The sequence below is a fragment of the Streptomyces sp. E2N166 genome, assembly GCF_003671715.1.
Lineage (GTDB): Bacteria > Actinomycetota > Actinomycetes > Streptomycetales > Streptomycetaceae > Streptomyces > Streptomyces thinghirensis.
The window spans coordinates 781,550-824,152 of record NZ_RAIF01000012.1 but is presented as its reverse complement, the minus strand read 5'-3'; the positions used below and the strand labels follow the sequence as shown (position 1 = coordinate 824,152).

At 66.4% G+C, this 42,603-nt stretch carries 36 protein-coding genes and 1 tRNA gene (1 of these 37 running past the window's edge); 20 read left to right on the top strand and 17 right to left on the bottom strand.

Going from position 1 to position 42,603, the window contains the following annotated elements:
- Nucleotides 1–24: 24 nt before the first annotated feature.
- Nucleotides 25–98 (top strand) — tRNA-Ile (locus EBH09_RS11505).
- A 150-nt stretch (nt 99–248) separates the two neighbouring features.
- On the opposite strand, the gene EBH09_RS11500 is transcribed toward EBH09_RS11505, so the two are convergent.
- A complete protein-coding gene (locus EBH09_RS11500; RefSeq protein ID WP_121746893.1) occupies nt 249–2,138 on the bottom strand; it encodes a tyrosine-type recombinase/integrase in 1,890 nt (629 codons plus the stop codon).
- A 164-nt stretch (nt 2,139–2,302) separates the two neighbouring features.
- Between EBH09_RS11500 and EBH09_RS11495 the strand changes: the two genes are divergently transcribed.
- Nucleotides 2,303–2,563: a DNA-binding protein gene (locus EBH09_RS11495; RefSeq protein ID WP_238697275.1), complete on the top strand. Its 261-nt coding sequence runs from the start codon at nt 2,303–2,305 to the stop codon at nt 2,561–2,563.
- Nucleotides 2,564–2,671: 108 nt separating this feature from the next.
- The gene (locus EBH09_RS11490; protein WP_121746891.1) at nt 2,672–3,646 is read left to right on the top strand and encodes a recombinase family protein; all 975 of its coding nucleotides are present in this window, start codon (nt 2,672–2,674) and stop codon (nt 3,644–3,646) included.
- Here EBH09_RS11490 and EBH09_RS11485 read toward each other — a convergent pair.
- Together EBH09_RS11485 and EBH09_RS11480 are read right to left on the bottom strand one after the other, a co-directional pair.
- On the bottom strand, nt 3,643–4,410 hold the full coding sequence (locus tag EBH09_RS11485; RefSeq protein WP_153182634.1) for a hypothetical protein: 768 nt from the start codon (nt 4,408–4,410) through the stop codon (nt 3,643–3,645). The two genes, EBH09_RS11490 and EBH09_RS11485, sit on opposite strands and share 4 nt — an antisense overlap.
- Before the next feature lie 5 nt (nt 4,411–4,415).
- The gene (locus EBH09_RS11480) at nt 4,416–4,958 is read right to left on the bottom strand and encodes a hypothetical protein (RefSeq protein WP_121746889.1); all 543 of its coding nucleotides are present in this window, start codon (nt 4,956–4,958) and stop codon (nt 4,416–4,418) included.
- Nucleotides 4,959–5,805: 847 nt separating this feature from the next.
- Between EBH09_RS11480 and EBH09_RS11475 the strand changes: the two genes are divergently transcribed.
- The 8 genes from EBH09_RS11475 (at nt 5,806) to EBH09_RS11445 (ending at nt 16,414) form a co-directional block, all read left to right on the top strand.
- Nucleotides 5,806–6,948 (top strand): ParB/RepB/Spo0J family partition protein, encoded by a 1,143-nt coding sequence (locus tag EBH09_RS11475; RefSeq protein WP_121746888.1) that lies wholly within the window; start codon nt 5,806–5,808, stop codon nt 6,946–6,948.
- A 274-nt stretch (nt 6,949–7,222) separates the two neighbouring features.
- Nucleotides 7,223–7,624, top strand: coding sequence for a DUF488 family protein (locus tag EBH09_RS11470; RefSeq protein WP_193776240.1), 402 nt, complete (start codon nt 7,223–7,225; stop codon nt 7,622–7,624).
- A 133-nt stretch (nt 7,625–7,757) separates the two neighbouring features.
- Nucleotides 7,758–9,092 (top strand): hypothetical protein, encoded by a 1,335-nt coding sequence (locus EBH09_RS11465; protein ID WP_121746886.1) that lies wholly within the window; start codon nt 7,758–7,760, stop codon nt 9,090–9,092.
- Between the two features lie 2 nt (nt 9,093–9,094).
- A complete protein-coding gene (locus EBH09_RS11460; RefSeq protein WP_121746885.1) occupies nt 9,095–9,997 on the top strand; it encodes a ParB N-terminal domain-containing protein in 903 nt (300 codons plus the stop codon).
- A 25-nt stretch (nt 9,998–10,022) separates the two neighbouring features.
- On the top strand, nt 10,023–10,556 hold the full coding sequence (locus EBH09_RS11455; protein WP_121746884.1) for a hypothetical protein: 534 nt from the start codon (nt 10,023–10,025) through the stop codon (nt 10,554–10,556).
- Entirely contained in the window at nt 10,553–12,046 is a 1,494-nt protein-coding gene (locus tag EBH09_RS11450; RefSeq protein WP_121746883.1) for a terminase family protein, read from the top strand. Before EBH09_RS11455 ends, EBH09_RS11450 begins: the two co-directional genes overlap by 4 nt.
- Nucleotides 12,047–12,383: 337 nt before the next feature.
- Nucleotides 12,384–14,531 carry an ATP-binding protein gene (locus EBH09_RS37505; RefSeq protein WP_153182633.1) on the top strand — a complete coding sequence of 716 codons (2,148 nt, stop codon included), beginning with the start codon at nt 12,384–12,386 and terminating at the stop codon, nt 14,529–14,531.
- Nucleotides 14,532–14,650: 119 nt separating this feature from the next.
- A complete protein-coding gene (locus tag EBH09_RS11445; RefSeq protein ID WP_121746882.1) occupies nt 14,651–16,414 on the top strand; it encodes a hypothetical protein in 1,764 nt (587 codons plus the stop codon).
- A 29-nt stretch (nt 16,415–16,443) separates the two neighbouring features.
- Here EBH09_RS11445 and EBH09_RS11440 read toward each other — a convergent pair whose 3' ends face one another.
- Nucleotides 16,444–17,496, bottom strand: coding sequence for a nitrilase-related carbon-nitrogen hydrolase (locus EBH09_RS11440; RefSeq protein WP_121746881.1), 1,053 nt, complete (start codon nt 17,494–17,496; stop codon nt 16,444–16,446).
- Nucleotides 17,497–17,615: 119 nt separating this feature from the next.
- On the opposite strand from EBH09_RS11440, the gene EBH09_RS11435 reads away from it, so the two are divergent.
- The 5 genes from EBH09_RS11435 to EBH09_RS11415 all read left to right on the top strand — a co-directional run bounded on the left by EBH09_RS11435 (nt 17,616) and on the right by EBH09_RS11415 (nt 20,608).
- Entirely contained in the window at nt 17,616–18,329 is a 714-nt protein-coding gene (locus EBH09_RS11435; protein WP_121746880.1) for a hypothetical protein, read from the top strand.
- 105 nt (nt 18,330–18,434) lie between these two features.
- Nucleotides 18,435–18,851 carry a head decoration protein gene (locus EBH09_RS11430; protein ID WP_121746879.1) on the top strand — a complete coding sequence of 139 codons (417 nt, stop codon included), beginning with the start codon at nt 18,435–18,437 and terminating at the stop codon, nt 18,849–18,851.
- 14 nt (nt 18,852–18,865) lie between these two features.
- Complete coding sequence (locus tag EBH09_RS11425; protein ID WP_121746878.1) at nt 18,866–19,915, top strand: major capsid protein; 1,050 nt, start codon at nt 18,866–18,868, stop codon at nt 19,913–19,915.
- Nucleotides 19,915–20,202: a hypothetical protein gene (locus EBH09_RS11420; protein WP_121746877.1), complete on the top strand. Its 288-nt coding sequence runs from the start codon at nt 19,915–19,917 to the stop codon at nt 20,200–20,202. Before EBH09_RS11425 ends, EBH09_RS11420 begins: the two co-directional genes overlap by 1 nt.
- Nucleotides 20,203–20,215: 13 nt before the next feature.
- Nucleotides 20,216–20,608 (top strand): hypothetical protein, encoded by a 393-nt coding sequence (locus tag EBH09_RS11415; protein WP_238697274.1) that lies wholly within the window; start codon nt 20,216–20,218, stop codon nt 20,606–20,608.
- A gap of 45 nt (nt 20,609–20,653) precedes the next feature.
- Here the strand turns inward: EBH09_RS11415 and EBH09_RS11410 are convergent, their stop codons facing one another.
- Both EBH09_RS11410 and EBH09_RS11405 read right to left on the bottom strand, forming a co-directional pair.
- Nucleotides 20,654–21,400 (bottom strand): Eco29kI family restriction endonuclease, encoded by a 747-nt coding sequence (locus EBH09_RS11410; RefSeq protein ID WP_238697273.1) that lies wholly within the window; start codon nt 21,398–21,400, stop codon nt 20,654–20,656.
- A gap of 115 nt (nt 21,401–21,515) precedes the next feature.
- Nucleotides 21,516–22,358, bottom strand: a complete 843-nt coding sequence (locus tag EBH09_RS11405) for a GIY-YIG nuclease family protein (RefSeq protein ID WP_121746875.1) — start codon at nt 22,356–22,358, stop codon at nt 21,516–21,518.
- A 115-nt stretch (nt 22,359–22,473) separates the two neighbouring features.
- Here EBH09_RS11405 and EBH09_RS11400 point away from each other — a divergent pair, with 115 nt between their 5' ends.
- Both EBH09_RS11400 and EBH09_RS11395 read left to right on the top strand, forming a co-directional pair.
- Nucleotides 22,474–23,796 carry a DNA cytosine methyltransferase gene (locus EBH09_RS11400; RefSeq protein ID WP_121746874.1) on the top strand — a complete coding sequence of 441 codons (1,323 nt, stop codon included), beginning with the start codon at nt 22,474–22,476 and terminating at the stop codon, nt 23,794–23,796.
- A 5-nt stretch (nt 23,797–23,801) separates the two neighbouring features.
- Nucleotides 23,802–24,608, top strand: a complete 807-nt coding sequence (locus EBH09_RS11395) for a very short patch repair endonuclease (protein ID WP_121747348.1) — start codon at nt 23,802–23,804, stop codon at nt 24,606–24,608.
- On the opposite strand, the gene EBH09_RS11390 is transcribed toward EBH09_RS11395, so the two are convergent.
- From EBH09_RS11390 to EBH09_RS37495, 5 genes are all read right to left on the bottom strand, one after another.
- Entirely contained in the window at nt 24,585–24,773 is a 189-nt protein-coding gene (locus EBH09_RS11390; RefSeq protein ID WP_031070153.1) for a hypothetical protein, read from the bottom strand. The genes EBH09_RS11395 and EBH09_RS11390 overlap by 24 nt on opposite strands.
- Before the next feature lie 250 nt (nt 24,774–25,023).
- Complete coding sequence (locus EBH09_RS11385) at nt 25,024–25,851, bottom strand: phospholipase D-like domain-containing protein (RefSeq protein ID WP_121746873.1); 828 nt, start codon at nt 25,849–25,851, stop codon at nt 25,024–25,026.
- Nucleotides 25,827–27,695 carry a hypothetical protein gene (locus EBH09_RS37500; protein WP_153182632.1) on the bottom strand — a complete coding sequence of 623 codons (1,869 nt, stop codon included), beginning with the start codon at nt 27,693–27,695 and terminating at the stop codon, nt 25,827–25,829. The genes EBH09_RS11385 and EBH09_RS37500 overlap by 25 nt, the downstream gene beginning before the upstream one ends.
- Nucleotides 27,696–27,759: 64 nt before the next feature.
- Nucleotides 27,760–31,251: a hypothetical protein gene (locus EBH09_RS11375; RefSeq protein ID WP_121746871.1), complete on the bottom strand. Its 3,492-nt coding sequence runs from the start codon at nt 31,249–31,251 to the stop codon at nt 27,760–27,762.
- 214 nt (nt 31,252–31,465) lie between these two features.
- The gene (locus EBH09_RS37495) at nt 31,466–33,889 is read right to left on the bottom strand and encodes a hypothetical protein (RefSeq protein WP_153182631.1); all 2,424 of its coding nucleotides are present in this window, start codon (nt 33,887–33,889) and stop codon (nt 31,466–31,468) included.
- 197 nt (nt 33,890–34,086) lie between these two features.
- Between EBH09_RS37495 and EBH09_RS11365 the strand changes: the two genes are divergently transcribed.
- Nucleotides 34,087–34,941 (top strand): GNAT family N-acetyltransferase, encoded by an 855-nt coding sequence (locus tag EBH09_RS11365; RefSeq protein WP_121746869.1) that lies wholly within the window; start codon nt 34,087–34,089, stop codon nt 34,939–34,941.
- A 590-nt stretch (nt 34,942–35,531) separates the two neighbouring features.
- Here the strand turns inward: EBH09_RS11365 and EBH09_RS11360 are convergent.
- From EBH09_RS11360 to EBH09_RS11350, 3 genes are all read right to left on the bottom strand, one after another.
- Complete coding sequence (locus EBH09_RS11360) at nt 35,532–37,058, bottom strand: amino acid permease (protein ID WP_238697272.1); 1,527 nt, start codon at nt 37,056–37,058, stop codon at nt 35,532–35,534.
- Between the two features lie 42 nt (nt 37,059–37,100).
- Entirely contained in the window at nt 37,101–37,955 is an 855-nt protein-coding gene (locus EBH09_RS11355) for a hypothetical protein (RefSeq protein WP_073752968.1), read from the bottom strand.
- A gap of 92 nt (nt 37,956–38,047) precedes the next feature.
- Nucleotides 38,048–38,530 carry a GNAT family N-acetyltransferase gene (locus EBH09_RS11350; RefSeq protein ID WP_202977427.1) on the bottom strand — a complete coding sequence of 161 codons (483 nt, stop codon included), beginning with the start codon at nt 38,528–38,530 and terminating at the stop codon, nt 38,048–38,050.
- A 341-nt stretch (nt 38,531–38,871) separates the two neighbouring features.
- Here EBH09_RS11350 and aspS point away from each other — a divergent pair, with 341 nt between their 5' ends.
- A complete protein-coding gene (gene aspS / locus EBH09_RS11345; protein WP_073751581.1) occupies nt 38,872–40,182 on the top strand; it encodes an aspartate--tRNA(Asn) ligase in 1,311 nt (436 codons plus the stop codon).
- Between the two features lie 58 nt (nt 40,183–40,240).
- Here the strand turns inward: aspS and EBH09_RS11340 are convergent, their stop codons facing one another.
- The 3 genes in view from EBH09_RS11340 to EBH09_RS11330 are tightly spaced (at most 34 nt apart) and all read right to left on the bottom strand, a layout consistent with a single transcriptional unit that may run on beyond the window.
- Entirely contained in the window at nt 40,241–41,011 is a 771-nt protein-coding gene (locus EBH09_RS11340) for a hypothetical protein (protein ID WP_121746868.1), read from the bottom strand.
- A gap of 34 nt (nt 41,012–41,045) precedes the next feature.
- On the bottom strand, nt 41,046–41,951 hold the full coding sequence (locus EBH09_RS11335; RefSeq protein ID WP_121746867.1) for a radical SAM protein: 906 nt from the start codon (nt 41,949–41,951) through the stop codon (nt 41,046–41,048).
- On the bottom strand, nt 41,948–42,603 hold the 3' portion of the coding sequence (locus EBH09_RS11330; protein ID WP_121746866.1) for a radical SAM protein. It continues 646 nt past the right edge of the window; the window shows 656 of its 1,302 coding nt (coding positions 647–1,302); its start codon lies beyond the right edge, outside the window — the gene reads right to left on this strand; the stop codon is at nt 41,948–41,950. The genes EBH09_RS11335 and EBH09_RS11330 overlap by 4 nt, the downstream gene beginning before the upstream one ends.

Sequence of the window (42,603 nt, the reverse complement as noted above, 5' to 3'; positions counted from 1 at the left end):
CACTTGTACGCGACACGCCGCTATGGGGCGGTAGCTCAGCCGGTTAGAGCAGCGGACTCATAATCCGCCGGCCGTGGGTTCGAGTCCCACCCGCCCCACCCCAAGGTTCTCCCAGAGAACCGTTTCTAACTGCGGAAACGCGAGAACGGGGCCACCGCTCCAGGGTGGCGACCCCCGTTCATCCGTTCAGACCAAGATCCAGTGGACGCACAGTGGACGCGGGGACGATTCAGTGGACAGAAGCGCCCTCACCTCGCCTTCCGACGTCCGTTCGGAGCTCGGCGACCGGGGCGGGACGCCGCCGGCGGCAGTCCGGTCGGTAGGGTCCACCCCTCGACGGTCGGGGACTCGGAGCGGGCGACCGTGAAGCGCGTGAGCGAGAAGTCGGCTCGCTGCTCCTCGGGGTAGCGGTCGTTGAAGTTCTCCACGCGCACCAGCTCCAGGTCGCTCGCGGAGCAGTGATCACGTACCCACTTCATCGCTGCATTGGCGGCGTCGTCCTGACCCCGGCCGGTCAGGCTGATCACGCCGAGGAGGCCGGAGTCCGGTTGGGTCTGCGCCCCGACGGCCCAGGTGCCACCTGGCTGCCTGGTGCCGTGCGCGAAGAAGACGGCGATGTCGTTCTGCCAGGCTGCCTCGGGGATCGTCAGCGGGGTGCGCACCTGGAAGGGGACGTCGCGGGGGACGACGGCCATGACCGACTCTGCCTCGGCCCGCAGCATCTCGGGCAGCACGCTGGTGTACGTGTCGGAGGTGATCTGGCGCGAGGAGTGCCCCAGCTTCTCCTGGACGACCTTGATGTCGTGCCCGGCGAGCAGGGACAGGGTGGCGGCGAGGTGGCGCAGGTCGTGGAGGCGGACCGGTGGCAGGCCGGACAGCCCGACCAGGCGGGTGAAGCGTCGGGATATCCAGTCGGGGTGCAGCGCCTCGCCGTTCTCGTGCGTCCACACCCGGCCGCTCTCGACGTAGGCGTCCCCCCACTCCTCGCGCTGCTTCTCCTGCTTCGCGCGAAAGGCGGCGAGGTTGTCCCCGGACTCCAGGCTCAGGGACAGGGTGCGAACGCTGTCGGCTTTCGGAGCCTCTCCGTACAGCTCGTACGCCACCTCGACGATCTGCTGGGAGATCCGAAGCCACAGGGCATCGAGGCTGACCTCCGTCCAGGGCAGGGCGGCCATCTCGCCCCGGCGGGGGCCGAGGAAGATGAAGCTGTGCCACAGCTCGTAGAGCCAATCATCCTTGACGAAGTCGAGGAATTGGCCGGTCAGCTCCGGTGTCCAGACCATGACCGGGCCGGGCTTCTCGCCGGTGCGCTTCCAGTGCTCGATGCGCTCGGGAGTCCAGACGAGCGGCTTGGGCCGAGTGACTGGCGGCAGCTCCACGAGCTGGGCCCAGTTCCTCTGGAAGAGCTGTTCGCGCTTGATGCCCCAGGACAGTGCCGAGCTGAGAGTGTCGTTGATGCGGTGCATCGTGGCTGCGGAGGTGACCTTCCGTAGCCCCTTCTTGCCCTCGCGCAGCTCTGCGTTCGCGTCGAGAAATGCCCGGCGCGCGGCGCGGCGCTCCTCCTTCTTGGCGTAGCCCGCCGTCTTCACCCAGGCCCGGTGCGCGGCGTCGCGCTTCCTCTGGAGCTCGTCGACACGCAGCCGATGGAGGATCCGCTTGGCGTTCTCCTTCTCGATCGCGTCGTACATCTTGTCGAGGTGCCGAACCTTGAGGTCGCGGCACTTGATGTGCCCGAGATGCGGGAGGAGGTAGTTGTTGATGTGCTCCTCGTAGCCGTGGCGGGTCGTACGGGCCAGGGACTTCTTCGCCTTGATCCACCGGAGGAAGAAGTCGCCGCACTTCTCATCGGACAGCACGTCGCCGCCGGCCATGGCGGCGTCGTAGATCTCCCTGGCCTTCTTCTTGGCGTCTTCCAACTTGGCGAAGCCGCCGCGGCGTACCCGCTGGCGGGTGCCGCCCTCGGCTGGTTCGAGCTCGAAGTAGAAGTTCCAGGTGCCGTGCCCCTTGCCTAGCTTGGGGCACGTCGTGCCGATGGATCCGATCTTGGGGTTGCCGTCGGCATCGAGGACGGGGTTGCCCTTCTTGTCCTTGAGCGGTCCCTTGCACTGGCACCGCCTGTAGTAGCTCGGCTCGAACATCCGACCCCTGCTCCCTGGTGACTGTGGCTTGGATCACAGCCAGTCGTCGGCGTGCGTACGTGTCTGTACGTGCCTGGCGTGATCTCTCTTGATCTTGCTGGGGGTGTCGGACAGCGTTGTAAAGTTGCTGACAAGTTGGCGCGGGGGAGATTGCGACCAACGAGATGACTGCTCAGGAAGCGGGCGGACAGGCTTCGGCCGGAGCGATGGGTCTGGAGGAGCTGCTGGCCCTTCCGGCCACGGTCAACGTGACAACTGCCGGGCGTGCTCTGGGAATTGGCCGCGACAAGGCGTACGAGCTGATCCGCAAGGGGAAGTTCCCCGTTCGGACGCTCCCGCTCGGCGGCACGGTCCGGGTGCCAACGGTGGAGCTGTGGAAGGTCCTCGGCATCGAGCAGCGCCGGGAGGCGGGGATGAGTACGTGATCGACGGAGGCAGCGCGTGATCTTGGGGTGTTTGTTGGGTTTCCAACAATGTGACCTATCTTCGGTAAACTAGTTCACTAAAAGGGGGTCGGTAGGAGGGGCGAGGAGATGCCGAGGCTGTACGGCTTTGAGGACATGGCGTACCGGCGGGTGCGCGAGAGCGAGGCGGAGGGCATTCGTGCTGCCGCCTCGCGGCGGTTGCTCAAGCAGCCCTATCCCGCCATCACGGAGTGGATGAACGCCGAGGGGTACCGCACGACGCGCGGTGGCTTGTGGAAGCCGGACGTCCTGGCAAACGTGCTCGATCACCCGGCCATCGCCGGCCTGGAGGAAGACGAGAACGGCAACCTCGTCGAAACGGGCGGCCCCGCGATCATCCCTCGGGAGGACTTCGAGGCCATCCGTGCCATGCGCCCCGTCCATGACCCCGACAAGCAGCGGGCGCCGCAGCGCGAGTACCTGGTTCCGGGTCTGATGGGTACCTGCGGGCTGTGCACGACCTCGCTGGGCTCCTCTCCCTCGAACCGCGGCAGCCGCGGCTACCGGTGTGCGCCCAGCACAGCGCAGCATCCGGGCGGGTGCGGCAAGGTCCGCATCAACGCTGACCTGCTGGAGACGTACGTCGCTGAGCATGTGCTGGCAGAGTTGGCCAAGCCAGAGGCCAGCGCGCTGATTGGTCAGGCACGAGATGAACTGCTGGCCCAGGCTGCCCTCCTGCGTAAGGAGGCGGCAGCCGCGCGCCGTCGGCAGAAGAAGCTGGGCGTGGACTACGCGCGCTCACCGGACCTGTCGCTCAAGGCATTCAGGACGGCCGACAAGGAACTCACGCAGCTGATCCGCGAGAGTGAGACAAAGGCTCGTCTTCTGGAGCAGGTCAAGCACGTGCCTGTGGGCGACATCCCTGACCTCGTGCGCTGGTGGAAGCACGCGCCGATGAGGGCGAAAAAGGGTGTCCTGGTTCTCATGCTGGAGAAGGTGGCCGTGTACCCGGCCGCGTCCAGGGGCTCTCGCACGGTGGACGCGGACCGGGTGGCACTGCATTGGCGTCAGTGGGGCGCAGAGGCTGCGGGGTTGTCCGCCTAAACTGCGCTGCCAGCGCCTTTGGGGCTGATGTTGTAGCCGATGGTGGCCAGCGCGAGACCGGTGGCCACACAGATGATGGAGAGCCCCGCCAACGCGGGGCTGACGGCGTTTTCGACGGACAGCGGCCAGGCGTGCCCGGTCCGGTCAGCGATGATGTACGCGCTCCGGCTGAGTGCATGGGCGACGCCGAAGATGCCCCCGGCGGCAGCGATGGACAGTCCGGTTGCGGCGGCGCGTCGTTGCTGCCAGGCCGCAATGGCCAGCCCAGTAGAGAAGGCGCCGATTTCCAGCCCGGCAACGGCTGTGAAGCCGAGGTAGGTGAGCAGGTACAGCCGGACGCCGGCGCTACGCGCGTAGGTCGTGGACAGCTCCGTGTGCGCGGTGTCGGCCATATGGAACTCCCAGATCATCGCCGCGACGACACAGCACACGGCGAAGAGGCGCACCGCGACTCCCGCCTGTACGTGGCTTCTTGAGTGCGTCCAGTCCACGATCAGGACTTGGAGGCTTGCCCAGAAGATCACTGCGGCGAGATCCGAGGCGAGGGATGAGACCTCGTTGAAGTTCATGAGCCGGTCAACGGCTTCGGCGACTGTGGGGATCGCCAGGAGGGAGCCGAAGAAGCAGGCTGTGAATGCCGACACCCGGGCCCTGTGGGCGATTTGATAGGCCGCTTGATTGCGACGCTTACGGGTGTAGTGCAGGCGTATCGCCGCGCTGATGGCTGTGGCAAGGGCACAGACACCGTAGATGAGGCCGTCCAAGAGGTTCAACGTCCTTCCAGATCATCCGCTGCCCTCTCAGCGGCTTCGTGCAGGCTCAACAGGCGGCGCGGCCGGCCCTCACGGGGCTGGTCGACGCCGGGGGGAGGTGGGGGGATCGCGGGGACCTCTTCGGACAGTCCCCTGCGAACACGGATCTCCCGGAGCTTCGAACGGATTTCAAGAATGTCCTGCACTTCAAGGCCCTGCATTAAACGCAGGACTTCGCGGGCTTCAGGGTGCTCCTGGTACACGGACAGGGCTGCGAGGTCGTCCCACTCACGTCCTGAGAGCAAGAACGCGGCAGGGGCGTCGAGTGCCTGAGCGAGCGCAGTGATGGTAGACGACCTGGGATTGCTACTGGTGCCGTTCATCAGGCTGTTGACAGTGCCGTGCGACAGCAGGGGCTTGCGCTGTCCCGCCGGGGTCGTCGCATCGGAGACGTCCCGGGCACTGGGAGTGAACCCGTCCGGATCGCGGCGCAGGCGCAGCAGGACGAGCAACTTCGAGGCCAGGCTCATGTGTTGACGCCGGTCGGTGGTGTCTGTCATGTCCGCCTTCTCTGGCCTGTCGTATGCTCGCCGCAGGTGACTGGCCGGTAACAATCGTCCCTGCCTCTACGATACCTCGCAGCTCGGAGGGGTTATAGGGTTTGTTGGACAGTTTCCTCGGGGGAGCCGGCGGGTGAACTGCGGGCGTCACGCGCTCCGTTACCTGCCTCTCGGTGGGCTGTTGAGGAAGTCGCATCTGGGCGGGCGAAGGCGGCGCGCTTGCCGTTCACGGGAGGAATCGCATGTCCGAAATCGACGAGCGGCGGATCGCTGAGTTGACCAAGCAGCCCCCGTGTTTGCTTCGGGGTGGAGCGGGCGTCGCGGCCCGCCAGGAGGCCCGAAAGCTGCTGGAGTGGCAGGCCGGCATACGCGGCAGGGAGCCAGACGACAGCCCGCAGGGGGGTGGGCGCTGTTGAGTCACAGGGTGACGACGCGCCCAGGCAGAGGCTAGATAGGTGACATTTTTGAACTGCTGCTGTACGTTCTGATGTGCCGGGTGGGTGCAGCAGCCGCAGGAGCCCTGCACGGCAGCGTCGCGTGAGCGGCGTCCTTCCCTACTCCTCGCCGGGCGGCCGACCCCCCCGCGCCCCGCCCGGTGAGGAGTCGGCCGTCCGGTGCGGCCGTCGGGGTGCGTGACGGGAGCCAGCCCGCCGTGACCGCTTGGTCGTGGCGGGCTCTCTCATGTCCGCATCCGGGAAGGCGAATTTAGATATGCGGCGAATTCTCCTTTCTGAATTCCCTTGAATTAAAAGAGTTCTGAACTTGCTTTGGTGGTATTCGCCATTAAGATATAAGTGTAAGAACAAAGGGAATCACCCCAAGCGGAATTCACGAAAGGCGCGGGAAAATGGCTGACAGCAAGGTTGAGTTCATCAACATCAAGGTCAGCGAGATCGCTCCCAACCCGGAGCAGCCGAGGAAGTTCTTCTCCGAGGAGGCGCAGAACGAGCTGACCGGCAGCATCAAGGAGAACGGCCTCCTCCAGCCGGTCGTTGTCCGGCCGGCCGAGGGCGCCAAGGTCCCCTACATGCTGATCGCGGGCGAGCGGCGCTGGCGGTCCTGCCAGGCGGCCGGCCTGGAGGTCATCCCGGCGAAGGTCGTCGAGGGTGCCACCGAGGAGGAGGCGTACGTCCTCAGCATCGCTGAGAACGTCAACCGGGCGGACATGACCATCATGGAGGAGGCCGGTGCGTACGCCGACCTCAAGGCCGCCGGATGGACCCCGGCGAAGATCGCCAAGCAGTTCGGCAAGACGGAGACGCACATCACGTGGCGGCTGGGCCTGCTCACCCTGCGCCCTGAGGTGGCCGAGATGGTCGACCAGGGGCAGATCAAGAACAACCTCGCCTGGCACATCGCCCAGCTCAACCCTGCGAACCAGATGGTGGCGGCCATGCGGTACGTGCGCGGTGACTTCGACAGCGAGGCCGAGGCGCAGCACTTCGCCAACGGCCTCAAGATGATGGAGCAGCAGACCTCCCTCACCAACGAGAAGGCGCCGACGGCCGAGGAGCAGGAGAAGCAGAAGAAGGCCAAGGCCAAGGCGAAGGACGGGCTCGGTAAGGCGGAGGAGGTGCTGATCCCGCTGCTGGAGGAGCTGGCGGAGAAGAAGCCGGAGGACCTGGCCGTCATCCTCGGTGACGACCTCGCCCGTCACCTGCGGGTCGTCGGCCGCCTGTACGCCAAGGTGCAGATGGTGCGGAACCTGCTGAGCAAGGCGCAGGGTATCCAGCGGGCCATGGCCGAGGAGTTCAACAAGGCGGCCGTTGAGGTCCAGCAGGAGGCGGCGGCCGCGAAGAAGTCCGAGGCGGCGGCCAAGCCGGAGATGAAGGCCGAGAAGCCGGAGGCGAAGGCGGCGGATGAGCCGCGGTCCACGGCGAAGAAGGCGGCGGCCAAGCCCGGCCCGAAGCCCGCGGCGCGCACGGCCGCGGGCGCGAAGGCCCCGGCGCGCCGGACGCCTGCCAAGAAGGCGGAAGCGGTAGCGAAGTAGATCGGAGGGGCGCGGCGGCGGTCGCGCCCCTCTTCTCCTGTGGGTTTGGGTGAGTGGGCGCGGCCGGAATTCCGGCCGCGCCGCTTCCGCTTGAATTCCTCTCCGAATTCCAACCCGTTTCGACCCGAGCCGGGCGCGCAGGGGGGCTTTCCCTACGCGCCCGGTGCCGCTCAGGCCCCCAAGGTCCGAGCGGGCGGCATCATCGGTCACCGGGGGCCGCCGGCGGCGACGCCGACGCACCCCGGCATCTGAGCACTATGAAAGGAATGGCTACGTGCTCACTCTGTTCACTAACCGGTTCCAGGCGTTCCAGCGCCCGCAAGGGGTACCGGTACGCATCACCTTGGGCGCTCCCCGCTTCAAACTCCCCTACTCCCTCACCCACTCGGTGCGGGAGCTCGCGCCGCGTCGGGACTACCTCTCCCAGCCTGAGCCCGAGTTCACGACGGCCTACCGGGCCGACCTCGACCAGCTCGGGCCCGAGCGGATCGCCGCGCGGCTGCGGCAGATCACGCAGGCCGAGGGTGATCACCGACTGGTGCTGCTCTGCTTCGAGGACCTGGCCAAGCCGGGTCTGTGGTGCCACCGCCGCGTGTTCGCCGCCTGGTGGAAGGACGTCACGGGAGACGAGGTGCGGGAGCTGTCCCCGATGGATCAGCAGGGCACCTTGATCTGAGCGTCGGAACCGTGCTCCAAAGATAGGTGACATGGTTCCAAGGGGCTGCCTGCTCCTTGTGTAAGGTTCCAGCGCAGCGCCCGGCCCCGGCACCCGTCGAGGTCGGGCGCTGTCGTTCGTCGGGAGGCGAGAGATGTTCCAGGGCACCATCCCGGGCCCCATGCGCTCCATCGTGCGCGAGACCGCCAGCGGCTGGCCGACCGGCCCGGTGTACGTCCCGTGCTGCGGCAACTTCACCATCGAGCGCAGCGTGGCCGGCATGGGCTTCGCCCTGCACTCCTCCGACGTGTCCATCTACACCAGCGCGGTCGGCCGGTGGCTTACACGGCAGCCGGTCGGCATCCAGCTCCGCGAGGAGAGCCGAGACGAACTCGGCTGGCTCGCGGATTCCTTGGACGACGGTGTCGGCACCGTTGCCACGCTCATGCTCGGCACGCGGTTCCTCGCCAGCGTCGGTCGCGAGGGGCTGTGGCACGAACGGGTCGTCCGCTCCTACCGGGAGCAGTGGGAGGCCAAGCATGCGGAGACCGTCGAGCGGCTGTCCGGCTCGGACATCGAACTCGCTTCGTACGAGGTGGAGGACGTGCGCTCCTGGCTTCAGAAGGTTCCCCGTGACGCCCCCGTGTGCTCCTTCCCTCCCTTCTACGGCGGTGGCTACGAGAAGCTGTATGAGCCGCTGGAGGCACACTTCACCTGGGACGCGCCCGAGTACGAGCCGCTGTCCGACGACGACGTGGTCAGCGTGCTCGGCGCGATCACGGACCGGCCGTACTGGCTGACGGCCTCCAACCACGACGTGCCCGAGCTGCACCCCTACCTGCGTGGCGTGATCAAGGCGACCCCGCGCGCCGCTCCCTTTTACGTGTACGCCAGTCAGGCTCGGACGAGGATCGTCGCTCCGCGCCAGCCGATCGAGCCGGTGAAGGTCCCGCGCCTGCGGGAGGGTGACGAACTGGTCGGTCCGCTCAGGGTGTCGTTGCTGAGGCCCGGCCAGTTCAACGCGCTGCGCTCCCGGTACCTCAACCCGAAGATCGCGCCGGGTGCGGCGAACCTGGCCGTCGCGGTGAAAGACGGCGCCGGACGGCTCCTCGGCGTGTTCGCGATGGCGCCGAGCACGTACACGCCGGACGAGGCTTATGTGCTCTCGGACTTCGCGGTCGCGCCGACCGACTACCCGCGGCTGTCGAAGCTGATCGTGCTCGCGGCCACCAGCGCCGAGGCGCAGTTGCTGTGCCAGCGGGCGTTCTCGCGGCGGATCCGCAGGGTGGCGACGACGGCGTTCAGCAACAACCCGGTGTCGATGAAGTACCGCGGGCTGCTGCGGCTGCACAAGCGCAGCCCGTCGAACGAGGGCGGCTGGAAGTTCCAGCTCCAATACCAGGGGGCTATGGGTCAGCACACGCTGGCTGAGGCCCTTCAGATGTGGGCGAAGCGGTGGGGCGCCCCGACGACGAAGACGGGAGTCTGACCATGGAGGAGACCACTCACCTCGCCCCGCCGCAGATGGTGCAGGGCGACCCGCGCACGCTGACGCTGCTCGACGTCAACGCGCGGTTCCTGCCGCACGAGCAGTTCCGGCAGCTCGTGGCGAACATCGAGCGTGACGGCTGCCTGACCTCGACGCCGCTGGTGTGGAACGACCGCGACACGGGGCGGCTGGTCGTCCTGTCCGGCAACCACCGCACGCTCGCCGCGATCGAGGCCGGCCTGTCGCAGATCTGGTGGATGCAGATAGACGAGCCGCTGCCCCGCCAGCGGCAGATCGCGCTCCAGCTCTCGCACAACGCCATCGCGGGCCAGGACGATCCGGCGATCCTCAAGCAGCTGTACGACGAGCTGGAGTCGGTGGAGTGGCGGCAGTACACGGGCCTGGACGACAAGGCCCTGGACCTGCTGGAGAAGGTGGACGTCGCCTCCCTGGGCGAGGCGAACCTCGACTTCGCCAGCGTGCAGTTCATGTTCCTGCCCGATGAGCTGGAGCGGGCCGAGGCCGCGTTCGACGCGGCCCGGTCGACGGCGACGGCGGACCGGCGTTGGGTGGCCGGGCTGGAGCAGTATGAGCCGGTGCTCGATGCGCTGGAGACCTCCCGAGCCGCGTACAAGATCGGCAACAGCGCGACGGCGCTCGGCGTGGTCCTCGCTGTGTTCGAGCGGCACCTGGGCGAGCTGGCCGAGGGCTGGTTCGACACGGACTCCGGGGAGGCAACCCGGGCGGGGACGGCGCCGCTGGAGACGGTGTTCGGCGTTCGGGACGTGCCGGTGGAGACGGCTGCCGTCGTGCGGGCGGCCATCGACCGGATGGTGCAGGACGGCACCGTGCCGGCCGACGAGCCGTGGCGGGCGCTGGAAGTCCTGGCCGCACAGAGCAACTAGTCGGCCGTCGGCCAGGAGGTGAGCTGTGGCCGAGGGCACCGTGGAGTCCTGGGAGCGGCAGAGCGGGGAGTCGGTCCAGGCGTTCGAGGCGTTCGCCGTGTACCGCGATCTCGGCCCGGCGCGGAGTGTCACGACGGCAGCACGCGAGTTGGATAAGTCTCGGTCTCTGCTGGGCCGGTGGTCGCGGCAGTTCGCGTGGGTGATGCGGGCGGCGGCCTACGACCGGGAGCAGGACCGGCTCTTTCTCGCGGAGCAGGCGCAGGCGCGGCGGGATATCGCCCGCAGGCACGCGAAGTTGGCGCAGGCCGTTCAGAGCAAGGCGGTGGCGCGGCTCCAGACGCTCGACCCGCGGGAGCTGTCGCCGTCGGAGCTGTTGCGCTACATCCAGGTCGCGGCGGAGATCGAGCGGCGGGCCGTGGGTGAGGCACCGGCGGCCGGGATGGTTGAGGACCGTGACCAGGGCGTGGACGTGGACTCTCTGTCGGATGAGGAACGCCGGGCTCGGATGGATCAGCTCCGCCGGGAGCTGGAGCGCCGGTTGTCGGAGGGCGCGCAGTGAGCCGCGGCCGGGCCAAGCGCCGCATGGTCGAGGGGTTCGCGGACCCGTCGGTGATGAGCGACGAGCAGTTGAAGGCCGAGGTCGCGGCACTGGTCCGGGCCGACGAGCTGTCGGCGCGCAGGTGGGCGTGCGAGGTCCCAAACTGCGACGGGCTGCCCCACGCGGGGTGGCTGCATCACCATGCCCGTGCGGCGCAGCGTCAGCCGCTGTGGCTGTGGACGGTGTGGATGCTGCTCACCGGCCGTGGCTGGGGGAAGTCGCGGACGGCGGCGGAGACGGTGAGGGATTGGGCGCAGACACCGGGGCTGCAGATCGCTGTGGTGGCGAAGAACGCGACGCTGGTGCGGGACATCTGCTTCGAGTCCCCGAAGTCGGGACTGCTGTCGGTCTTTCCGCCGGAGGAGGTGGCGAAGTACAACTCGTCGCTCGGTGAGACGACGCTCCGGTTGACGAACGGCACGCTGATCCGCGGGTTCGGTGCGGAGACGCCGGACAACCTGCGTGGCTGGGCGTTCGACAAGGCGTGGTGCGACGAGTACGCGGCCTGGTCGCGGCACACCGCGCAAGAGGTCTACGACATGCTGTGGTTCTGCCTGCGTGAGGCGGATACCCCGCAGGTGGTGATCTCCACGACGCCGAAGCCGCTGCCTCACGTCAAGCGGCTCGTCGAGCGCGGCCGGGTCCAGGAGAAGGCGCATCGTGAGGGTGGGGCGCCGCCGCGGGTGGTGCTGACCCGTGGGCACATGCGGGAGAACGACGCGAACCTGTCGGCGGCGGCGCGGGAGGAGCTGGAGCAGGAGTACGCCGGCACCCGGCTGGGGCGGCAGGAGCTGTCCGGGGAGCTACTCGAGGACGTGGAGGGCGCGCTGTGGAAGGGTTGGATGCTGGAGGTCGAGGGCTTCCGTCCCCGGCCTGAGCACCTGCCTGACCTCCAGCGGGTGGTGATCGCGGTCGACCCGGCCACGAAGTCGCACGTGAACGCGGACATGACTGCGTTCACGGTCGCGGGGCGCGGGTTCCCGGTGGAGACCATGTTCGGGGACGACCGGCCCCGCGGGTATCTGCTGCACTGCGAGCAGGACCGGTACACGCCGACACAGGCGATGAAGCGGGCCGCCGAGCTGTATCACCAGCACGGTGCGGACTGTGTGGTGATCGAGGCGAACAACGGCGGTGACTACCTTCCGGCGCTGCTGGAGCAGGTGGACCCGACGGTGAACTGGCGAATCGTTCACGCAACGCGGGGGAAGCGGGCGCGGGCGGCCCCGGCGGCGCAGCTGTACGAGCAAGCCAAGGTGTCACATGTCGGTCCGGCAAGGTTGTTCACGGAGCTGGAGGAGCAGATGACGACGTTCGTCGGCCAGGGCGAGACCGAGGACTCGCCGGACCTGCTGGACTCGGCGGTATGGGCGCTGTGGGATCTGTTCCTCGACCCGACGATGCCGCCTCCACGTGGCGGGGATGACCGGCGGCTCCAAGGACGCCGATAGGTGCCAGGAGGCGCTCTTCGCCTGCGCCGTCACAGGCTACGGAGGCCCAAACAGTAGGGCTGCGGGGCGAGTTACAGGCCCCATGTGATGCCTGCGGTGTCGAATTGACGCATCGATGAGGGTGAGGAACCCTGAAGATTAGGAAGCACGTTGCAGAGCGCGCAGGTGGCTGTTGCCATGCCTCGAGGGGAATCGAGTGGCGTCGCACGGTACGCCGCTGCCGCATGACAGCCAGAACTTCTACACCGAACGACCGAATTGATGGCGCGCCGACAGGGTTCGGGAGAGCATCAATATGTTTGGGTTTCATCGGCATACTGTAGTGGTCACAGGGGACGTGCTCGCCGACTGGGTGATCGCACATTACAGGAAGCTGGAAGGGGAGGGCGAAACAGAGGTTAAGTGGCACGAAAGCCAGAGGGGATCTCATCTGGATGAGATCGCTGGAGGGGCTCGGCTCCTGGCGGATCTAATATCGGATCTCGCAAAGGCAGGGGGGTTGCCACACCAGTTTGTTGTTCGGAAGCCAGAATGGCCCGAGAAGATAGATTGGAAAGAGACTCGCCTGAGCCATTATTTTGCCACGCTTCGCCCATACCCTGTAACTGATAATTCGGAGACCAAGGTATGGCGACTTCATCAAAAACTTGGCTTGAAGGGTTATGCAGAGGACCCTGGCCATCGCTCACACTATTGCCGCGTCAGGAATGACACGCCAGATGTTGAACTGGTTGTGCTCGCAGATGTGGGTCTCGGCTACAACAAGCATAGCCGTCACTGGCCTGAAGCGATTAAAGATCACAATCGAGACCCGTGGATTGTCGTAAAGCTGGGCGCCGAAAGCAGCCTCGATGAAGAGGGTGGGCTATGGCATGAGCTGTCACATAGGAGACGTAAAGTCATCGCAATAACCACTGCGGACGATTTGCGGCGGATTGGAGGGATCGAGATAAGCAGAGGGATCTCGTGGGAGCAGGCGGCAGAGGACTGTGCAGAAATGCTCCGGAAGGAAGATTCCCGTGTAAAAAAGCTTGCTGAGTGTCAGTATGTGATCGTTTCATTTGGGCCAGTTGGCGCTTTGATATTTGCCAGAGATGACAGGCTGGGGGGTGCCTACTCGCTGTTCTTCGACCCTGTCAGGCTAGAGGGTGCACCAGACTTCAAACGTAACGGCACAATGTGGGGGTATACCTCCACACTGACAGCATCTGTTGCTTATTGGATGATGAGGTTCTTGACTGATCCCCACAATGACAGTCCAGGAAAATTCATCAAACAAGGCGTGATACGGGGCCTCGAAGCGATGCGCATGGTCTATGAGCGAGGATTCGGACCTGTCCCATCAGGGGAAGCGGAAAATAAAGCGAGAGGTCAGGAAGTGACCTCAATCGCCTTCCCCGCAACAGAGGTAACTCCGGTTATTTACGGTGCCGACGTAACCTGGCCTAGCGGCGAGCGTCCACACTTCGCTTCGGCCGAGGTCGATCTAGATCCGCTCGATTCCTGGACGATATTGCAGAAGGAACACGGAGACGAGATCGAAGAGCTAGCCCGAAGGATTGTGAAGGACGGAATCGACCAGGCGTTGGCCGACGTTCCTCGTCTCCAATATGGAGATGTTATCACCGTCGATCGCCAAGAGATTGAGGGTTTCCAAGCGGTTCGATCTCTGGTTGCACAATACGCGCGCAAGAGAAGGCGCCGAGAGGAGAAGGTGCTGTCACCGCTGTCACCGCTGTCAATTGCTGTATTTGGGGAACCCGGGTCTGGAAAATCAAAGACTGTCAAGGATGTGATCAGTAAACTGGACATTCCAGACGTAGACGAATTTAAGTTCAGAGAATTTAATCTGTCTCAATTTCGCGATATCTCCGATGTGGCAGATGCATTGCATCTGCTCCGCGATGACCGACTCGGAGGTGTGATACCTGTAGTGCTCTGGGATGAATTTGACACCTCCTTCGACGGTGACAGCCTTGGGTGGCTTAGGTACTTTTTGTCGCCAATGCAGGATGGGACGTTCCAAGAGGAGCAGGCAATCCACACCATAGGGCGTTCTATCTTCGTCTTCGCTGGTGGGATTTCTTCCAGCTTGGCATCTTTTAAGGATATCACCAATTTTAAAGGCGCTAAAGGGCCAGATTTCCTCAGTAGAGTGCGCGGGACGATTGAGCTGCGGGGTATTGATAAGCAAGTCGGCGACGGGTCTTACCTGGTCCGGCGAGCCATCATCCTCCGCTCGATTCTCCAGGGTGAAATGCAGATGCCTGATGGAGGCAACCTGGGGAAGCGTATTGACCCTGCCGTTCTCAATGGCTTTTTGAAGGTCTCTCGATTCAATCACGGGGTTCGCTCACTGAAGGCGATAATTGAAAATAGCTCCCTATCTGGAGAGTATTACTTCGGGAGGTCTAATCTCCCGTCGGATAGTCAGTTGAATCTGCACGTGGATGCAGAAGAATTCTCCAGGGCAATGCGGACCTAGCGAGTGACATCCTTTCCGTAGGTGAAAGACTCGCCGGACAGGCCCCTGCGGCACCGGATAAGTGCGGGGCCTCGACCGCTAACCTGTTGGGGCGTGGGGCCGAGCTTTCTGGAGTAAACATGGGCCTGCGCCAACTCGTGATCGATGCCTGGTCGTGGCTGAACTACAAGCCGGTGATGGCGGAGGCCGGTCGTCCGGGCAGTCGCGCGTTCCCGGAGCTGGCCAAGACGTGGGTGCCCCCGCACGAGTTGCGGAGGCTGGCCGCGTACAAGGTGCTGGCCTCGTACGACAACAACCAGGCCGGGCAGCTTGCGGCGGCCGGTGGCGACGCGAGCGCGCTGGAGCGGCGGGAGCTGGGTGACGCGGCGAACCTGGTAGACACCGCGCTCGGCTACCTGCTCGGTTCGGAGCAGAAGGTCACGGTCGAGGGCGCGGAGCACGCCGATGCGGAGATGCCGACGCCCGGTGCGGCGGAGGCCGCCGCGGTGCAGGACCGGTTGCGGAAGTGGGCGGACAAGGAGCTGCTGACCTTCCGTGTCCAGCAGGCCGAGCGAGCTGCGGTGCTGCTAGGGGACAGTGTGATGGTGCTGGCGTGGAACCCGGAGAAGCAGCGGCCGACGCTGAGGGTCTACGATCCAGGGTTCTTCTTCCCGCAGTGGGACGACGAAGACGAGGACTTCCCCAGGCGGGTGCATCTGGCGTGGGAGCTGCCGGCGGACGACGACGCCGGTTTGAAGGCCCGGGTGCGGCGGGTGACGTACGAGCTCGGTCCGATCTCCGAGGACGGCGAGCCCGGCGAGGGTGCGGCGGCTGGCGGGCGGCAGTACCCGTGGGAGCCGGGCCGGACGTCCAACGTGACGTGCTACCTCACGGACGCGGAGTGGCTGCTGGAGGACCTGAAGAACGGCGAGACGCTGGACCGGCTGCCGATGGACAAGGCGAGCTTCCGGGTGCGGCCGGACGGCACGGAGCTGAACCGGCTGGATCTGATGATCGACTTTGTGCCGGTGGTACACATCGCGAACACGATCCCTGACGGTGGGGAGCACTGGGGGCGCTCGATTCTGGCGCGGGTTCTGCAGGCGCTCGATGAGCTCGCGGCTACGGACTCGGACAGCTCAGCGGCCTCGTCGACGACGGGCACGCCGATCATCGGGCTCGCGGGTGCGCGGCTGCCGGTGGACCGGGCGACGGGCAAGCCGCAGGAGCTTCAGGTGAAGGCCGGTGCGGTGTGGCAGCTCGGTGAAACGGGGCGGATGGATGCCCTGGACACGTCGCCGCAGTTGGCCGAACTGCGGGCGCGGGTGGATCACCTGCTGGAGCGGATCGCGGCGAATAGCCGGGTGACGGCGGCCGGGCTCGGGACGCTGGAGGCCACGGAGGTGCCGTCGGGGTACGCGCTGAAGCTGGCGCTGGGGCCGCTGGATGCGTTGATCGGCATGATGCGGTTGGCGAGGGAGCACAAGTACCGGCTGCTGTTCAAGATGGTGCAGCGGTTGTACCAGGCCGGACGGGCGGAGGGCTGGACGGCCGGGGAGACGCTGCCGGCGCGGCTGGCGTGGGCGCCGCACACGCCGACGGACCGGGGCGCGGTGCTGGAGGAGGTCGTCAAGGCGTACGGGGCGGGGGTGCTGTCACTGGAGACGGCGGTGGCGATGCTGCTGGAGGCCGGATACCCGATCAAGGACGCCTCGCAGGAGGTGGAGCGCATCAGGGCGAAGGCGGAGCAGGAAGCCGCGGTGCGGATGGCGGAGGCCGCTGCTCGGCGCGGGCGCGACGAGGACGACGAGGACCAGGAGGAGGACGACCGGTCGGGGGCCGCCGGGGTGCGGAAGCCGGTGGGGAAGGCGCCCGAGCGGGAGCCGGTGGAGGCGGGCCGGTGACGCGGCCTCGGGGTGCGTGAAGCGGGGAGTCAGCGCCAGATGCCGCGGGCGCGCATCAGGTCGATCTGGAGTTCGGTGACGTGCTCGCGGTATTCGGCGTGGTTGTACGGCGGGCGGTCGGCGTAGAGGTTGGCCGGGTAAATGGGCTGTTCGTACAGGGTGGCGAACAGCTCGGTGCGCAGGTCCTTGGCCCAGTTGGTCCACGCGGCGGTGGTGCGCTGGCGGCGGAGAGCGGGCAGGTCGATGGTGGCGGTGACGAAGGTGGCGACGCCGCCGTGGTCGAGGTGGCCGACGGTGCGGCCGGTGTGGTCGGTGATGGTGGAGTGGCCGCCGAAGAAGTCGACGCGCTGCACGTCGGCTCCCGTGTAGGAGGCCGGGTTGGGGGCGAGGACGTACATGGTGTTATCGAGGGCGCGGGCGCGGTTCTGGATGTCGTAGGCGTCGGAGGCGACGCCGGGCAGCGGATAGCTGGTGCGGTAGGCGATCTCGCATCCGCCGAGGGCGAGGCCGCGGGCGTTCTCCGGGTAGGACGCCTCGTTGGCCATCATGACGCCGAGGCGGCCGATGGCGGTGTCGGCAACGGGCCAGTACGCCTCGGGGCTCCGGCCGTAGAGGCGGGTCCACTGGTCGAGCACGTCGTGTGGGCTGAGGCTGTGTTCCATGGGTGGCAGCGGGGCGAGCTTGTAGTGCCGCAGGACGATCTCGCCGGCGGGGTCGATGACGAATCCGACGTTGAAGTACCGGTCGGGGAAGGCCGGGTGGAGGGCCTTGGCCTGGGCCATGATGTGGATGTTGAACTCGCGGGCCCAGCGGCCGAGTTCTTGCGTTTCCGCGCCGGGAAGGCTGATGGCGCAGGTGCGGGCGTAGGTGGCGTGGTCGAGGTCGTGGATCTCGTCGGTGAAGCCCTGGAGTGCGCCTTCGGGCAGGGCGACCAGTCGGACGGGGTGGTCGAGGCCGCCGAGGGAGACGGCGGTGCGGGTGAGGGCGTAGAGGTGGTCGAGGTTGGCGGCGATGTCGTCGCGCTGCTGGATCCCGGTGATCTCCGGGATGAGCCCGACGGCGGTGTAGGGGTCGAGTGTCATGGGTGCTGCCTCCTTGTTTGAGGCCATCCTGTGGGGGTGGTCGGACAAGGGTTCGTGGCCGTGTCGGTGCAGGTGGCTACACTGGCCGTCAGCGCGGGGGCGCGCTCTGGAGGAGATGTATGGTCCGGCCCCTGCCGCCTCGCCGTCCTGTCGGCAACCGCCGTGACGGGCGGCCGATCTACCCGATTCTCGGTGCCTCGTCGGAGGACGAGACGAACGACCAGCTCGATGACGCCCCGGACGGCGGCGGCCAGGAGCAGCAGGTCACGGTCACCCAGGACCGGTTGGGCAAGATGCTCACCCGCGAGAAGGCGCAGGGCGAACGGGCCGCGATCAAGCGGCTGTTGTCCACGCTCGGGTTCGACTCGCCGAAGGCGCTCACCGAGTTCGTGACCGCGCAGCGGGAGGCCGAGCAGGCCGCGCTGTCGGAGGTGGAGCGTCGGGAACAGGCTGCTGCCGAGCGGGAGTTGCAGGCCGCGCGCCGGGAGGAGCTGGCCGCCGAGCGGGAGAGGGCGGCGCTTCGCCGGGCCGCGCTGGTGGCGCTCGGCGCGGAGGGCGACGATCTGGTGGACGCGGAGCGTCTGCTGGCCGTGGACGACGAGGACGCGGACGCGGACGAGGCGCAGATCCAGTCGGCGGCCGAGGCCCTGCGAGCCAGGCGTCCGGAGCTGTTCGGTGAGGTCCGCCCCCTGGTGCCGGCCGCCCCCGCGGGCGCACCGGCAGGGCGCGGCCCGACCCGTACGGCCCCGGTGTCCAAGCCCGGTTCGGCCGGACTGGAGATGGCCAAGCGGCGTGGCCTGATCCCGGAGTTCAGCGACTCCGCGGCCCGATAGTCCGGGCCTCAGACCTTGGGGACCACGCCCCCTGAACTTCGTGGACGGCATCGCCTCCGTGGGCGGTGTGCGGAATCTGACCGCAGCGTCCATGGAGACACGCACATGACCATCCAGCCCGTCTCGACGTCCGAGTACACGACCGCCAACCGCGAGTGGCTGGCGTCCCTGCACGGCACCGACTCCGTCGACACGATCACCCTCGACCTGAACCTGTTCCGCGAGGGCACGCACTACGTGTGCGGCGACGGCTGCGACCCGTACGGCCGGGTGCTGTCCGGTGTGCCGGTCGGCAGGGTCGCGGAGTCCGGCCTGTACGGCCCGTACGACCCGGAGGCGCACTGCGGTCGCCAGATCCTGCGCGGCTTCGTGATCGCTGAGGCCCCCTTTGCGCCGGGCCAGACCCGTGTTCCGGCCGCGCTGCTGTGGCACGGCGCGGTGAAGGCGTCGAAGGTCCCCGGTGGCATCGACGTGTCCCAGCTCGTGTGGCACCCGCGTGCCGCGCAGATCCGCTTCGTGTGAGCGGGGGCTGAGCTGTGACGATTCAGGACCTGCTCAAGGACGTCTCGGTCATGGACCTGACGGCGTTCGCCAGGGCGATCCCGTCCCCGAAGGACTTCCTCCTCACCCAGACGATCTTCCCGACCGTGGAGATGCGGGAGGTGAAGTGGCGTACGAAGGACTCCGGCCGGTACGTCAACGTCGCCAAGTACCGGGCGTTCAACGCCTCGGTGCCATTCGCGACCCGTGAGGCGTGGCAGACGTCCCGCGAGGGCGCGCTGCCCGCGCTGGGGCAGAAGCTCGTCGTCTCCGAGCAGGAGCAGATCCTGCTGGAGGCGTCGCACGGCTCGGACCAGGACCGGCTGATCGAGCTGCTGTACGACGACGTGGAACGGCACGTCGAGGCCATCCGGTCCCGGCTGGAGCTGGCCGCTGGCGACGTACTCGCGGACGGCCGGTTCACGCTGGAGCAGGAGAACGGCCTGACGCTGGAGGTGGACTGGAACGTCCCCGCTGAGAACATGCCGGTCGCCCGGATACCGTGGTCGGACCCGGCCTCCGACCCGATCGCGGACGAGCTGCGGTGGATCCAGCACCTGGACGACATCGGCGCGCCGGAGCCGGAGCTGGTGATCACCAGCCGGAAGGCGTTCAGCTACCTGGCGGCGAACAACGCCTACAGGGCGGCCTACTACGGCAGCGTGAATCCGTCGACCACGCCGACGGCCACGCTCACTCCGCAGCAGATCAACGTGGTGCGCGGCAACTACAGCCTGCCGCCGATCCAGTTCTACAAGGCCCAGGTGCGGGTGGATGGCAAGCCCCGCAAGGTGCTGCCCGAGGACCTGTGGATTCTCGTGCCGCCGGAGCGGGAGAAGTGGGCGCAGACCATGTACGGGGTGACCGCGGAGGCCCTGGTGCTGTCGCGCGGGTCGAACCCGGAGATCATCCGGGAGGACGCCCCCGGCCTGATCATCACCCGAGGTGTCCAGGATGACCCCGTGCAGATCTGGACCAAGGGCGCCGCGGTCGGCATGCCCGTCATGCACACTCCGGACGCGCACATCGTGGCGAAGGTCCTGTGATGGCGGGCCGCCGGCGGCTAAAGGCCGCGGTCTACGTACAGGACCCGACCACACGGGAGGAGCTGGTCCTGCTGCCGGGCGAGAGCCCGGTCCCAGAGGTGGCCGAGCTGATCACCAACCCGGACGCGTGGGAGGAACCGCCGGAGGACTGCGACGAGCCGGACGAGACTGTCGCGGTGGAGAAGGCGGAGCCGTACGAGAGCAAGGACGACGGCCAGGAAGAGACGGCCGGTGCGGGCGGGGCGAAGAAGACTGCGTCGCGACGGGGACACTCGTCCTCTGCGTAATACGCTCACACGCATGGCCTGGAGCCAATTCCCGAGCGGCTCCGGGTCGTGCCTCGTACTGAGGGACGTGATCTTGGTGGACGAGTTCCAGCGGTCGTGGCTGCTCGCGCAGCTCGGCCCAGACACCGACCCAGCCGACCTGGAACGCCGCTTCCTCCGCCTGCGGTCGGTGCGCGCGGTCGCGCTCGAGGTGCTGGGCGAGCGGCGCGCCAAGCTGCTCGCCGACCCGCTGAAGGTCACCGTGGACGGCGTGGTGACCATGGACCTCCACGAGAACCTGCGCGGCATGGAGCGGCAGATCGAACAGGTCCGCCAGGCCCCCGCCCCCGACGGCACTGACGACGACGAGGACGGGGACGAGTCGATAGCGGTGACATGGCTGACCGCCGCCCGCCGCTACCGATAGCCCTCAGCCCTGAACATCGCCGTCCGGACGCAGCGTGAGCCGTCTTCAGAGAGTGGTGTCTTCGCTCGCGTCCTGTGCGGGAATGCCCATGAAGTGCGCCTTGATCAATAGGCGCGATTGCTCGGGCGACCGGGTGCTTGGCTTCTTCATACGCTTCGGATGTGACCACCAGCGCCCCGGATGCAGATCATCCCACGCGGGCCGTGCCTGTTTGTCAAAGCGACCGGCCCCCGGATTGTGGTTGCCGAAGCCGTCGACGACAGTGTTCCAAACAGGGCGATAGTGCCGGATCATAACGCGCTCCGCGAGGCTGACGAAGGCTTCGATCGCTACGAGGTAACGCGCGTGAAAGAACTTGATATCAAGATCACTATCGAGCCGAGCGACTTGTTCTATGGAGTCCTTATGCTCCTCTAGTCGATCAAAGAGGGCGCGCGTCGGCGCGTTCGGATCTGTTGTGCCTTTGCGTTCCCCCTCACGGCGAGCTTGGCCTACGTAAATAGGGGTGCCCCCAAACGGCTCGACGATCGGCTTGTAGAGCGGATGAGGGCCCGAGTAATAGATGGCGTAGACACCGGCGCCGAGGGTGGGCGCGATGGAAGTCAGCGATTCGATCGGGCGGCGCAGCAATTGCGCCTCTACGCTGCGGCCGAGGTTTTCCAGGTCGAGAGGGTTGTACTCTTCGTGCCGCTGGGCGCCATCCATCCAACTGGCGGGCTTCGGCTTCCTCCGTGGGGGAGCGGGAGGCGGTTCGGCCTCAGCCCAAGAGGACAGGGTGTTTGGCGTGGTCATGAGGGCTCCGGATGCGAGCAGCGTCCGTCGACGCGTGTGGCCGTCGAGTGCTCGCGTGGCTACTCGCTGTGTACGCCCCATGCTACCGGGGCGGCTGTGGGCTCGAACTGGTTGGCTACGCGTCCTCGTCGGCTTCCTCGGCCTCATCGATAGGGCCGGGGGGCTCAGCCTCTGGCGCCGTCTCGAACGACTCCGCGCCGCGGTAGTAGTGCCAGGCACTCGGGTACTCGCGGGGGCTGTCGTCGTACATGATCACGTACCCCATCAGGGCGACAATCTGCCAGGAGTCTGGTATCTCCGTCGCGATCAATCTAAAGACGGAGTCCGCCGTCATATTCGCTTCAGGGATCGTCACCAATCGTTGCTTGAAGAGAGGCGACTTCTGATACCGGAAGTTGTACGGAAGGCCAGCCTTCACCTCATCCAGCAACTTCTGAAGGGTTACGACACCTGGTGTGAGCCCATCGACCGTGCGTTCCAGGTCGATGGGGAAGAGCATGTCGAAGTGGTTGGCCTTGAGGACTGTGCTGTCACGATTCCGACCAGGGTCCTTGTTGCCGAAGCCGTTATTGTTCCATGGAATCTGGCCAGCTTCTTTGTGGTGCGTGATGAGCAGCTGTTCCGGTGCGAGGGCGGAGAAGTCCTCCGCGACGTAGAGGCAAGAGAACTCCACGTCTCGCAGGGAGATGCCGCGACGTCCGCCGATCTTGCGGAAGTGCTGACGCAGCCTGACGGGTATCGATTTGTCCGCCTTGCCCACGTAGACGAACTCGCCATTGAGGTAGAGCTGGTAGACCCCGGGCTTCTCCTTGAGGTCGTCGATGCTGTCCTCGGTCAATGGAGCCCGGTCCAGCCCCTCAAGCGCGTCCGCGAGCTGATCGCCCAGGGCCTTGGTGATGCTCAGAGTGAAGTCTCTGTGGTACTTGGCCCCATCGTCGGACTCGACTGCCGGCGTCATCCAAGCGTCCTTTCGCTCCAGTGATCACCGGCACCCTATCCGCGATCACCAAAGTGAAGGGAAACTTCTAGCCATACCCGCAGCAAGATCGACAACTCCGCGGTATGCTTTCGCCATGCCTGATCAGCTTGGAGAGCAAACTAAGGACCGCACCAGCGTTGAGCTGTTCGCGGGCGCTGGCGGCTTGGCCCTGGGCGTTCAGCGCGCGGGCTTCCGTCCGCTCCTCTATAACGAGTTCGACAAGCGAGCGGGCGAGACCCTCGAGGCCAACGGGGCCAAGCCCCGTGGCGACGAGGAACGGATCCCCGCGCCCGGCGAGCCCTGCCCCTTGGTCGTGGGTGACGTCCGAGAGCTGTCCATGAAGTACCTGCGCGACGCCGAGGTCGACGTCCTCGCGGGCGGTCCGCCCTGTCAGCCCTTCAGCCTCGGGGGCGCCCACAAGGGTACCGAGGACGCGCGCAACATGTTCCCCCAGATGTTCAGGGCGGTTCGGCAGATCAGGCCCAAGGCCGTGATCTGCGAGAACGTCCGTGGGTTGCTTCGCCCCTCGTTCAAGCGGTACTTCGACTACATCCAGCGGGAGCTGGAAATGCCTTTCGAGGAACGCGCGAAGGGCGCGTCGTGGGAGGAGCACGACGAGATCCTGAGGCGACGCCGGGAGGAAGAGCCTCGCGACCCTTCCGAGAGGTACGAGGTCATCATGACCCCGGTGAACGCCGCTGACTATGGCGTGCCCCAGATCAGGCATCGGGTGATCCTCGTCGCGTTCCGGGCGGACTTGAACGTCGATATCGAGGCTTTCAAGAGGGCCGTGCGTCCCCAGTACTCAGAAGCGGCACTGATCCGATCCATGCTGGACGGGTCCTACTGGAAGCGCCATCGAGCCATCCGGGAGGTGCCGGACCACGTTGTGGAACGCGTCCACGCGCGGCTGCCGCAGGAGCTGCCGCAGGACGAGGACGGTGAGATGAAGCCCTGGCGGACGCTTCGCGACGCGATCGCCGGGATCGATGGCAACAAGCCCCTACCCCCCGTCCCCGAGGAGCTCTTCGACCGCAAGGAGCACTACTTGGGGGGCTTCACCTACCACATCGGCTGGCCCGGTGCCCGTATCTACGACGGCCACACACCCAACGAGCTGGACAGGCCAGCGAAGACCGTCAAGGCCGGCGTGCACGGTGTACCCGGTGGGGAATCGGTCATGCTCCTGGACGACAGAGAGCCGGACCCCGAAGCCCCTAACGGCTGGAAGTACAAGCACCGCTACATGACCGTTCGAGAGACCGCTCGCGTCATGACATTCCCGGATGACCACAAGCTGGAAGGTCCTCGCGGAGAGAAGATGCGGCAACTCGGCAACGCCGTCCCCGTTCTGCTCGGCGAGGTCTTCGCCAAGGCCGTGGCCGCCGCCCTTGACGAGGCGGAGAGCCGTAGGTGACCGGTATGGCACCAAACGAGCCAAGCCGATGGAAGGACAAGCCGCCGCCCGCCCGCGCGTGGAAGGGCCGAGAGGGACGAAGCCGTGAGGCGCTGGCGGCCGAGCAGGACCGTGCCGCTGGTGGACGACACCGGCGCATGGTCGACCTGGGCGACGGCCGCTTCGCGCGCGCTTCCATCGAGCTGAAGGTCCTCCCCAAGACACGGCGCATCCGGGCTTACCTCCGGTGGTCCGACAAGGGCCGCTCGCCCGCCGAGTATGTGGGCGAGGTCGCGCACGAAACACGTGGTGCCAACCTGGCTCAGGCATGGGAGATGGCGAGGGACGCCGGGCTCCTCGCCGAGGAGTCGCCGCCCGAGCGGTCATGGGCCACTTCGCCGGCCGTCCGGTCTGTGATGCGAGGTAACCGCGGCAGGGACACCAAACCAGAGATCCGGCTGCGCTCCCTCCTGCACCGGGCGGGTCTGCGCTATCGCGTGGGGATTAGGCCCCTGCCTCAACTGCGCAGGACGGCCGACGTCGTCTTTCCCAAAGCGCGTGTCGCGGTCTTCGTCGATGGCTGCTTCTGGCACGGCTGCCCGGAGCACCACCGACCCGCCACGAAGAACATCGATTTCTGGCGCGAGAAGATCGAGGGAAACCGCAAGCGAGACGCCGAGACTGACAGCCTCCTGCGTCAAGCTGGCTGGACGGTCATCCGCGTCTGGGAGCACGATGACCCAGTCGACGCGGCCAACCGAGTCATCGCGGTCCTTCGCCCGGAGCGCGCGACGGCTGAACGCGCAGGGCTACAAACCATGCCCACCCAGTAGGTCCTCGACCGAGTCCTCAAAACGGCGCAGCACGATCCGGCCGTCCGCGTCGCTAAAGGCGAGCACCTTGGAGCCCGGGTTCAGGCCGGCCTCGGCCAACAGGCCCATGGGCAACTCAACGGTTCCGTCCGCTTGGACGGTCAGCTCTGCTGGTTCGCGGATCATGCGGCTGAGTGTGCCACGCGGTCCTCAGCCACGCGCGACCGCTTCGCCTCCCGCCTTCCTGACTTGAGTCGTGGACCTTGAACCGTATGAGTGCCCTCTCGGGTAGCGGGGTCGGCTCCACCCCGCTCCTGCGCCTCTGACGCACGACAGCGCGTGCGCCCGGGGCCAGATGGGGCCCCAGGCATCGCCGACTCCTGGGTGTCCTGGTCCTGCCCGAGAAGGGCGACCTGCGGAAGGGCATTGAAGAGGCTTACGCGAGTGACCTTCGTATGAGCTCATCAGCCACCGCATGGAGCCAGCGCGAGACCGACCTAACCCGTCTTCCTCGTAGCAACACGCCCGCTTCGGCGTGCGATGAAGTACCCCCGGGCGTGAGGTTGGCGGAGCCGACGTACGCCAGATGTTCGTCCGCGAGTAAGACCTTGAAGTGGACACCGAGGCCGGCTTCGTCCCACGAGCAGATCTTGAGGCGACTATCGTTCGCGCCCGCAGCCTCACGCAGAATGGACACAGAGTCGACGTTGGCGTTGGAACGCTGTGGCGCCGAGACGCCCAGCGCCCTCGTGATCACGACGGCACCTCCGCCATTCGCCAACAGGTCGGCCAGAGAGGGCGCCAGCGCGGAGACGAAGGATGGGTGCAGATAGGGCGCGGCCATCACCAGTCGGTCCTTGGCACTCTCAGCGACCATGCGGAGCGTACGCTCCGTATCGAGAGGAAGCCCCGGGCCGCCGTTGTCCCGGGACATCGAGTTCAGTGGATCACGCAAGAAGGTCGGAACGGTCAAGACCAAGTCCCAGTTGTCCTCGACTGACATCGCGACCATGGCGTGGGCTTGCGCGAGAAGCAACGGTGCCGCCTCGGTAAAGCGGCCGTCTTCCCGGAGCACGCCGGCGTGGACGAGGGCGTGGGGCACGAGGCGTTGATCCGTCACCGCGTTGGCGACCTGCTCGATCACTTTCGCCGCGGTGGCGCCGGCGGCCGCGAGGCTGGCCGCGGCCGCCGCGACGCGGACAGGGTCCGCCGCTTGCTGGAGAAGGGAGACGAGAGGTCTCAGTGGCTCCAGTACCCGCGCCACCGCGGCTCTTCCTTTCGTCCAGACTTGGCTGGTGTGCTCGCGGGGGAGGCGGACAGCGGGAGCGTGCCGAAGAGCAGGTTGCGGTCCAATACGGTGTTGAATCTCGCGCAAGCGACCTCGGAGATGTGAAGGCAGGCGGCGCACGCTCCACCGAAGTCCCGTCGACACGGGGGGTCGAAGACGCAACGGGTCTCCGCGTCCAACTCACGCAACGCGTCCTCGAGATCGAAGCGATAGACATGCTCGAGCCCGCCAAGGGTGAATTCGCTTCGAGTGTTCGCGTAGATCAGATAGGCGCAATTCGCCGAGAAGAGGTACTCCGCCAGCGAATCGACATTGAGGCCGCACCTGCTGGCCATGGCTTTCATGGTGCGATGCGCCATCGAGTGGACGAGGCCGAGTAGCGCCCGGCTGATCGGGTTCTCGGGGGCGTTGAAGACATCTACTACTGGGTCGGCCACCGAGAAGATCCAACGCTGAGCCTCTTCCTGCGTACTCACGCCTGGATCCGCGACGAGACCGGAGTCGACGAGCCACTTCACCACGGCGAGTTTGTCCAGCTCGAACAGCAAGCCCTCGGTCTCCGTACGGACGCCATACATCGGGAACTTGCTGTCCCGGCCGGCGGGGAAGAATCGGAACTGCTGCGTAGTCTGGGTTCCGCGACGGGTCGTCGCGACCGCCTTGCTGCTGATCCTGGTGTATCCGGCGACGATGTAGGCGATCGGGAGCTCTCGCAGCAGGGTCACGTCGGCGAACCCGTAGTGGGTGAAGAGCTTGCGGTACCGCCGGTAGATGGGCTCAAGCTCAGTTCCCTCGTCGCCGTCCAGCAGCTCCTGCGACGTCAGGGGCTTGGCGTCCCAGGCCAGCCCAAGTTGACGGCACTCCTCACCGAACTCCTCAATCGTGTCTGGGTCCCGTCCGAGGGAGTCGACCTGTGCGTCCCACGCCGGCGCGTCTCCCTCCTTCTTCTTGGCCTCAGTGATGAGTTGGTTATAGAGATCGTCGCCGGTCTTCAGGCCGAGCGTCGCGGCCATCTCGCGTGCTTGTTCCACGGCGCCTCCCGTGGCGGTGGAGCCTCCTCCCCGTCGTAGTCCTTCCGCGCCCTTGGGCAGGAGGCCAAGACTCTGAGCCACAGCGGCCGCGTACACGCGCTTGTGGGCCAGGGCACCATAGTTGCCCCGAGTCGGCGGGTTGATGACCGTGATCTGCTGTGGGTAGTAGGCCGACGTCTGTGGCACACGCATCACCTGGGGGCGACCCTCGCGACAGGTAGAACACCACTTGACGATCGGCTGGTCGGAGCGCCTTTGGCAACGACCGCACATCCAGTACCAGCGATACGTGTTCAAGTCGCGGGTGTTGCAGAGCCGCATCGTGCCCTGGCAACCGGAGGCACACCGCGGCACCGAGAGCTCCTTCAGGTGGCCACACTCATGCACCTCACCCCAGGAGAATTGGGCCATAACCCCGTGGCTGGGTACCGAGCAGGCCGGCGCCGGGTCACTCGCCCGGACGGTCTTGAGGAGGCCACACGCACGGCAGATAAAGGTGTTGGGGAAACGCGTGGCACGCAGGTCCTCCGCCTTCACGAGCCTGAACTGTCCGCGATCGATCGCGTGCAGTTCAGATCCCGACCTGGAGCCACCCTTCGCTGCGGAGGCGAACGGTAGGAGGAGACGAGTGAGTTGCGGAGCGACCCAACCCTCGGGCACATCGAGGGCGGTCACCTGTCGGGGTGGCTGGCCGACGACCGATCCCTTGGAGGACCAGTTGTATGGCTGGCCGGGCATGTAGCGCCAGAGGGCTTGAATATTACTGCGACTGAGCTGTTCGAAGGCCATGACGGACTCTCTGGAGAGACGTGATTGAGAACGGCTGGTGCGGCACGCTGGCTTGCGCGGCTGACTACAACTCGCCGTAGATGATCAGAGGTTCCTCGATATCCCGGAGAGACCGGGGCACGGACGGGTTCAACAAGGTGGGCAGCCTGTCACCAGCCTCCGCCCGCAGTGGGACCGTGGTCAGGTGTTCGTCCACCCAAGAATCGATGGCCTGCCGGTGCATGCGGTGGTAGACGCTGGTGTCGTTGATGCCGAAACCGTGACGCAGAAGCGAGACGAGCAGCTTCTTGTCGATGAAGCCGGCGTTCACGGCGTCACGGAAGGCCGTGGAATCCGCCAACGAGCGTCGCCTCGGCGCTCCCGTAATCCAGGCACGGTCGAGCACCTGGAGCAGCCACGCCATCAATCCGCCTGGCAAGACTCGCTTGAGTACGGGTACCGATTCGCGGTTGACGGGAACCTTGTGGACGAGCCGGTCCAGGTACCTGATCCACTCGGGGTAGTAGCGAAAGACGCTGGCGTCCCGGTCGCGACTCGGGTTGATCACGTTCACGACCAGGCCCGGGTGTCGTCGCCCGACACGCGCGGACGCTTGGATGATCTCGGAGGCCTGAGTCGGGGTTCCCATGACGGCCATGACGCCGAGTCGTGAGACGTCGAATCCATGCCCGATCGCCTTCGTGGCAGCGATGATCTTGACACGCTCGGATTCGTCCTCAGGACGTTCAACCAGCCGGGTAACCGCCCCGCGAATGGCCGAGGGACTGGCGTCGCCGTTGATGATCACGAGGTTGTCACGGCTGACTAGGAGGTCACTCACCGCGGGGTCCCGGGTGAAGCTCGTCAGGTCCTCATTGCGCAGACAGTAGGTGACCAGCACCTCGTAGAGGTCTTCGCCGGCCTTTCGAGCCTCTTCGACGATGTCGGGGTCGTTGGCGTCCAGGCCGGCTTCCGCAACGACGCTCTTGGGATTGGCGCACAGGTCACGTACCCACTGGTCGTGCACGACGGCGACCTCTCGGGTGGCGGTGACCATCGTGCTCGCCCGTGAGCGCACGCCAAGGTAGCGGCGCAGGGGATCGCCAATCTCGGTGGTGGACCAGAATGTCTCTCCCGCCTCCGGACCGTTGACGGGGAAGCGCCTCGCGTCCCGGTCGTAGAGGTGGCGCACCTGGTTCTTGTATCCCTCGATCGTCGCGGTGGCCCCAACGATCTGGAACGGATCATTGTTCAGGTGCTCGCTGATCTTTTGGAGTAGTGACTCGTACATGCCGTCGAGAGCGCCAAGGCTCTCATCGAGCAAGTGGAGCTCGTCCGCGATCTCCAGACGCACATGCCCGAATCCCTTCGGCACGGGGAGCCGGTTCTCACGGCACCCGTACACCGCACACCAGTTGGGATTGGAGGAGTATCCGTGCTTGGGGCAGACGGAGTGAGGCCGCCCGAGCAAGATCTGGAACGCTTGATTCTGTCCGAGTTGCGCGAGTTTGTCTACGGTGCCCACAAGGACAGCGGGTGCCCGGCGATAGATGTCGTCGTCGACGCCCCACACCGGCAACACCCCCGAGAGCCGGCAGTCGTCGTTCTCGCAAATGTGACGCATGGTGTGACTGGGATCGTCCCACCGCACCGCGAGCGGGCAGCGGCACAGCGGGCAGTCGTCCAGCACCCGACAGGCCTCCGCTGTCTCAGGTGACGTGGGATCAGGCCCGTGGTAGCTGTTGTTGCCAGGTTTGTACAGCTTGTTCGGTGTGTTGCCGCCACCAACGAAGTAACCGATACCGAACGCCCCCGTGTGGCGAATGCGTGGGTCTTGCCGCCGCAGGACCTCCGCGTGCAGCACCATCTTCGCGAATCGCTCTGTCTGCTGGAGGGCCAGCAGGCGCAGGGGGAAGCGAGCCCACACCTGCGTCCCGCGCGTGACGCCGGTGTACCTGCCGTAGAACAGAGTGACCAGCATCAATCCGAGGTAGGCCTCCGACTTGCCACCACCCGTCTGGAACCAGACGATGTTGACCTCGCGGTGCTTCCTGGGGTCGACCATGCCGGGGAGGCAGCCGACGATCCAGGCGATCTGGAAGGGTCGCCAGGCCGTGTACTCGTTCGCCGCGGCAGCTTTGACCACCTTGTTCGCCGCCACGAAGGCGGCCAGCACATCGGGGTTGGTGCGTAGGGTCTCGAGCCCAGCGCGGACCCAGCTGGCCTCCGCTCGGGCTTCCAGAGCGGCCCCCTCCGCCTCGGCGCGCGCGTCGTCGTTCCAACCGCGGGCCTTGTGGAGGGCATTGAGAGCGGACATGCCCCAATTGTCCTCAACCCACACGTCAAGGAGATCCACGAGTCTCGCGACTGTCCCGATCGGATCCGCGATGAGCGAGTCGAAGGTAGTGTCAATCAGGGTCTCTCGTCCGTCGGCGTCCTTGGACTTCGTCCTGGGATGCGCGCGCCAGGTCGGTTGTTCAGCCGCGAACTCCGTACTCAGGACCGTACGTTCCCCGCGTGTCTCGCACGTGACCGGAGAGGCGTGTCCGAAGGCCGAGACCGTTCGCTCGTAACGATGCGACTGGGCTACCTGCTCCAGCTCGTACGGTACGACGGGCGCGTCCACGGTCGCCGAGAGGACGACCTCGTAGAGGCGAGTGTCCAGGTATGCCTCGTCGTAGGGCCGATTGCCGTCGACCAACTGATCTCGCGGAGCGGGCGTGGTGTTCACGACGGCGACGAAAATCTCGTAGAAGCCGTCTACGGGCCTCACCTCGACCTCGACAGCGGCCCGATGCTCAGGTGGAGTGAGGTCACCGGGAGCCAACAAGTTCTGAGCTTCGTAGGAGGCCCACGTTCGTTCGTCGATAAGGTCGTGATCGCGTGGCAGGGAGCCAACGGGCGGGCCGGCCAGGCGCTGCCGGTAGAGCTCCCGCTGATGTCGCGCCGTCGCCGAGCGCATCGCCGTAGCGATCTCGCTCTCCCCCGCCCGAACCGAACGCGCCTCGCCTGAGACCAGGGGAATCGTGACCTTGACCGGGGTCATCGAGATCTTCGTCCACACCTGAGCCAGCGGGTATCCCGGAGTCTGGCCGTTCCCAAAGGTGGACACTCGTGTTCGCGGCGAACGAGCGGTGGCGGGGACATCGCGGGCGTGGTCCGCCGCCGCGGAGCCAAGCCCATCAGCCACGTCGGACCCGTGCGTACTCGCCTCTGTTGCCATAGACGCGCGTTGCTCGTCGACCGTTGGGTGCAGCGCGAGGAAGGCGGACGCGCTGACCTCGACGGTCAGCTCGCTTGGCAACCTCCGTACACGGAAGGTGAAACCTTGCGCGGGAGGGGTGATCTGGAGGCCGCGAAAACCGGCGTTCGTCTCCTGGATCATCTTCGCCTCGCTCGCGAGCATGCCGAGCCACAGGCGCTTCTGAGGCTGGTCGAAGAGGCGGGTGCCGCTAGGGATTGAAGTGCCTACAGCCTGACTGACGACGCGGCGCGAGAGGCTCGCGAGCAGGGCGTCGTATCGCTGGGCAGGCGTATTGGCCGGTGCGGACGCACGGCCATGAGGGAATGCCGACATGGCGAAGCTCCTGTGTTGTGAACGGTAGGCGTATAGCCGGTTGGCCCGTCCGGGGGGAGACCCCCTCGCGTGACCCTCATGTGGTTTAAGTCGAGGAAGAGCTAAGTGCGTGACTGCGCGGCTTTAGATGGGCGACACTTTAGCGCGATGCACTGACCGCTGCCGCCCGAACGGCCCTAACTAGTGTGCCTTTTAAGCCAGTTGAGCGACGCGCTCACTCGTCTGTTCGAGGGAGCAGGCGCCCCACCTCGTGCGCCGCGACGGTGCGCGCGCTTCGATCGACCGCCCCGACGGTATGCGCCGTCACGCTATCCAGCAGATCCGAGACACGGAGCCCCAGGTTCACGTCGATCAGCGTCTCGTTGGGGCGCGGGTCGGCCCCGCTGATTTGGGAGGACAACCAGCGTCCCGCCTTACGGTGCACGATCTGCAGCGTCTTCAACGCCCAGCCGACTCTCTCCGCCTGTGCGAGCAGTACCCGGTCCTGCACGGCGAGGGCGAACCGCCGTACATCGGCCGGATCCTGCGGGCCGTTGACCTCTCCTCTCACCCATGAGCCAATCGCCTGCTCCGAGGTGATCGACGTGCCGTGCATTCGGCGGAGTATGTCGCGATATGTCATTCCGGACCGCGCGACGAGCCTCGCTCTGCGGTGCCAAAAGTCGACCAGTACCGCCAACGGGGCGTACGTGGCTGTCTCCGACAGCTTTCCAATGACCGCACCGAGAAGGTCGCGTCGTGCGTCGTGATCGACCAGGAAGATGACATCCCCTGCGAGAAGCGACTTGGCGGCGACTCTTTGCAGCTCCATCCCTCTCCGCCGTGTCAGCACGTCGTTGGGGGCGGCAAAGAGCAGCCCTTCGCGATCCCCGCCGTACAACTCGAAGGCCAGGACCGGCACTTCCGCCTGGGCCAAGCCGCCGACGACGCGAGTGGGGGCTGGCGCGTCATCCTCGTCGCGCCCTGGGCCACGTTCATCGACGACCCGCCGTAACAACTCTGGGATGCGCGCGTCGAACGGGTCCCACTGGCCAGTGTCGCCGGGCAACCGCGGCCAGGACATCGGCAGAACCTCGACTTCCCCAGCGAGGAGCCGCACGTCCGTCTCAGGAAGGCGTCTATTGGAGGCGGTCACCAAGGACAGGCGTGGTGCTGAACACGTCGTCGTCTCCTCACGGATACTCCTCAACGCCGAACGTGCCCACCTAGCCTGTCGCAGTGCCCGCTGGCATTCGAAGGGGCCGGTCGTCAGCACGGACAGCAGAGGGACGGGCGGTAGCGCCAGCAGTCCCGCTCGGGCACGCGGCAATGGCCCCGGGACCCGGATCTCGCGTACATCGGACGTGTCGAGCCGTCCAGCCACGAGTTCGGCCATGGTGGCTACTCTGACCCAGTCGTCCCAGCCGAGCGGCGTCTCCAGCGCCTCGTTCATGGCGTCGACCAAGGCCACTCGCGCGGCCGAGTTGCGGACGAGCAGGAGCGATCGTCGTCCTTCAGACACACACGTGGCAGCCCAGCGAATGAGATGTGTCAGCCGTTCCTCACGTGCCGCCGCCACCAATGCGTTGGAAAGGGCGTCGGCGACCCCGAACCAGTGGCCGGCGGCCTCTCGACCGGTATGTCGAGCGAGTGCCCTGGCCGTTGATACGGCCTCGCCGAGACGGACGGCATAGGGGCCGTGTCCAGTGTGTTTGTCGTATCTGGCTGGCGATATAGGGAGCATCGACAACGTGTTGAACAGTCCTCGTGCCCAGCGCAGTCCATGGCCCTGTGTTATTGAGGACTCCACACCGCTGACGGCGCTCAGGCGCGCGATGCGTTCCCACAGAGCACTCAGCGCGGTGTCCAAAGTAGACGTCTCGCCTTCCGCCGGAGCCACGACGACAACCTCCGACCGCGAGGCATGCCGCAACACCGCCGCGCTGGTGACAAGTGGACCAGCGTTCGCGTACTGGGATGGAACATCACGGTCGAGCGCGGCCACGAGGCTCCCGGCGTCCCAGCCCCAAACGACCCCGTCCGCTTCCCGTACGTGTTCCAGCCCCGGGTCGCCAGGGTCGGCGGTGAGATAGACGAGCGGCACAGTCGCGTAGGTCACGAGGAACTTCCGGAGCTCGCCGGGAGCGACAGCCGCGCCATCGACAGCGATTCCCGAAAGACACGCCGCCCAGCCGGATAGGCGAGATAGATCACTGACAAGGTGAAGACGCCCACCAGCATCGCGACGTGGCTTGCCGACGACTCGGGGTCGACCGTCGACACTGACCGCTGTGCGGGGTATGTAGTCAGCCAGGCGCTGATCCTTAAAGAACAGCTGGTCGTAGAGAATGCGGGAAGCCAGATGCGGAGACACCACAGCCGCCTGGGACGTGAGTGATCGCTCGCGCATCACCGCCCCAATGAGCGCGGCGGCGCCGAGCAGCAAAGGAGCCGCCGTGCCCGGAAGCGGAAGGACTATAGCGATCGGGACGAGGCTGGCGGCCGCAGCCTCAACCGCTCTGAGAAGCTCTACGTCCAACCCCGTTGGCGAAAAGGGTAGGGCTCGCCCGCCTGTACCTCGTTTGAGGACGCCACGAGTCACCGCTCCCGCAAGACCGCCGTGATCACCCGCCATCACCGGGTCGACCGCGCTAACCATGCCGATACCGTAGTGGTCTCCGCGCACCAAATGTGGGCAAACAACCTTTTCATATTGCACCGTTGAGGGCGACAATCCAGCCCGCTCAGTCGTCGTGGTCCAGCGACACCGCCGAGCGGTGCAGCCGGCACCAACACCGCTCTCTCCTCAACGGAAAACTGCAGGCGCACTGCCTACAGCACGAGGGAACATGAGGCATGCGCCCGGATGACTGGCACCTCACCGAAGACCTCGACGACTTTCTCGCTCGAGCCGGGGACTTCCTGCACTCGCGTCCCGCCCTGCACACCGTCCCACTGACGGTGACCGAGGCACTGCGTACGCGGGGGACGGACGCGTACGGCTCCGAAGCACCCATCTTCGGCTTGCTGGAGCGGGCGTGCGAGGTTCGCGCGACCATCTTCCGTACCCCGCCCCGCCGCCTGACCGTCACACCCCTCACCCCCGAAGAGGCCGACAGCCTCGCTGCCCACCTAGCCGACCTCGGCCACACCCTCCCCGGCGTCAACGCGGACCACGACACCGCCGCCTCCTTCGCCGAGGCTTGGCAGCGGCACACGGGCGCGAGACCGACGCTGCACGAGCAGGAGCGTCTGTACGGCCTGGGCACGCTCACGCCGCCGGAGCCGTTCCCTGAGGGCCGGGGGCGAGTCGCGGGCGAGGAGGACCGCGAGCAACTCATGCTCTGGCACCGGGAGTTTGTCACCGCCATCGGAGGAACCCCTCCTACGGACAACAGCTCATGGGCGGACTCGCGCATCGCCGACGAACGCGTCACGCTGTGGGAAACCCCGGACGGTACCCCCGTCTCCATGGCGGGCAGGACCCCCATGGTCGCGGGCCAGATCCGGGTGGCTCCCGTCTATACCCCGGCCCACCTGCGTGGCCGCGGTTATGCGGGCGCCGTGACAGCCGAGGTGAGCCGGGCCGCGCTATCCGCTGGCGCGGCGGAGGTCCTGCTGTTCGCGGACCTGGCCAACCCCACCAGCAATGGCCTCTACCAGCGGATCGGGTACCGCCCGATCGCCGACTTCGCGGTGTACGACTTTTAATGTGCCGCGCCGGAGAGCCGTCGAAGAACTCCGGAGGGCTGCGGGCAGGGCAGCGCAGCGAACACGTGGCTGGCGCGCCGCCTCGAAACCGCAGCACCTGGACAATGTCCGCCTGCACCACGCGGTCCGTGGGGCAGGATGGGCAGATCGAAGACCTTGTCGGCGTGGCTGACGATGTCCTGGCTCGGCCGGCGGACGCTTGTAGGTCGGGTATCGGCGTGGCGGCACTCCGTGACTGGCGAACGCTGTTGCCTGCGTGCCGATCGCTGCCCTGAGGGGCCCATCGGCACGCGGGGATGGACCCAGCCATTGGTCCGCGTTAGCAACAGGGCCCGGTGCCTCCGCAGATCCACAGACGAGGGGTGGCACGGTGGTGAGCCGAGGGTGGCATGACTTCGAAGGCTTGCCGCGCCTGTGAAACGCAGCCTGCTCACATTCGTAGATCATTTACGGGTTAGTCGTTTGTGACCAGCTGGCTGAGCGTCGCGGTGTGCGTCTGCTTGAAGGCCGTCTCTCGTGTCCGCACGCTGCGCACAAACTACTCGTACGAGCTGACCGCGACGCTGGGGGCCCGGGTTGTCGGACGGGGTCTATCGGCGGTGGGCCTCCTGTCCGCGAGCTTCCCGGCTGAGACCAGAGCCGCGAGAGTGCGCCGGCTTGAGGAACCAACGGCGGGCCGAGATGAGCCACCAGGCGCCGCAGAAGCCGACGACGACGCCGACGGCGATGGGCGCGTAGTTGAAGTTTTGCGCGGTGATTGGTGACGTCTGCGGCAGCATGAACAGCACGGTGATTACCAAGACCCATGCGATGGCGATCGTGCCGACGACGGTGGACCAGGAGCCGAGGTGCCAGGGGCCGCGCTCGAACCTGTCGCCCTGGCGCAGCCGGAGGAAGGTGGGGATCACGTAGGCGATGTAGAGACCGATGGTGGCGATCGAGGTGACGGCCGCGTACGCGGTGCTGTTCCACAGATAGGGCAGGCCGAGCGCGAAGGCCCCACCGGTCGCGAGCCAGACGGCGTTCGTGGGAGTGCGAGTGGCCGGGTTGAGCTTGTGCCACGTCCTGGAGAAGGGGAGCGCGCCGTCGCGGGAGAAGGCGTAGATCATTCGGGAGTTGGCGGTCACTGAGGCCATGCCGCAGAAGAGCTGGGCGATGATGATGACCAGCAGCAGCCACTTGCCGGCCACCGCGCCAAGGGCGTCCATCAGGATCTGCGCCGGTGGCACCCCGGTGGTCGACTCGAGCGCGCCCGAGTAGGAGTGGATGGCGTAGGTGAAGCCGAACAGCAGGACGAAGCCGGCGGCGAGGGAGACGAGGATCGAGCGGACGATGCCCTTGGGGCCGGCGGTGGAGGCGTCGATGGTCTCCTCGGTCATGTGGGCGGAGGCGTCGTAGCCGGTGAACGTGTACTGGGCCATGAGCAGTCCGATGAGCACCACGTAGACGCTCGACGAGAAGCCGGTGTTGTTGACGAACTCGCCGAATACGAAGCTGGTCGACTGATGGTGGTCAGGGATGAGCACTAGGGCGCCGCAGATGACGACGACGCCGAGGATGTGCCACCAGATGGACACCTCGTTGAGGAAGGCGACGATGCGCACGCCGAAGGTGTTCAGTACGCCGTGCAGGGCGAGGATGATCCCGAACAGCGTGATGGTGTGGCCGGGCGTGGCGGCGTAGCCGAATTGCAGGTCCAGTAGGGCGTTGAGGAAGGTGGCGGCGCCGAAGTCGATGCCTGCGGTCACGGCTATCTGGCCCAGGGTGTTGAACCACCCGGTGAACCACGCCCATGCCGCGGCCGTTCTTGCGGGCGCCATGCGGTGCGCCCAGAAGTACAGGCCCGCGCTGGTGGGGTAGGAGGAGCAGACCTCCGCCATGGACAGCCCGACGAAGAGCGTCATGAAGCCGACGAACAGCCAGCCCCACATAATCACCGCTGGCCCGCCGGTGTTCATTCCGTAGCCGTAGAGGGTCATGCAGCCGGACAGGATGGAGATGATCGTGAAGCTGACGCCGAAGTTGGCGCGGCCCGACATGGAGCGGGAGAGCGTCTGCTGGTAGCCGAGTTGCTTCAGGCGTTCCTCGTCAGAGACGCGAGAGACATCGAGGGGCACGGGATTTCCGTCCTTCGTTCGTTTAAGGGGTAGTTCGAGGGTTCAGCGGCGTCGGCGCCGAGGTGGGCTGTAGGCCCAGGCGCGGTGCCGCAGGAATAGATCGCGGGCCTGTCCGCAGTACGACCAGGGGACTTGTGTGGCGTACGGGCCGATCGCGTCGAAGACCTCCAGGGCCTCGCTGTGACGGTTCGCGAACGACAGGGCGTGAGCCAGGTAGTTGGCGTCATCCGCGAAGCAGGCGTGCGGTCGCGGGGCGCGGTAGCGCCACCAGCCCTCCAGCACGTGGTCGATCTGCGGGCAGTCGACCCATGGATGGATGGTGAGCCCGTAAGCGTCGCGGTCCTGCTCCTGGCGGGTCCGGTGGGCCTCGGCGATCACCACGAGTGGCAGAACCGCGATCGGCAGCCCTTGAGGGGCGATGGCCGCCTGCTCCTCGGCCCACCACATCGCCTCGCCCTGCTCTCCGTGGTAGCGGGGGAGCAGGAAGGTCACGACCTCGTGGTGCGCCTCGCGATTCCATCGGTCGCGCTTGATGATCTCGTCCCACACCGCGTTCAGGGTCTTTCGGTTCGGGGCGTGGGTGCGGAGCAGCGCGAGCATCACGACCAGCGGCGCCACGTCCTCCGGCCACGTTTCCAGGGTCGCGCGACAGGTGGCCCAGGCTTCCTCCATCAGGCCCCGACCGCTGCTGCCTGGCCCGGCGATCATGGCCCGGAGGGCCTGAACGTTGGCCAGGAGGGCGAGTGCGTGGGGCGAGCGCGGTTCGGCCCTTGCCCAGGTGTCGGCGAACCGTAGGCGGGCTCCGGCCTCGGCGAGTACCTGAAGGCGGAAGATCCGGCGGTCCCAGTCCGTGCCGGTCGCCGCCAGCAGATCCCGTGCCCCCTCCCAACGGCCCATAGCGGCGTCCTCCACCGCCGGCCGCAGCGCGACGTCGTCGCGCGCCGGGTGCTGATCGAGCGGGACGCTCTGGTCGCTCCGGTGCCGGGCAATCACTGGACCCGCCAGGTCATCCGAGGTTCGTCATACACGAACCCGAGCGACGTATAGAGCGGCTCTCCCTCTGGGCTGGCCGTGAGGCTGATGCGCTTGCAGCCGCGCACGGCCATCCAGCCCATCAGGGCCGTCACCACTGCCCGGGCATAGCCCCGCCTGCGGAACTCGGGATCGGTGGCGACGGTGCTGATGTCACCGTTGAACGGCTTGCTGCTCCCTGGGCCAGGAAGTCGAGGTAGAAGAAACCCCACCGCACAGGACGCCACGCGGCCGGGAGCCGCATCCACCACGAACGCGGCGGCCGTGTCCGGGCCATCGAGCATGGCAGCGAACACCTGCTGGCACTCCTTGACCCACGGCCCGTCCGGTACATCCCGGGGCCTGCTCCAAGGCACCGCCGGGCAGGTCAGCGATAGCTGGCGCAGGCGGGCCAATTCCCCGGCGTCGGCGGCCACCGCCCGTCGCACGGGCACGCTCACAGCCGTTCCTCCCGTTCAGAAGTGTGTTCTTGATTGCGGCGGTGCCCGTGAGATCCGTATCCTGCTGGACAACGCGTTGATGGAGACGAGTAGCCCGGGATCACGCGAGTCGAGAGAGCCGCCGGAAGCTGGAAAGGCGGCCTCGCGCCCCGAGGCGAAGACCCTCCTGAGCGCGGGGAGGAACGACCCCGTTCGGTGGTCCAATGCCCCGCCGGTTGGCCCCCGTCAGCGGGCCCGAATGAGGCCGCCACGCTGTGGCGGCGAAAGTGCGGTGGCACCGCGAGTTGCCCTTCTCGCCCGCACTCCCAAGGGATCATGACGATGTCCTTCGGAGGACCGCAATGATCCAAAGCCGCGTACACGTCTCTGACCTGCGAGAACACGTCGGCCGTACCGTCACTGTCTGCGGGTGGGTAAACACCCTGCGCCTGCAGCGCAAGATGCAGTTCGTCATCGTGCGGGACAGCACCGGCATGGTGCAGGTGACCCACAAGCGTGACGACGGGCCGCTTGAGGCCCAGCTCGAAGCTCTCACCCCCGAGTCCGCAGTCAAGATCACCGGCCGTGTCGTCGACGCCGAGCAGGTCAAGCTCGGCGGCCTGGAACTCGTCCCTGAGTCGGTCGAGGTCCTGAACCTGGCCGCTACGCCCCTGCCGATCGACGAGCACACCGGCATTGAGCATCGGCTGGACTGGCGCTTCCTGGACGTGCGCCGTCGGACCGCCACACAGCTGATGTTCGCCGTGCAGACCACCCTGGAACAGGGGATGCGCGAGTACGCCTACGCGCAGGGCGCCACGGAGATGCACACCCCCAAGCTCATGGGAACGGCCTCGGAATCCGGAGCGGAGGTCTTCAAGCTCGGCTACTTCGGCCGCAGCGCCTACCTGGCGCAGTCGCCGCAGTTCTACAAGCAGATGGCAATCTCGGCTGGCATCGAGAAGGTCTTCGAGATCGGCCCCGTCTTCCGTGCCGAGCCATCGTTCACCTCCAGGCACGCCACCGAGTTCACCGGCGTCGACGTCGAGCTCGCCTGGATCGACGGCGTCGAGGACGTGATGGCGTTCGAGGAGCAGATGCTCGCCCACGCGATCGCGAAGGTCGCCGACTCCCACGGTGAGGCCATCCGAGAGCACTTCGGTGTGGAGATCACTGTCCCGACGACGCCCTTCCCTCGCATCACCATGGCCGAGGCGCACGAGATCCTGCGCAAGGGAGGGTGGGACCCGGAAGGGATCAAGGAGGACCTGGACCCGGAGGGCGAGCGCAGCATCAGCGCCCACATCCAGGAGGCCACCGGGCACGAGTTCGTGTTCATCACGCACTACCCGGTGAGCATCCGGCCCTTCTACCACATGCGGCCGGCCGACGACCCGAGTGTGACTCTGAGCTTCGACCTGCTGTGGAAGGGGCTGGAGGTCACCACCGGCGCACAGCGCGAGCACCGGTATGACGTGCTGCTGAAGCAGGCCGCCGAGAAGGGCATGAGCCCAGAGCCGTTGCAGGACTACCTGAACGCGTTCCGGTACGGCTGCCCGCCGCACGGTGGCCTGGGCATGGGCCTCGGTCGGGTGCTGATGGTGCTCCTCGGTCTGGAGTCGATCCGCGAGGCCACCTTCCTCTTCCGCGGACCGAACCGTCTCACGCCGTAACCGGCTGATGGGCGCGTCCCACGACACGGGCCGATGCCTCGTGTCGTGGGACGCGGTCTCAGTAGCGGACGCTGCGCAGGTCATGCGTCCACGCCTCGGCAGGGTTCTTGTCCCAGTAGGCCCGCAGTGCCAACTCCCGGTCGGAGAAGCGGCCCTGGTGGCACAGGCCGCCGTGGGAGAGGGTGACGCTCATGGCGAGCGACGACTCGGTGGTGACCCAGTGGGGGGTCAGGGCATGGCTCCACAACTGGTCGCCGGGCCGCATGACGACCGACTGGCGGTCGGCCGCGTCATGCTCGGGCGGCTCCTCACCCGTCGTCTCGCCGATCACCGCGGCCTCGGCTGAGAGGTGCTTGTCGGGTGTGAGGTAGCTGTGGAACGTCTTGGTGCCATGCACCTGCCAGACCAGGCCGTGCGAGTTGTCGTTGTGGTACGTCGAGGACGCGCCTTCGGTGGACAGGAAGAGGATCGGAGCCAGGCGCTGCCAGGTGAAACCCTGGGCGGACAGATGGGCGCGCCAGGGGATCATTACCTCGTCCTGGAAGCCGTGCAGAAGGTCGTCGTAGAAGCGGCTGAGGTTGAAGTGCACCAGCCGGAACGGCCACGTGACGATCTCTTCGAGCGGGGCGGTGCAGAAGGCGGCGGTGCGGTCCATGCGCACCTGCCAATCGTCGTCCCCGAGGATCGTGAAGCGCACTTCCGCGTCCCGGCGGATGTGGTCGAGGACGTCGATGGCGGGCAGGAACGTGTAGTCGAAGGCGACCTCCAAGGAGAAGTTCGGTGGTTGCCGCCACCGATGTGTGAAGTCGTCCGGTGTCGTGATCGTCATAGGGCGGTCCATGGAGTCGTGTACGTAGCACCGTTCACGCCGGCGCGGCGCACGACGCCGTGCGGTCGTCGGGTGCGGCGGAGGAGCGGCAGATTGCAGCGCAGTCCGGGGTCACGCGGTCCTGCGCCGGATCGGTCAGGAACTGTCTGATGCTGGCCCGAGGTGCATCGACGCTGACTGATGCCTGGCCGTAGGGACAGCGCCGTATGTGACCGTCCGCGGACACGTACGCGGTCGCCGAGCGGCACGACCACCGCTCGCCCCCCGTCGGTGGCAGTTGTAGATCCCGGAGCTCGCCGAGGTAGGCCCGGTACCGATCGGACAGGTTGAAGTAGCGGCTCAGCACGTCGGCGTCCAGATGCTGCTGTACCAGATAGTCCTGGACCGACTTGCCGTCCCGGCGCAAGGCGCGCTCGTCGAGGACGACGGGGCTGAACTGGACCTCCACGCCTGCCTCGGACACGAGGTCGGCCAGCTCCTGGCACTCATCGTCGCTCAGGCCCCAGCAGGTGACGTGGAGGATCTTCGTCTCGGTGCTGATGGCGCGTAGCGTGGCGATGCCCGAGGCCGCTGTGCGGGTCGTGCGTCCCAGCAGCATCGCGCCTTGTGAGTCGGCGGACACGGTCACGTTGCTCAGTAGGTGGGTCACGTGGGAGAGGGCGATGACCTCGGCCACGGAGCGAGCCGAGGTCACCATCGACACCGACATGCCGAACTGGTGCGCCAGCCGTACAAGCTGCCTGAGCTGCGGATGATGGGTGGGCTCGCCACCCGTCAGACATACGCCCTCTACGCCGGCTTCCCGCAGCCGCGACAGTGTGCGTGTGTACGTCGCGGTGTCGAGAAAGCCGTGAGCTCGGTCAGCGCGGAAGCAGAAGCCGCAGGCCACCTTGCAGTGCCCGGCCGTGGAGACCAGCGCCGTACGGACTTGGACGCTCATTGCACCCCCGTGTTGTCCCACACGGCGATCTCCACGGTGCTCGTGTAGAACGCGCACATCTCGGGATCAGGGCTGGTGCCTCCGACGAGGGCCTGTTCGTTGCGGGAGGGGCCGCCGCAGATGGCGAGCGCCGGGCAGTTCCCGCACTCGGGGATGGGCGCGACGTTCTTCGCCACACCAGCCAGTTGTCCTGGATCAGCACGCAACTCGTCCAGGGTGTGCAGGAATGACGGCTCGGTGAAGTTGATGTCGCACAGGCTGACCCGGTTGCCGGGCAGCAGGGCGGCGTTCAGACTGCGGTCCCCCTGCATGTGGTCGAACAGCATCGGCCGACGGGTGTCGAGGGCCTGGAAGGCGCGATCGAGGACAGAGAACAGCATTCCGCCGCGACCCAGGGCGGCCAAGCGGGCCTCGTAGAGCTCCTGAGCCAGGTCTGCGCCCTTTACCTGCCAGCGGCCCGCAGTCGGGATGGGCGTGTTGACGTAGATGAACTTCAGCCCGAGGTCATCGATGATCCACCGGACCGTTTCGGCCAAGCGCCCGATGTTCGCGGCCGTCGGGGTGAGGTTGCAGCCCACGTGCAGCCCCTCCGCTTCGACGAATCGGCTGACGTTGCGGCGAATGCGGTCGTCAGCGGGCTTTCCGCCGAGCA

Bases quoted from the DNA above. Each gene is read 5' to 3' on its own strand.
- EBH09_RS11480 (WP_121746889.1), bottom strand. From the start codon at position 4,958: ATGACAGACACCACCGACCGGCGTCAACACATGAGCCTGGCCTCGAAG.
- EBH09_RS11340 (WP_121746868.1), bottom strand. From the start codon at position 41,011: ATGACGATCACGACACCGGACGACTTCACACATCGGTGGCGGCAACCA.
- EBH09_RS11420 (WP_121746877.1), top strand. From the start codon at position 19,915: ATGGCGGGCCGCCGGCGGCTAAAGGCCGCGGTCTACGTACAGGACCCG.
- EBH09_RS37500 (WP_153182632.1), bottom strand. From the start codon at position 27,695: ATGGCCTTCGAACAGCTCAGTCGCAGTAATATTCAAGCCCTCTGGCGC.
- aspS (WP_073751581.1), top strand. From the start codon at position 38,872: ATGATCCAAAGCCGCGTACACGTCTCTGACCTGCGAGAACACGTCGGC.
- EBH09_RS37495 (WP_153182631.1), bottom strand. From the start codon at position 33,889: ATGGTTAGCGCGGTCGACCCGGTGATGGCGGGTGATCACGGCGGTCTT.
- EBH09_RS11435 (WP_121746880.1), top strand. From the start codon at position 17,616: ATGGTCCGGCCCCTGCCGCCTCGCCGTCCTGTCGGCAACCGCCGTGAC.
- EBH09_RS11390 (WP_031070153.1), bottom strand. From the start codon at position 24,773: ATGATCCGCGAACCAGCAGAGCTGACCGTCCAAGCGGACGGAACCGTT.
- EBH09_RS11430 (WP_121746879.1), top strand. From the start codon at position 18,435: ATGACCATCCAGCCCGTCTCGACGTCCGAGTACACGACCGCCAACCGC.
- EBH09_RS11400 (WP_121746874.1), top strand. From the start codon at position 22,474: ATGCCTGATCAGCTTGGAGAGCAAACTAAGGACCGCACCAGCGTTGAG.
- EBH09_RS11490 (WP_121746891.1), top strand. From the start codon at position 2,672: ATGCCGAGGCTGTACGGCTTTGAGGACATGGCGTACCGGCGGGTGCGC.
- EBH09_RS11445 (WP_121746882.1), top strand. From the start codon at position 14,651: ATGGGCCTGCGCCAACTCGTGATCGATGCCTGGTCGTGGCTGAACTAC.
- EBH09_RS11460 (WP_121746885.1), top strand. From the start codon at position 9,095: ATGGAGGAGACCACTCACCTCGCCCCGCCGCAGATGGTGCAGGGCGAC.
- EBH09_RS11415 (WP_238697274.1), top strand. From the start codon at position 20,216: ATGGCCTGGAGCCAATTCCCGAGCGGCTCCGGGTCGTGCCTCGTACTG.
- EBH09_RS11375 (WP_121746871.1), bottom strand. From the start codon at position 31,251: ATGTCGGCATTCCCTCATGGCCGTGCGTCCGCACCGGCCAATACGCCT.
- EBH09_RS11465 (WP_121746886.1), top strand. From the start codon at position 7,758: ATGTTCCAGGGCACCATCCCGGGCCCCATGCGCTCCATCGTGCGCGAG.
- EBH09_RS11440 (WP_121746881.1), bottom strand. From the start codon at position 17,496: ATGACACTCGACCCCTACACCGCCGTCGGGCTCATCCCGGAGATCACC.
- EBH09_RS11410 (WP_238697273.1), bottom strand. From the start codon at position 21,400: ATGACCACGCCAAACACCCTGTCCTCTTGGGCTGAGGCCGAACCGCCT.
- EBH09_RS11500 (WP_121746893.1), bottom strand. From the start codon at position 2,138: ATGTTCGAGCCGAGCTACTACAGGCGGTGCCAGTGCAAGGGACCGCTC.
- EBH09_RS11335 (WP_121746867.1), bottom strand. From the start codon at position 41,951: ATGAGCGTCCAAGTCCGTACGGCGCTGGTCTCCACGGCCGGGCACTGC.
- EBH09_RS11395 (WP_121747348.1), top strand. From the start codon at position 23,802: ATGGCACCAAACGAGCCAAGCCGATGGAAGGACAAGCCGCCGCCCGCC.
- EBH09_RS11355 (WP_073752968.1), bottom strand. From the start codon at position 37,955: ATGGGCCGTTGGGAGGGGGCACGGGATCTGCTGGCGGCGACCGGCACG.
- EBH09_RS11495 (WP_238697275.1), top strand. From the start codon at position 2,303: ATGACTGCTCAGGAAGCGGGCGGACAGGCTTCGGCCGGAGCGATGGGT.
- EBH09_RS11405 (WP_121746875.1), bottom strand. From the start codon at position 22,358: ATGACGCCGGCAGTCGAGTCCGACGATGGGGCCAAGTACCACAGAGAC.
- EBH09_RS11365 (WP_121746869.1), top strand. From the start codon at position 34,087: ATGCGCCCGGATGACTGGCACCTCACCGAAGACCTCGACGACTTTCTC.
- EBH09_RS11475 (WP_121746888.1), top strand. From the start codon at position 5,806: ATGGCTGACAGCAAGGTTGAGTTCATCAACATCAAGGTCAGCGAGATC.